Origin of the sequence: Schauerella aestuarii (assembly GCF_009866805.1) — a bacterium.
In the GTDB taxonomy this organism is placed as follows: Bacteria; Pseudomonadota; Gammaproteobacteria; order Burkholderiales; family Burkholderiaceae_B; genus Schauerella; species Schauerella aestuarii.
This window is the reverse complement of the sequence record NZ_SIZW01000042.1, coordinates 916,659-957,860: the sequence shown is the minus strand read 5'-3', so window position 1 is coordinate 957,860 and position 41,202 is coordinate 916,659. Positions and strand designations below refer to the sequence as shown.

Genomic DNA, 41,202 nt, shown 5'->3' with positions numbered 1-41,202 from the left:
TTGCGCCAACGCTTGAACGTTCGCAGCGTTGTTGTTAAGCGTGTAGGTCCACGCGCCGTCGGTGCCGATGGAGAACGAGCCGTAGGTGCCGGCAGTGCCGGTCTGAGCGGTGAAAGTGGCCTGACCAGCGTCGGCATCGGTGACGGTCAACGTTCCCGAAGCGGTGGTGGTTTGGTCTTCAGTAACCGTGCCCGTGCCTTGGCCGGCAATGACAGCAGCGTCATTCGTTCCGATAACAGTAACGGTGACTTGCGAGACGGTGCCATCAGCCGACGTGACGGTAAATACATCTTGGCGTTGTTCACCCTGTGCCAATGCCTGAACGTTCGCAGCAGTGTTGTTGAGCGTGTAGGTCCAGGCGCCGTCGGTGCCTATCGAGAAGGCGCCGTACGTTCCGGCGGTGGCGTTTTGAGCCGTAAACGTGGCTTGCCCTGCGTCAGCATCGGTGACCGTCAAGGTGCCTGAAGCGGTTGTGATTTGGTCTTCGGTAACCGTGCCCGTGCCTTGGCCGGCAATGACTGCAGCGTCGTTGGTGCCGATCACGGTGACCGTAACTTGCGAAACGGTGCCGTCAGCGGAGGTGACCGTAAACACTTCCTGACGTTGCTCGCCTTGCGCCAACGCCTGAACGTTAGCGGCGGCGTTGTTCAGCGCGTACGTCCATGCACCGTCGGTGCCGATGGAGAAAGAACCATACGTTCCAGCGGTGGCGGTTTGAGCGGTAAATGTTGCTTGACCAGCGTCAGCGTCGGTAACTGTCAACGTGCCCGAGGCAGTGGTGATCTGATCTTCAGTGACTGTACCGGAGTTTTGCCCGCCGATGACTGCGGCATCGTTGGTGCCGATAACAGTGACCGTGACCTGCGAGACGGTACCGTCAGCCGAGGTAACGGTGAATACCTCTTGGCGTTGCTCGCCTTGTGCCAACGCTTGGACGTTGGCGGCGGTATTGTTGAGCGTGTAAGTCCAGGCACCATCCGTGCCGATCGAGAAGGCACCGTACGTTCCAGCAGTGGCGGTCTGTGCGGTGAACGTTGCCTGACCAGCATCAGCGTCGGTCACGGTCAATGTGCCCGAAGCAGTCAAGACACTGTCTTCAGTAACGGTGCCCGTTCCTTGACCAGCGATCACTGCGGCGTCATTCGTGCCGATCACCGTCACGGTGACTTGCGAGACGGTGCCGTCAGCCGAGGTGACGGTAAATACTTCTTGATGCTGCTCGCCTTGTGCCAACGCTTGAACGTTAGCTGCGGCGTTATTGAGCGTGTAATTCCATGCGCCATCGGTGCCGATGGAGAACGAACCGTAGGTGCCCGCGGTTCCGGCTTGAGCCGTGAAGGTGGCCTGACCAGCGTCGGCATCGGTGACTGTCAACGTTCCCGAAGCGGTGGTGGTTTGGTCTTCGGTAACCGTGCCCGTACCTTGGCCGGCGATGACTGCTGCGTCGTTGGTGCCAATGACGGTGACGGTGACTTGCGAAACCGTGCCGTCTGCCGACGTCACCGTAAAGACTTCCTGGCGTTGCTCGCCTTGTGCCAATGCCTGAACGTTTGCTGCGGTGTTGTTGAGCGAGTAGGTCCAGGCGCCGTCTGTGCCAATCGAGAAGGCACCGTACGTTCCAGCAGTGGCGGTCTGTGCATTAAACGTTGCCTGACCAGCATCAGCGTCGGTCACGGTCAACGTCCCCGAAGCCGTCAACACGCTGTCTTCAGTAACGGTGCCCGTGCCTTGGCCGGCAATGACTGCAGCGTCGTTAGTGCCGACAACGGTAACGGTGACTTGCGAGACGGTGCCGTCAGCGGACGTGACTGTAAAGACTTCTTGACGTTGCTCGCCTTGCGCCAACGCTTGAACGTTAGCTGCGGTGTTGTTTAGCGTGTAGGTCCAGGCGCCACCAGTGCCGATGGAGAACGAACCGTACGTCCCAGCAGTCGCGGTCTGTGCGGTGAACGTGGCCTGGCCAGCGTCAGCATCGGTGACGGTCAACGTGCCGGATGCTGTGGTGATTTGGTCTTCAGTGACCGTGCCCGTACCTTGACCAGCAATGACAGCTGCGTCGTTGGTGCCAACCACAGTGACCGTGACTTGCGATACGGTGCCATCAGCAGACGTGACGGTGAACACTTCTTGACGTTGTTCACCTTGCGCCAACGCTTGAACGTTAGCTGCGGCGTTGTTAAGCGTGTACGTCCATGCGCCGTCGGTGCCGATGGAGAACGAACCGTAGGTACCGGCGGTGCCGGTCTGTGCGGTGAACGTGGCTTGGCCAGCGTCAGCGTCTGTGACGGTCAACGTGCCCGATGCGGTAGTGATTTGATCTTCGGTTACCGTGCCCGTACCTTGGCCAGCGATCACAGCTGCGTCGTTGGTACCGATGACGGTAACCGTGACTTGCGAGACGGTGCCGTCAGCGGAAGTCACCGTGAACACTTCCTGGCGTTGTTCGCCTTGCGCCAGCGCTTGAACGTTAGCCGCAGTGTTGTTGAGCGTGTAGGTCCAGGCGCCGTCGGTGCCGATGTTGAACGAACCGTAGGTACCAGCGGTGCCGGTCTGTGCCGTGAACGTGGCTTGGCCTGCGTCAGCATCAGTGACGGTCAGCGTGCCCGAGGCCGTCAACACACTGTCTTCGGTGACGGTACCCGTGCCTTGTCCTGCAATAACCGCGGCGTCATTGGTGCCGATCACCGTAACGGTGACTTGCGACACTGTGCCGTCAGCCGAAGTAACGGTGAAGATCTCTTGGCGTTGTTCACCCTGCGCCAGCGCTTGAACGTTAGCCGCAGTGTTGTCGAGCGTGTAGGTCCAAGCACCGTCGGTACCGATGGAGAAGGAACCGTAGGTGCCGGCGGTGCCGGCTTGAGCCGTGAACGTGGCTTGGCCAGCGTCGGCGTCCGTGACGGTCAATGTGCCCGAAGCATTCAGCACACTGTCTTCGGTGACTGTGCCCGTACCTTGGCCAGCAATGACAGCTGCGTCGTTCGTGCCGATGACGGTGACCGTGACTTGCGAGACCGTGCCGTCAGCCGAAGTGACCGTGAAGATCTCTTGACGTTGTTCACCTTGCGCCAACGCCTGAACGTTAGCCGCCGTGTTGTTGAGCGTGTACGTCCAGGCGCCGTCGGTGCCGATGGAGAACGAACCATACGTGCCAGCGGTGCCGGTCTGTGCCGTGAACGTGGCTTGGCCTGCGTCGGCATCGGTGATGGTCAACGTGCCCGAGGCAGTCGTGGTTTGATCTTCGGTTACCGTGCCAGTACCTTGGCCGGCAATGACGGCCGCGTCATTCGTGCCGATCACGGTAACCGTGACTTGCGAGACCGTGCCGTCAGCCGAAGTGACAGTGAAGATCTCTTGACGTTGCTCACCTTGCGCCAACGCCTGAACATTGGCGGCAGTGTTGTTGAGCGTGTACGTCCAGGCGCCGTCGGTGCCGATGGAGAACGAACCGTACGTGCCAGCGGTGCCGGTCTGTGCCGTGAACGTGGCTTGGCCAGCGTCCGCGTCCGTGACAGTCAACGTGCCCGAAGCGGTGGTGGTTTGATCTTCGGTAACCGTGCCGGTGCCTTGACCTGCAATAACTGCGGCATCGTTGGTGCCGATCACAGTCACGGTGACTTGCGAGACGGTGCCATCAGCCGAAGTGACCGTGAAGATCTCTTGACGTTGTTCACCTTGCGCCAACGCCTGAACGTTAGCCGCAGTGTTGTTGAGCGTGTACGTCCACGCGCCATCAGCACCAATCGAGAACGAACCGTACGTGCCGGCAGTGCCGGTCTGTGCGGTAAACGTCGCCTGACCAGCGTCCGCATCCGCAACGGTCAACGTTCCGGAAGCCGTCAATACGTTGTCTTCCGTGACCGTGCCTGAATCCTGACCGGCGATCACCGCCGCGTCGTTCGTGCCGATAACGGTGATCGTGACTTGCGACACCGTGCCGTCAGCTGACGTCACGGTAAAGATTTCCTGGCGTTGCTCGCCTTGTGCCAACGCTTGCACATTGGCTGCAGCGTTGTTCAGGGCATAGGTCCAGTTGCCGTTGACGTCGATCGAGAAGTTGCCGTACACGCCAGCCGTACCGGGCTGCGCGGTGAACACCGCTTGGCCGGCATCAGGGTCGACGATGTTCAGTTTGCCCGACGTGGTCGTGTCGGTGGCGTCTTCGGTGACAGTGCCGGCGTCTGCGCCCGGCGCAGCGGGGGTGATGACGGCCGCGTCGTTGCTGCCATTGACGGTCACCGTCAGCGTCGCCGTCGACGTTGCGCCATCGGCGTCACGGATGACGTAAGTGATCTGCGTCGTGGCGGATTCGCCGTTGATGAGGCTGCGGAAGTCGTTGCCCGGGGCAAAGGTGTAGCTGCCATCGGCGAGCACGGTAAACGTGCCGCCATTGGAGCCGCTCACGACCACGCCGGTTGCGGAAAGTGTTTGCCCGGCGACCTGGGTCACAGTGATGGTGTCGCCATCCGGATCGCGGTCGTTGGTGAGCAGATTGCCCTGCACGGCCGCCGTCTCGCTACCGATCGCGAAGTCGTCGACGGCGACGGGGCTGGGGTTGGACACGGTCCACGCAAAGGTTTGCGAGACATTCGCACCTGAGCCGTCCGTTGCGGTGACGACGATGCTGTAGACGCCGTTGCCATCAGGACCCCCTTGCGATGCGGAGCTCGCGAGAATGCCGGAGATCACGCCCGTTGCGCTGTTGATCGACAGGCCGTCAGGCAAGCCCGTGGCCGAGTAGGTGAGGGTGTCGCCCGCATCGGGATCGCGGAATTGGTTGGCAACGCCGACGTTGACGGTGTCGGCATCGGTGTTGATCTGACCGGCCAGGGTGACGCCAGTCGTGAGCACGGGTGCGTCGTTGGTGCCCGTAACCGTCACTTGAAGCGTGGCGGTGGATGTGGCGCCGCTTGGATCGGTGATGGTGTACGACACCGTGGTGATGGCGGTGGCGCCAGCGCCCAGGCTTTGGAAGGCGCTACCGGGTGCAAAGGTGTAGGTGCCGTCGCTGGCCACGGTGAAGCTGCCACCGTTGCTGCCTGCCAGAGTGACGGTGCCGTTCGAGAGCGTCAGGCCATTGACCGACACCACGCTGATCGTGTCGCCATCGGCATCGCGATCATTAGTCAGAATGTTGCCGGTCAAGCCGACGTTTTGCGTGGTGCCGAAGGCGTCGTTCACCGCGACAGGCGCGGTGTTGACGGCGGGCGCGGGCGCAGGGGTGACCGGTGTCTCGACTGCCGGGGTGTCGGTGTTGGGCGTATCTGTCGTCGGTGTGGTCGTGACCGGCGTGTCGGTAGCCGGCGTATTCGTGGCCGGCGTGGTCGTGACTGGCGTGGTGGGAGTCGTGGGCGCCGCTGCAGTCGCCGCCGCGCCGCCGTTGCCGAGATCGCCAAGGGTAATGTTGTCTGCTGCAGGGACGCCCGGCGAGGGATAAGACAAGCTCAACGGCGTGGTTGTTTCCACCACATAAAGCAGACGCGACACATTGCCGCCGCCACCGGAGTCGCCGCCACCACCGGCTTGCGACACGGCGGCCGTAGGATCCAACACGTCGAAAGGATCCTGACCGGCTTCCAATGCGGCGATGAGGCGTTCGGTGTCGGTATCACCAAGCTGGGCGACTTTGACTTCCGAGGCGTCGCCCGGAATGTCTTCGATGTCACCCGTATAAAGCAGTTCGCGTTCGGCACCGATGACCACGGGCATGCCGTTTTGGGCCTGGAGCTCCAATTCCGCGCCGGGACCCGTCACGATTTCGCTGTTGACCGGAATCCTCGCACCTTCGTGCAACTCAGTCAGCGATCCATCGCGATTGCGGATCCAGGCTTGACCAGTGAGTTTGACGACGGTAACGGTGGCGGAAGCAGCGGTGGCCATGAGGCACTCCAGGATTAACCAATATGGATGAGATACTAGTTAGCCGGGAGGCTGATGGCATTGTCCTTAAGGACAGGTCTGCAGACTTATTTTGTAAGTGTTGGGCTTGCCGCTGCGATCGTCGTTTATTTGCGAGATTTGCGGGCAAATCGGCCCAGTGGGATGGCCTCCCACTGGGGCCCGGCTTCGTCACAGCGTTGGCAGGTGCGCCGCACGCTGCAAATCAGGCGACTTGGCGCTGGCCGATCCCATGAACGAGCAGGGCAAGCTGCAGCCGATCGGCCACGTTCAGCTTGTCGAATACCGAAGACATATGCGCCTTGACGGTGCGTTCGGTAATGCCTAGCGCGGTGGCGATAACCAGATTGGAGTCGCCTACTGCAGCTCGCCGCGCCACGTCGTTTTCACGATCGGTGAGCTTGTGGCTGGCCCACGATGCCTGCGCGGGCAGCCGTTGATCCACCATGCGCAGCAGGCGTGTAACGAGCGATCGCCCCATCCAGATTTCCCCGGCGCAGGCAACTTCCAGTGCCTGAGACAAGGTCTCAGGCGGCGCGAAGGCGTGGCAATAGCCACTGAAGCCTGCCCCGATTGCCTGGGTACCTGCATCGTCGGAAGGGTGCGAGGTCGTGGCGATCAGCTGCATGGTGGCGAGCAAGGGCCTCCATTCGGCACGGGTTGCGGCCGGCAGCGTTTTGCTGTCCATATCGATCAGCGCCAATTGACGGCGATTCTGCTGCCACCGGACGAGATCGGCAAAGGTATGCCCACGGGCAGGGAGCCAGCGGTTGGTATTCAGTTCGCGCCAACGTTGCCAGAGGACATCGTCGTCGGTGAGCAGGAGCACGGGAAGTTGAGCCATATCAAGGATTCTCGCACTTAGCGTTCAGTGAATGCATTTGCCTTCGCCCGCAGAACGGGTTTCAACAAATACTGAAGGACGGTGCGCTTGCCAGTGAGCACATGCACTTCGGCCACCATCCCGGGGATGATGGGGAAGTTCAGGTCGCCGACCGTCGACTTATCGGTCCGTACACGAACGATGTAAAACGAGTTGCCACGCTCATCGGTAATCGTATCGGCGCCGATCGTTTCCACTTTTCCTTTCAGGCCACCGTAGATCGCGAAGTCATAGGCGGTAAATTTCACTTCGGCTTCTTGTCCGGGACGCAGGAAGCCGATGTCGCGCGGTTGCACGCGTACCTCGAGCAGGAGCGTGTCGTCCGAGGGGACAATCTCAATAATGTCCTTACCGGGTTGAACCACGCCGCCTACCGTGTTGGAAAAGACCGTTTTGACGGTGCCGTTCACCGGCGAACGAATCTCGGCCAAACGTACGCGATCCGCCAGGGCAAGCTTGCCTTGCTCGAGCGTCGACAATTTGGCTTGCGTTTCGGACAATTCGCTGCGCGCCTGGTTGCGGATGGTGAGTTCGGTTTCGGCGATCTTGCTTTCGGCTTCCTTGATCGATGACTGAATGCGATCGATCTGGGCGGCGGCACCGCGGGCCTCGCCGCAGAATCGGGCGACGTCGCGCTGCAAACGCAGCAGATCGACTTCCGACACTGCGCCGCTCTTTAAAAGCGGTTGCGTTACTTGAAGTTCACGCGACGTCAATGAGCAACCCGACTGCGCTTGATCGCGTTTGGCGATCGTTTCGCGAAGCTCCTCCTGACGTTGCTTGTATTGCTCACGCGCCACCGATACTGCGGCATTGATTTCTGTGGTGCGCGAACTCCAGGCATTGCGCTCGGCTTCCACCAAGGCGGGCGCTTCTTTCAGGACATCCGGCGGCGCGACGAAGGGCTCACCCGTAGCGATGGCCCGCAGCCGGGCGGCCCGCGCCGTGAGGCTCAGGTAGTCGGCATTGTTTTCGCCCAAGGAGGACGAAAAGCGCGTCGAGTCGATTTTCAGCAGGACTTCGTTGGTGGTGACGGTTTGGCCCGGACGAACGTTGATTTCCTGGACGATGCCGCCATCCAGACTTTGGATGATCTGCACTTGGCGTGAGGGCACAACCTTGCCTTCACCGCGCACGACCTCGTCGATGTAGCCGAATGCGGCCCACAAAATGAGGATGAGCACGACGAAGAGCGCAAACCAGAGCAGCACCCGCGAGCCGCGCGCATCCTGCTGTGCGATGGCCCATTCGGCATCGTCGGGAAATTTTGTGCGTTCTTTCGGCAGGCCCGAGCGGGTGCCTTCGAGCAGACGATCGAACATGAATACGAACACATCGCGCGGTGCCCGTACGAGGCGTGCGAAGAAACCGGGGCGGGGCGTGGCAGGGTTGATGTCCATCTTTACATTCCCCGTCCAACGCGGCCTTGGCGCAAGGCCTCGACAACTTGTTCTTTAGGACCATCTGCGACCACGGTGCCGGCATCGATCACGATCAACCGGTCGACCAGATCGAGCAGCGCCGTGCGGTGCGTGACCAGGATGACGGTTTTGTCGGCACTCGCGGAGCGCAAGCGTTCTTTCAAGCGCGCCTCGCTCTGATGATCCATATTGCTGCTGGGCTCGTCCAAGAGCAGGATGGGGGGATCGTTGATCAGCGCGCGCGCCACGGCCACCGATTGGCGCTGTCCGCCGGAAAGCGATTCGCCGCGCTCGCCGATCAGCATGTCGAAGCCCTTCGGGTTCAGGTTTGCGAATTCGGTGACGCCGGCAAGATCGGACGCGGCAAGAATATTTGCATCGTCGGCAAAGGGCGCACCCATGGCCAGATTCTGCTTGAGCGTGCCATAGAAAAGGGTGGGGTCTTGAGGAACATAACCGATCGCGCGCCGCAGATCGGCGGGATCGACCTGGCGCACGTCGATGCCATCGATCAGCACGGCACCTTCGGTGGGCGCGTACAGGCCCAGAACCAGTTTCTCGAGCGTGGTTTTGCCCGAGCCGATGCGCCCGATGATGCCCACCTTCTCGCCGGCGGCGAACTTCAAGGTGACTTTCTTCAGGGCCGCTTGCGAGCTACCGGGATAACCGAACGTCACGTCGCGAAATTCCAGGGCACCGTGAAAAACAGGGCGATGCAGGAAATTGGCATCGGCCGGCCGCTCGACCGGCAGCTTCATGTAGTTGTCGATCGAGGAAAGTGACGTGCGCGCGTTTTGATATTGCATCAGCAAGCCCGCCACCTGGCCCAGCGGCACCAGGCAGCGACCCGCGATCATCGACGACGCGATGATGCCGCCCATGGACAAGCTGCTTTCGGATACGAGGTATACGCCGATCACGACCACGCTGATCGAGACGAGTTGCTGCATGACCTGAACGAAGTTCACGGTCGTCGACGAAATGAGTTTGAGCTTGCCGCCGGTTTGGGCGATGAACTCGGTGGAGCGCTCCCAATTGCGCTGCATCGCGCCCTGCGCATTCAGCGTCTTGACGGCTTCAAAGCCCGTCAATGCCTCGACGAGCGTGGCATTGCGTTGCGAACTGGCTTGATACGACGACATCGTCAATGTTTCCATCCGCGCCTGTGCAGCAAGCGACACAAGCAGGACGATGATGATGGCGACGATGGGTGGCAGCACCATCCAGGGTGAAATCCACGCCAGCACGGCCAGGAAGAGCACGATGAACGGGAGATCGACCAAGGTGGTGATACTGGCCGACGCGATGAAGTCGCGGATCGATTCGAATGAGCGCAGATTGGCCGCGAAAGAGCCGACGGACGCGGGCCGGCCCTCCATGCGCAGGTCGAGCACACGTTCCATGATCAGCGACGAAAGCCGCGTATCGACCCGTTTGCTCGCCACGTCAACAACGTACGCGCGCACCGTGGTCAGGATGAAGTTGAACAGAATGACCAGGCCGATACCGATCGTCAGCACCCAAAGGGTTTCGACGGCGTTATTGGGCACCACGCGGTCGTACACGTTCATCGTGAAGAGCGGTGTAGCCAAGGCAAAAATATTGATCAGCAACGCGGCAATCAGCGCGTCACGGTAAAGCCTGCGGTTATCGAAAATCGCGGCCCAGAACCAATGGCGCCCGCGCACATCGGCCACCTGTGGCGATCGGGCTTCGAAGCGAAATTGCGGACGAACGAAACACACCAGGCCGCTGAATTGCGCCTGGAGGGTTTCGGCATCGAGGTCGACGGCGCTGGAACCCGACTCCGGAAATACCACCGAATAAACGCCGCCTTCCGACTTCAACAGGACGCAGGCGCGGTTGCCGTTAAGCATAAGAATCGCCGGCAGCAACGCCGGTTCGATGCGGTCCAGGGTGCGCTTGACGGTACGCGCAGACATGTGCGCCCGCGCCGCTGCACGCGGCATCAAGGACGGCGTCAGCCGGTTGTCGACGAGCGGGAGTCCGGACGAGAGCGCTTGTGCCGTCGCCGGTACGCCGTGAATGCGCGTCAGTTCAACCAGGCAATCCAGTAAGGGGTCCTCGTGCGTGGCTCGCGGGTCGGCGCGCCATGTGCTTGCAGCGGGCTCAGATAACTTGTCCGTCGTCGTCATCTAGAAGATCCAAATCCTCGGTGAGTCGTCGGCGCTGTTGTTTGCGCTGACTGAGTTTCTGCTGCGCCTGGATCGGAAGATCGGTCAGCCGCAGTGTGCCGTTGGCGATCAACGTGTCGACCAGGTCTTCCAACACGCGAACGAAGTCCGCATCAAGTTTTGAAAAATCTTTGTCGTCGTTAGCCATGGCTCGAGTCGTTCAGGGTTGACGCGCGGGCGTCGCAGCGGGCATGCCCGCGGGGGATGTCGGGCGCGCCATGGCACGGTCTTCGGGTGCGATGGGCGCGGCACGCACCGGCGCATAGCGAGGTGTGCTGGTTGCCCCGGGCATTCCCGCAGCGGTCGCCGGCGCGGGCGATGCGCCCGAGGTCGGGTACAGCGGCGTCAATGTGGGCGGCAGGACGCCCTCGTTGTATTCCACCTTTACCGGCTGCAAGCGCGCCTGATCGGGCGCATCGGTTGCGCACATTTCAATGATGTTCTCGTCACTTTCGAGCAGGCGCTCTTCTTCGGGCACATCGTCGCGCGCCGGAATCAGTTCAAGGGAACTGAGCAGGCGGTGCGACAACGTCAGCCAGCGGTACTCGGCCAGGCGCAGGTCGTAGCGGCCATTGACCAACGCGCGACGCGATTCGAAAAGTTCGTTCTCGGTATCCAGCAAATCGAGCAATGACCGCTGACCGATGTTGAATTGCTGGCGATACGCATCGCGCACCTTGTTCGTCGACTGCTCATGACGAACGAGGAAGGGCATCTGCTCACGCAAGCGAGTGATGTTCGTCCACGCCACGGCAAGATCCTGCTGGATATTGCGGCAGGTGTAATTACGCAGATCCCGTGCGGCGTAAGCTTGCGCGGACGTTTGACGTACACGGGCGGCGTCCGCGCCGCCGCGGTACAGGTTCATCGAAGCGACGAGCTGGACGCTGCTGCTTTGCACGTTGCGATACGCGGGATCGGCTTCGGATTGATCTCGCCCGGTTGTGGCGACGACTTCCAGCTTGGGCGAATAGTTGCTTTGGGCAACCTTGATGCCTGCGTTCGCAGCTTGTACGCTTGCCTGCGTCGAGAGGAAGCTCGGATTGCGGCGAATCGAGTCGGAAAAATCCTTGGGGTGATCCGGAAGGCGATTCGACATGTCCGGAATGGGCAACATGTCAGCCATCGGGCTCGCGCCGGTGATGCGGCGATAACGTTGCGTCACGTCCAAGACGTTTGCGCTTTCCGTAAACAGATTCGTCTGCGCCAAGGCGAGGCGTCCCGACGCCTGCTCGAGATCGACGTAGCGGCCGACGCCGGACATCGCGCGCTCACGAATTTGCGCCATGGTGTCGCGGTGCAAATCGAAGTTGTGCTTGGCCAGCTCTTCGAGCTCGCGGTTGCGCTGCAGGTCTGCGTAAGACTGGATGGCGGCATAGGCCGTTTCGTCCGTGACGGCCATGAGATCGTAATAGCGCGCCAACTTGGTGAATCCAAGCTGTTTGACGTCGTTGTTGGTGCGGAAGCCGTCGAACAGAAGCTGGCGCAGCTCGAGGCTATATCCAGGACGAGTCCAGCTATACGACCCGGCGTCGGGCACGTTGCTGCGGTACTCACGGCCATAGGAGCCTTGCGCATTCACCTGAGGCAAAAAACCGCCGCGCGCGACCGACTGCCCTTCAAGCGACGCGCGAAAATCTTGGTATCGGGTCTGGATTTCCGGATTCGTCAGCAGCGTCTGTTCAACAATGCGATTCAAACTCGTGACCGGCTGTGCGTTTTGGGCCTGCGCGGTGGTCCCGCACAATGCGATTGCAGCAACCAAGGCTCGCAGCGGCAAGCGATGGGACATCAAATATCTCCAAGGTTTGTAATGGTCACTGCCAGCCTTTGGGATTAGATCGAATGGCCTGTGTCCTCGAGCCAAAGTATAGAAAGAAACTGTCACTCAAGTTGCATGTGATTGCCTATCGAACCGATAGCGTTGGGTATAGAAACGTTGCGAAACGAACGATCTGATACGTTATATGTCACTTTATTGCCTTTCCAAGGCGATAGGAATCGTATTCGCAATTTTTTACGTTCAATTCTGCACAATTGCAGGCATTTATGGCGTCACATCGCAGCCTATTCAGGTGTTGTTAATTCGCAAATTGATGAGCTTGCATGCGTTCGGATTACAAAAAGTGAGCACCAGACGACGCTGACGATTAAAACGGTGACGGATCGAGTCTGACAAAAGTCCTAAGCCTTTGTGCCTATACGCATCGGCGATCCATTTGGATGTACCTGAGCCAATTTTTTTTGATGGCGCGCCAGCGCTCTGGCTCGCTTTGAATTGCGGCGCATGGTGTGCGTCGGCCGCGGCCTGCTCACGGATCCTCAATCTAAATGAGCCCTGTCAGATCGCAGTGCCGATGGGTGGCTCCCCTTTGGGAGCCGCCAGCGATTGCGATAAATGAAAGGGCGGCAACATTTACCACTGGTGGCGGCATTGGCGTTGGACAGGATGGCCAAATTTCCTTGGCGGAAATGGCGGCCACGTTGCGTGGATCGGCTGGCCGATTCCGGAATGTCATAATTCCGGCTTTCTCCTTCCAACGATTTATTCACTTTCTCGAAGCAGTGCGGCACGCGCTGTTCGAGGTAGGTCATGTGATGAGCGGCAATACTTTCGGTAAATTGTTTTGCGTGACGAACTTCGGTGAGTCGCACGGTCCGGCCATCGGCGCCGTTGTGGATGGTTGCCCTCCGGGCCTGCCACTGACCGAAGCGGACATCCAGTTCGAACTCGATCGCCGTCGTCCTGGAACATCGCGCCACGTCACGCAGCGTCAGGAACCCGATCAGGTCGAAATCCTGTCAGGGGTGTATGAGGGCATGACGACCGGGACGCCGATCGGACTCCTGATACGCAATGCCGACGCGCGCAGCAAGGACTATTCTGCGATCGCGCAAACCTTCCGTCCCGGGCACGCCGACTACACCTACCAAAAGAAGTACGACCGGCGCGATCCTCGCGGTGGCGGACGATCTTCCGCGCGTCTCACTGCGCCCACCGTGGCTGCTGGCGCCATTGCCAAGAAGTGGCTTGCCGCGCATTACGGCGTAACGATTCGGGGCTACATGAGCCAGTTGGGTCCGATCGAGATCCCGTTCGAGAGCTGGGACGAGGTGTCGAAGAACCCGTTTTACGCGCCGAACGCAGGCATCGTTCAGCAACTCGAAGACTATATGGATGACCTGCGGCGCGACGGCGATTCGATCGGTGCTCGCATCGAAGTGGTGGCAGAAGGGCTGCCGGCCGGGTGGGGGTCACCGCTTTACGATCGTCTCGATGCCGATATCGCCTACGCGATGATGGGTCTGAATGCGGTCAAGGGTGTTTCGATCGGCGCCGGCTTCGGCGCCATTACCCAGCGCGGATCGGAGCACGGCGACGAGATTACGCCCGACGGATTTTTAAGCAATCATGCGGGCGGTGTACTGGGGGGCATTTCCAGTGGCCAGCCCATCACGGTGTCGATGGCGATCAAGCCTACCTCCAGTATTCGGATCGATCGCCGCTCGATCGATTCGACGGGCGCGCCGGTACAAGTGCATACGTTGGGCCGCCACGATCCTTGCGTCGGCATTCGAGCGACGCCAATCGCCGAGGCGCTGCTGGCATTGGTGCTGATCGACCACGCAATGATGCACCGCGCGCAGTGCGTGACGCCGCCAAAGCCTTAGGACCCCTCTCAGGATAGTGGTGATTGTACTAGTATGAGAACTGGTCTTGTGCTAGGTTAATTCGGTGCCGATAATGGACGTCCAACGCGATTTCGCGCCAAGACCAGCCAGAGAGGGCACCATGCCTCAATCACTCTACGACAAACTGTGGGACGCGCACGTCGTCCACCAGGAAGAAGACGGCACCTGTTTGCTGTATATCGACCGGCATCTGCTGCACGAGGTCACCAGTCCGCAAGCCTTTGAAGGGTTGTCGCTGGCGGGCCGCAAACCGTGGCGGATCGGCGCCAACCTGGCGGTGGCGGATCACAATGTGCCCACGATGAATCGTGCGCAAGGTATTGACGATCCCGTGTCCAAACTGCAGGTGGACACGCTGGATGACAACTGTGAAAAGTATGGGATCACCGAATTTCGCATGACCGACCTGCGTCAGGGCATCGTTCATGTGATCGGACCCGAGCAGGGCGCCACGCTGCCCGGCATGACGGTGGTCTGCGGCGATTCGCATACGAGTACCCACGGTGCGTTGGGCGCATTGGCGTTCGGCATCGGCACGTCCGAGGTTGAACATGTGCTGGCCACCCAAACCCTGTTGATGAAGAAAGCGAAAAGCATGCTCATCCGGGTGGAGGGCGACATGCCGGTGGGCTGTACGGCCAAAGACGTCGTGCTGCATGTGATCGGCATTATCGGCACAGCTGGCGGCACGGGTCACGCAATCGAATTCGCCGGCAGCACCATCCGTGGGCTGTCGGTGGAAGGCCGGATGACCGTCTGCAACATGGCCATCGAGGCAGGTGCCCGTTCCGGCATGGTGGCCGTTGACGACAAAACCATTTCCTACTTCCGCGGCCGGCCGTTCGCGCCCAAGGGCGTGCTGTGGGAGCAAGCCGTCACCTATTGGCGCACGCTGCACTCCGATGCCGGCGCGACGTTCGATCGCGTGGTGGATGTGAAAGCAGCCGATATCAAGCCGCAGGTGACCTGGGGTACATCGCCGGAAATGGTGTTGCCGGTGGATAGCCGGGTGCCGGATCCCGATCGCGAAAAAGACGATGTGCGCCGCAGCGGAATGGTTCGCGCGCTTGAATATATGGGTCTCAAGCCCAATACGCCGTTGACCGATATTCGCGTCGATCGCGTTTTCATTGGATCGTGCACCAATTCGCGGATCGAAGATCTGCGGGCGGCCGCTGCCGTTGCGCGAGGCAAGCATGTCGCCTCGAACGTCAAGCAAGCCATGGTGGTGCCGGGGTCGGGCCTGGTCAAGTTGCAAGCCGAGCAGGAAGGGTTGGACAAGATCTTTCTGGCAGCGGGCTTCGAATGGCGCGAACCAGGCTGTTCGATGTGTCTGGCGATGAACGCCGACCGTCTCGAACCGGGCGAGCGTTGCGCGTCCACCTCCAATCGCAACTTCGAGGGCCGGCAGGGTCAGGGCGGCCGTACGCATCTGGTCAGCCCTGCCATGGCGGCCGCTGCCGCTGTGGCCGGCCATTTCGTCGACGTTAGAACTTTTCGGTGAGCATGATGGAAGCCTTTAAAACACTCGATGGTTTGGTGGCGCCTCTCGATCGCGAGAACGTCGATACCGACCTGATTATTCCCAAGCAGTTTTTGAAGTCGATAAAACGCACGGGTTTCGGCCCCAATCTGTTCGACGAATTGCGCTATCTGGACCACGGCGAGCCTGGGATGGACAACGCCAAGCGACCGATCAACCCCGATTTCGTGCTCAATCATGCACGCTACCAAGGCGCGTCGATTTTGCTGGCGCGCAAGAATTTCGGCTGCGGTTCGAGCCGCGAGCATGCGCCCTGGGCACTGACGCAGTACGGGTTTCGCGCGATCATTGCGCCGTCGTATGCCGATATCTTTTTCAACAACAGCTTCAAGAACGGCCTGTTGCCGATCGTATTGTCGGAAATGCAAGTGGCGCGGCTGTTTGACGAGGTCAAGGCATTCCCTGGATACCGTTTGCGTATCGATCTTGAATCGCAGCAGGTCGTGACGGCCGGCGGCGAAAGCCTCCCGTTCGATATCGAACCGTTTCGCAAGTATTGTCTGATCAACGGGTTCGACGATATCGGATTGACGCTGCAGAAGGCGGACAAGATTCGTGGCTTCGAAGCGGAGCGTCTTGCGCGTCATCCTTGGCTTGAGAGTCAACCGCTGATTCGTTGACCGCATCGGGCGGTCATAGCAGGGCATCGATTGCGTCTGTGGGAGCAGACGCAATCGGCTTTTAAAACGTTTATTTTTGGATGTGGATATGACGCACAAGATCGCGGTATTGCCTGGAGACGGCATCGGCCCGGAAATCATGGAGCAGGCCGTACGCGTGCTCAAAGCGCTGGATCTCGATCTGTCGATCGACGAAGCGCCCGTGGGTGGTGCCGCATACGATTTGAAGGGGCATCCGTTGCCGCCGGAAACGCTCGCATTGGCGCAGGCGTCTTCGGCCGTGCTGTTTGGCGCGGTGGGCGACTGGAAATACGACAAATTGCCGCGCGAGCATCGCCCCGAGCAGGCCATTTTGGGGTTGCGCCGGCAAATGGGTTTGTTTGCCAATCTGCGCCCGGCGATTCTCTACCCGGAACTGGCCAGCGCGTCGTCGCTGAAGCCCGAAATCGTTTCGGGCCTGGATATCCTGATCATTCGCGAATTGACGGGTGACATTTACTTCGGTCAGCCGCGTGGCGTGCGAACGGCGGTCGACGGCCAGTTTGCCGGCGAACGCGAAGGGTACGACACGATGCGTTATGCCGAGTCGGAAATTCGCCGTATCGCCAAGGTCGGTTTCGAATCGGCGCAGAAGCGAAATCGCAAGCTGTGCAGCGTCGACAAAGCCAATGTGCTCGAAACATCGCAGTTCTGGCGCGATATCGTCATCGACGTGGCCAAGGAATATCCGGACGTCGAGCTTTCGCACATGTATGTGGATAACGCGGCCATGCAGTTGGTCAAGGCGCCGCGCCAGTTCGACGTGATCGTCACCGGCAACATCTTTGGCGATATCCTTTCCGATGAAGCAGCCATGCTGACGGGCTCCATCGGGATGCTGCCGTCCGCCTCGCTGAATTCTTCGGGGCAGGGTCTCTACGAGCCCAGCCACGGGTCGGCGCCGGACATCGCCGGGCGAAATATCGCCAATCCATTGGCGACGATTTTGTCGGCCGCGATGTTGTTGCGGTATTCTTTAGGATTGCCGGCGCAGGCCGACCGTATCGAGTCGGCGGTGCGCAAAGTGCTCGCGGCCGGTTATCGCACTGCCGATATCTTCGAGGAAAACACCGAGAAGGTAGGCACGGCCCAGATGGGCGATGCAGTGTTGAAGGCGTTGGCAGGCTGATTTCAGCCCTCTGGGCGCGGCAGTTTTGCCGCGCCGACGATTAACTTTGATTTTAAGAGCGGATAAATGAAGCAAGCAGTGGGCCTTGTCGGCTGGCGAGGAATGGTGGGTTCGGTTCTCATGCAACGCATGCGTGATGAAAACGATTTTTCCCTGTTCGAGCCGGTATTTTTCTCGACGAGCAACGCAGGTGGTGCCGCCCCGAAATGGGCTGATGGCGCCGGCGCGTTGCAGGATGCTCATGACATTGACGCCCTTAAAAAGCTGCCGATCATCGTCACGGCGCAAGGCGGTGACTACACGTCGGCCGTCTATCCGAAGTTGCGGGATGCGGGCTGGAAGGGCATCTGGATCGATGCCGCCAGCACGCTGCGCATGGCCGATGACGCGATCATTGTGCTCGATCCCGTCAATCGGCCGGTTATCGACGCTGCGCTCGCGCGCGGCGTGCGTAATTTTGTAGGTGGCAATTGCACGGTCAGCTGCATGCTGATGGGCTTGGCCGGTTTGTTCAATAACGATCTGGTCGATTGGATGACGTCCATGACCTACCAGGCGGCATCGGGCGGCGGCGCGCAGCATATGCGCGAGTTGCTGACGCAGTTCGGCCAGTTGAATGAATCGGTGCGTCCGTTATTGGACGATCCCGCTTCGGCGATTCTCGAGATCGATCGTGGCGTGCTGGACATGCAGAAAAACCCGGCCTTGCCGCAGGAACATTTCGGCGTGCCGTTGGGCGGCAGCTTGATTCCCTGGATCGACAAGGATCTGGGCAATGGCGTATCGCGCGAAGAATGGAAAGCCGGCGCCGAAACGAACAAGATTCTGGGCCGCGGCGCTGCGTTCGGCACGGCCGAAACGCCGGTCGACGGGTTGTGCGTGCGCATTGGCGCCATGCGCTGCCATAGTCAGGCCTTGACCATCAAGCTCAAGCGCGATGTGCCGCTGGATGAAATTGAAGCCCTGATTGCCGAGGGCACGGATTGGGCGAAGGTCATTCCCAACACCAAGGAAGCGTCGATGGCCGGTTTGACGCCGGTGGCGGTGACGGGCACCTTGGATATTCCCGTTGGACGTCTGCGCAAGATGTCGATGGGTGGTGAATATCTGAGCGCTTTCACTGTGGGCGATCAGTTGATGTGGGGCGCGGCCGAACCGCTGCGCCGGATGCTCCGCATCGCGCTTTCGGAAGCCTGATGTAACGCGCGCCCTTCAGGGGCGCGCATTTTTTCTTCCTCGCGCCGTCGTCGAGGCGGTGTCCAGATAGCTTTCCCAACGGATATCTGTTCATGATCGCACGCCTTATCCGAACTTCGTCGCACACACGTGCGCCGCTATCGTCCGCGCTTGCCGTCGTTTTCGTCGCCTTGGCGGCAGCGCCCGCCGTGGCAGCCGACTTCGGGCATGCACGCGTGTTATCGCCAGCGGGTGCGCCGTTGCTGGTCTCGGTTCCCGTGACGAATCTGACGGCACAGGAGGTCGACACCCTGCGTGTCGGGCTCGCCGATGCAGCGTCCTGGCAGGCAGCCGGGCTGACGCCGCCCGCGCCGCTGTCGACGTTTCGTGTTGCGCTTGAACCGGGTGCCACACCATCGTCACGCGTGTTGCGCATTTCGTCGACACAGGCACCGACCGACTCCGCAATCGACATTCTGTTGATCAGTACGTCGCCTACCGGCAGGCGGCAAGTTCAATTCACGGTCTTGGCGCAGCCTGATGCCCAGGGCTGGCATACCCCCGATTTGCCTCTTGCTGGGCCGGAGTCTTCACCCGTAGACAGAGCTTCCGTGCCGGCTCGCGCACCGGCTGTGCAGCAGGCACCCGCCGCATCGGCCGCGCCCCGCGCGCCTCGAGGTGCACGCACCGTCGCTGTTCGCAGCGGCGACACGTTGTCGGAAATTGCGATGGCGCGGCGGGTATCGGGGGCCACCTATTACCAGATGATCGTGGCGATGTGGCGCGCCAACCCGGACGCATTCATCCAGGGCAATATGAACCTGGTCAAAACCGGCGCGCGCTTGACGGTGCCGGATGCGGCCACGATTCGCGCGGAAAACCCCGAAGACGCCAAGCGCCTTTATTTGCAGCAGTTGGCCGACTTCGACGTCTATCGCGGGCGTGCCGCACGTGGCGCCGCGCTGGCACCCTCGGTTGGCAGTGCAGGGGCAAGTGGCCGGGTGGAAGGCACTGACGGCAGCGGTGCCGCAGGTGCGAATCGCGCTCAGGATCGTCTGCGGCTCTCTGCCGGCGACGAAGCGGTGTCGACGACAGGTCCTTCAGGCGCGGGCGGCACGGCCGCCGGAGCGGGTGGTGCGGGCAATGCAGCCGCTGGCGGCGCAGGGGCAGCCGCTGGGGCAAGTGCAGGTAGCAGTGCTGGTGCTGGTGCAGCGGCCGGTGCCGGTGCGGGGAACACCGCCGGGGCGATGGGGCAGGGCGGGGGCGCATCAGGCTCTGGCACCTCAGGTGCTGGCAATACGGTTGCGGGTGGTGGGGCAAGCAATACCGCCAGCGGTCGCGGCAACGCGGGGAGTGCCTCGCCGGAGGAGGCACGCGCTGCCAACGCGCGCGCGCTCGCTGAGCAAGGCGGTCGGGTCGACGCGTTGCAGCGCGATGTGGATGCGCTGAATCGAAGCGCGACGAGTCCGAATGCAGCGCCAGGTTTGGGTTCCAATGCTGCTGCTGCTGCTGCTGCTGCTGCTGCTGGTGCTGGCACTGGCACTGGCATTGGCACTGGCGGTGGTGCCGGCGTGGGCGGCGCTGCCGGTGCGAACGTCACCGGTGGGGCGTCGCCGGGTTCGGTCAATCCGGTGGCTGTCACAGGCCAGCCCGGCACGGCAGGCCAATCTGGGGCAACCGCCGTTCCGGGATCCGCAGCGGATGGCGTCGGTAGCCCAAGTCAAACGAGTGAGACGAATCCGTCAGGCACCTCACCGCAGACGAGCGGGTCAGGCCAATCCAGCGCCGTGGGGCAGACGGGGGCCGCAGGTCAGCCCGGCGCTGTCGGCCAGGCTGGTGCAGGCGCACAGTCTGCAGGCACGGCTCAGTCGGTCCCTTCAGCGCAAGGGGGCGCAACTCAAGGCGGAGCAACTCAAGGCACAACGAGCCCGGGCGCGACGAGTCCAGGCGCGACGAACCCAGGCGCGAACGCGCAAAACGGTCCTGCGACGGCAACCGGCAGCACATCGGCCGCGAGCGGCGCGACTGGCGCTTCGGGCGCGGCCGCAGAAGGCACCGGTGCAGGCAGCAGCGCGCCGAGTGCCGGCGGCGTGGGGAGCAGTAGCATACCGGGCGGCACCGGGCCGAACACGGGATCCGGCACAGGTTCACAGACGGGCACAGGCGCAGGCTCAAGTGGGACGGCGGGCGCTGCGATCGGTTCGCCGGGTGCGGCTGCACCCACAGCACTCGGCGGCACCGCCAGTACGGCGAGTGCGAACGACAGCGAAAGTGCGTCGTCATTGCCGGCTTGGCTTTCGGATAATTTGCTGGTGGTGATCACGGCGCTGCTGGCGATCGTGGCATTCATCGTGGCGTGGGCATTCAGGCGCGCTGCCGCGCGCCGCGAAGATGACGACGACGGCGATGCCGATGATGACGATTTTCGTCGCGTCGCGCCGTCGGTGGCACCGGTTGAAATCGATCCGCGTCTGCGCAAGATCAATCTCGACCTCGACGAGCCGCCGTCGGACGAGCCCACGCCGCCTCGGCGTCAAGGCTGATCCATGCCGAGAATCGCACTGGGGCTCGCCTACGATGGCGCGTCCTGGCAAGGATGGCAGACGCAGCCGCACGGTGTGACGGTACAAGACGAGCTGGAGCGCGCATTGGCCAAGTTTGCCGGCGCGCCAGTGCCCACGATATGTGCGGGTCGCACCGACACCGGCGTTCATGCCGCCATGCAGGTGGTGCATTTGGATACTGCATTGATTCGACGCGAAGAGTCGTGGGTGCGAGGCGTCAACACGTTTTTGCCGCCCAGTATCGGTATCCAGTGGGCGCGTGAAGTGCCCGACGATTTTCATGCGCGATTTTCTGCACGCGCCCGGCGGTACACGTACGTGTTGTGGCAGGGGCGAACCAGACCCACGCTATGGGCCGGCAAAGTGGGGTGGTGTCATCAGCCACTCGATATCGACGTGATGCGCCAAGCGGCTGCGGCGTTGGTGGGTACGCACGATTTCTCTAGCTTTCGCTCGTCGCAATGTCAGGCGAAGCATCCTGTGCGAACCATGCTCTGCGTGGAGATTGCGGCCATCGGCTCGTTTGTGGTGTTCACATTCGAAGCCAACGCGTTCCTGCATCACATGATTCGCAACCTCATGGGCGCGCTTTTGCAAATCGGGCAGAGGCGGCAAGAACCGAATTGGATGCTTGCGTTACTGGCGGCACGCGATCGCACCCAGGCCGCCGCCACGTTTTCGCCAGATGGCTTGTACCTCTCGGCGATCACTTACGAGTCCCGTTTCGATCTTGGCGATCTGGATGGTGCGGCGACGCTACTGGCGCCCTTTCTGTCACGCTAGCGTTCACCGGGCGACGCGCGCGCTATGCTTCGGTGTAGCACGTAGGCATTTGGCGGGGGAGCAAGTCCTCATCCAACCTCGATCTCAATTTTTCCTGACGGAAAGCCATGCGTACACGAATCAAAATCTGCGGACTGACGCGCGAAGAGGATGTGGTTTCGGCTGCGGTTGCCGGTGCCGATGCGATTGGCATGGTGTTCTATGCGAAGAGCAAGCGCTACGTCACCCCTGAGCGAGCTGCGGCATTGCGGCGCGCACTGCCGCCATTTGTGCAGCTCGTGGCGTTGTTCGTCAATGCGACCGACGAAGAAGTAGAGCGAGTTGTGGACGCCGTACGGCCGGACCTGCTTCAGTTTCATGGCGACGAGACTCCGGACCAATGTGCGCGCTTTGGCCATCCTTATCTGCGCGCGTTCAGGGTGGGTGCCGCGGCGATCCCCGATGGCCGGGCAGTACTGGCGGCGGCACGGCCATTCGCCGGCGCGGCGGGTTGGCTTTTCGATAGCGACAGTGCAGGCTATGGCGGCAGTGGCCACGGTTTCGATCACGGATTGTTGACCGACGTGCGCGCCGAGATCGACGCGCCGCGAATCATATTGTCTGGCGGGTTGACGCCGGACAACGTCTGCACCGCGATTCGCCACACTCATCCCTGGGCAGTGGACGTCAGCAGTGGTGTGGAGCAGGGTCCAGGAATCAAGGATGACGCGCGGATCAAAGCGTTCGTGGCGGCGGTTCGCAGTGCCGATGAAACACCGATTCCGAAATCTGTGTGGACACGAGTTGACGAACGCTAAAAAGACAGGATATAATCTCTTTCTTCGCAGGCGGTTAGCTCAGCTGGTTAGAGCGCCACGTTGACATCGTGGAGGTCGCTGGTTCGATCCCAGTATCGCCTACCAAAATGCGTGTGATTCGATTGACGTGTCAATCGAATCACATAAAACCCCGCAACGACTCGTTCGTTGCGGGGTTTTTCGTTTGCGTGAGAGATTTTCGACCCATGCTGCTCAAGCGTGAGTTGCCCGGGCTCAAACGCACTCATCCAGCAGAAAGATCCATCGTCTCGCGCCTGCGCCCGGCTCGGTAACGCAGTTCATGGACGAATCATCATTCTTTCGGGCCGTGCTCCTGCGCCTGATCATGTCTCATGCGTCCATCGGTTGGCCAAACTTGTCTCGCAAGTAGAGGGCCAGTGAAAGGTCGTCCGACAGTCCTAGTTTGCCCATCGCTCGCCGCTTGTGGGTACTCACGGTTTTCTTGCTGCGTAGAAGCTTGCGCGCGATTTGAGTGACGGACATACCCAAGACGATGTGCCGAAGAATTTCCACTTCTGCGGTCGTCAGTCGCTCATCCGGGCGCATGGGTCGGCTGTTGAGCACTTTGCCATCTCGGCAACTGAAGAACGATCGTGGCGTCTCCATCGCCATGCGGATCAGCCCCGGCAAAATGGGCAGACGTTCCTGTTTGGGGAGGTAAGCGTTGGCGCCGGCCTTGTAGGCGGCGTATTCGGTGTGATCGCGCCGGCCGGCCGAAAACGCAATGATGGTGATCTCGGGGAAATTGCGGCGCACGCGGCGCAACAGGTCGACGCCATCTGAGGGTTCGAGCGGCATATAGAAATCCAGAATGGCCACGTCGCAGGCTTCGGCACGCAATCGCTCGATGAGGCGCGCGCTCGAATTTTCAGCATGTACGACTTCAAAGTCCGGCTGGGTGGACAGGTAGTTGGTGACGCCCATGGTGATGATGGGATGGTCGTCGAGAATGGCGATCCGGATGCTATGGCGGGGCCTTGCCGAGAGGGAATATCGACGTGGCGCGGCAACCTGGGGTTGAGGGGTGCCAAAGGTGTCCGGTAGCGTCGGCGGCGTGGGGGTGCGGATCGGGTTCATCGGTCTCCTCGGTAAGTTGTCGGTTAGGCGCGACGCACGCAAGAGCAAGCGCGCGGTGGACCGTAACTTGATCTTACGTATTGCAGTCCGGTTTTTTAAGCACGAATACGCAAACCGGACGGACTTACCTCGCGTTCTTGGCAATATCAAAGGTTGGCATACAAGTGGGTACGTCGATTGCTCTAACCGTGTTCGCGACCGCTATTCCCTGGTTCGCGCGCCTTTTCCGGTTATCTCCAACTTATGCCCGACACCATCCTTGTTCCGGATCGCCTTGCTGCGGCTGCCATGCCGGCTGCGGGCACGCCAGCAGGCCGCGGCTATCCGCCATTGACACGGCTCATAGGCGTGATTGCCCGCTATGGCAGCCTGCCCAAGCCCGGCTCGGGTTCGACGCTGATGCGCTGGCGCGCTTTTGCCGAGGTCGCTGCGCAAGACATGACCTTGATCAAGCTGTTTGAGGCACACGCGGACGCGATTGCCATCCTGGCGGAGCTGGGTGTGCCGTCGGCGCTCGCGCGTGCGGTAGCAGACGATCGGTCGGTGTGGGCGGTATGGGCGGCCGAGCCGCCGGACGCTCGGGTTGAAGCGAGTGTGGATGCAGCCGGTCGGCTGTGCCTGCGCGGACGTAAGGCGTGGTGCTCGGGCGCGCGCGGCATGACCCACGCCCTTGTGAGCTGTTGGACGCCAAACGGCGACGCCATGCTGGCCGCCGTGGATCTCCGTCAGCCAGGCGTGCGCATCACCGAAGACGGCTGGCATGCGGTGGGTATGGCGGCGACGGAAAGTGTGGATGTGCTGTTCGACGATGCGGTCGCTTATCCGGTAGGCATGCCAGGAGAGTACGTGGGCCGACCAGGGTTCTGGCATGGTGGCGCAGGGATTGCAGCGTGCTGGTTTGGCGGGCTGCAGCCCATCGCGGATGCCATGCGCCGGACGGTGGCCCGGCGCGGCGACGCGCTCAATCAAGCGGCGCTCGGGCGTGTGGATCGCGCCATGGCCAGCGCGCGAGCGCTGTTGATCGTGGCGGGGAAAGAGATCGATGCCTGGCCGCATCGCGACGCCCGTGTCCTGACGTTGCGTACGCGCTGCGCAGTCGAGGACACCGTACGCGTCGTGCTGGAACAGGCGGCTGGGGTTCTAGGTGCCGGCCCGATGTGTCGTGACGAAAACATGGCCCGGCGATTTGCGGATCTGCCGGTGTTTGTACGGCAGAGTCATGGCGACCGCGATCTGGCCGCCATCGGAAGACATATTGCCGAAACGGTTGAGGGAGACGATCCGTGGCGCTTGTGAATGAGCACGACATCCCGGCAGCGTTGAATGATGGCGCGTCGATGGCGCGGCCTGGCGCGGATGCCGTGGATGTGACCTATTTCAACGCGCTCTATGGTGCGAAGGACGACCCGTGGTCCATCAAGACCCGCTGGTATGAGTCGCGCAAACGCAAGCTGCTCGATGCGGTGTTGCCGCGTGAGCGCTTTCATCGGGCATTTGAGCCCGGGTGCGGCAATGGCGATTTCACGGAACTGCTTCTGGATCGCTGTGACGCCGTGGTCGCCATGGACTTGCACCCCCGCGCAGTGTCGCAAGCTCGCGCGCGCTTCCCAGGATGCGGGCGCATTGCCATCACGCAAGGCACGCTACCCGACGATTGGCCTCCCGGAAAATTCGATCTCATTGTGGTCAGCGAATTGGGGTACTACTTCGATGTGGGGCATTGGGCCCGATTCGTCGCGCGGCTGGAAGGCGCACTGGCGGATGACGCCGTTGTCGTCGCCTGCCATTGGCGCGATGCCTTCGATGCGCGTCAGCTCGAGACCAAAGCTGTGCACGATGCCTTTACCAATGTGAATGGATTGAATCATCAGGTCTCCCATCGCGAACGCGACTTCCTCCTCGATGTGTGGACGCGTGACCTCCAATCAGTCGCCCAGCGCGAAGGCTTGGCATGATCGGCATCTGCGTACCGGCACATAATGAAGCGGCCAGCATCGCTCGGTGTCTGAGCGCCCTGCAGCGCGCAGCCGTGGACCCGGCATTGGCCGGCGAGCCGGTCGAAATCCTCGTGATGATGGATGCCTGTACCGATGCGACGTCGTTGATCGTGTCACAGTGTCGCGTGCACAGCGCGACGCTTCACGCGCGCAACGTAGGTGTGGCCAGGGGTGCGGGGGCTGCGGTGCTGATGACGATGGGGGCACGTTGGTTGGCCTTTACGGACGCCGATACGCAGGTGAGTGCGACGTGGCTTTCCGATCAACTGTCATTGGGTGCGGATGCCGTGTGTGGCGTCGTCGCCGTGGACGATTGGACGCCATATAGCGCCGCGGTGCGGCAGGCGTACGAGGCGGCGTATATGGATTGCGACGGCCACACGCACATTCATGGTGCGAATTTGGGCGTGGATGCGACCGCGTACCGGCGAGCCGGCGGCTTTCCGGCGCTTGCACTAAGTGAGGACGTTGGCTTGGTGAATGCGCTTCTCGCTACAGGCGCCAACGTCGCTTGGAGCGCTCGACCGCGTGTCGCAACCAGTTCACGCCGGATCGGTCGGGCGGAAGGGGGCTTTGCCACCTTGCTCAATCGCTTGTCATCGATGGCGGAAGAGGCGCTCACGCCGCTGACCGAGCCGTTGATCCCCCTCGTTCGGGGCGTTTGATTGGACAGCGTGATCGACCCAGGCGTCGTGCTCGTGCTCTCGCCGCATCTGGATGACGCCGCCATTAGTTGCGGGATGTTGATGAGCGCCAGCGCGAAGGCGCATGTGGTGACCCTCCTGGCGGGCTCACCAGCCGGCGACTACGGCATAGGCGAGTGGGATGCCCGATGTGGATTTGAGAGCAGCGCTGCCGCCATGGCAGCGCGCCGTGCGGAAGATGGCGCGGCGATGGCGATTCTCGATGTGCAGGCTCACTACGAAGATTTTCTCGATAGCCAGTACGGTGCGTTGCCCTCGGTGCGCCATGTGGCGACCGCCGTTGCGGCGGCGATTGCTGAATGGCGGCCAGACACGGTGCTATTGCCGCTGGGACTGCACCATTGCGACCACGAACGTATTCACGCTGGCGCGCTTGAAGCGATACGTCAGTACAGAGGCGCGATGCAGTGGCTGGCGTATGAGGATCTGCCTTACGCCGCGCGTGCGGGTGTGGTGCAGTCACGATTGAGCGCCCTTGGCGCAGCCGGCATTGCTGCGACGCGCGTGGCGGTGATGCCGCTCTGGCGCGATGCGACCGCTAATCAAGGCGCAGGAGAGGCGAAAACGCGCGCCCTGGCTGCGTATGCGAGCCAATTGACGGCCGTGGGAATTGCTGCCGATGCATTTTCCGAGGCGGGCAGCGAGCGTTACTGGTTGCTTCAGCCCAACGATGAATCATTGCCGGCTGGTAAATCCAGGGCTGCGTGGTAGACTTACGTGATGATGAAAGCATTCATGACTTGGCGAACGTTGACTCGAACGACACACACTTGCGCGACACGCCGCGCCGGTGGTTTGTGTTCGGGCAAGGTGCCGGTTACCTTGTAGTTCATCCCGACAAGACTTCTGGACGACGCGGCTCAAAGGCCGCGTTTTTCTTTTTACTCAGGAATCCCATGCTTCAGATTACTTTGCCTGACGGGTCGCAACGCGCTTATCCGGCACCAGTCACCGTCGCCGAAGTCGCTCAGTCGATCGGCGCAGGTTTGGCTCGCGCCGCGCTCGGCGGGAAAGTAACCGGTGCGGATGGCACAACGAAACTCGTCGATACGAGCTTCGTGCTCGACCACGACACGCAGCTTGCGATCGTGACCGCCAAAGATGCCGACGGGCTGGACCTGATTCGCCACTCGACCGCCCACCTTTTGGCCTATGCGGTCAAGTCGCTGTTTCCGGACGCGCAGGTCACCATTGGTCCGGTCATCGACAACGGCTTCTATTACGACTTTTCGTACAAGCGCCCATTTACGCCCGACGATCTGGCTGCGATCGAGAAAAAGATGGCTGAGATCGCTAAACGCGACGAGCCGGTGACGCGCGAAGAGTGGAAGCGCGACGATGCGGTCACGTTCTTCAAGGGCATCGGCGAAGACTACAAGGCCGAAATCATTGCGTCGATCCCGTCCAATGAAAACATCAGCCTGTATCGCGAAGGCAGCTTCGTCGATCTTTGCCGCGGCCCGCACGTGCCGTCGACCGGCAAGCTCAAGGTCTTCAAATTGATGAAGGTTGCCGGCGCGTATTGGCGTGGCGACAGCAATAACGAGATGCTTCAACGCATCTACGGCACCGCCTGGGCCAATAAGGAAGATCAGGACGCTTACCTGCACATGCTGGAAGAGGCTGAAAAGCGCGACCACCGCAAGCTGGGCCGTGATCTCGACCTGTTCCATTTCCAGGAAGAAGGGCCGGGCCTGATTTTCTGGCATCCCAAGGGCTGGGCGTTATGGCAGCAGGTGGAGCAATACATGCGTGGCGTGTATCGCGACAACGGCTACCAGGAGGTGAAGGCGCCCCAGATTCTCGATCTGTCGCTGTGGAAAAAAACGGGCCACTGGGAAAACTATCGTGAAAACATGTTCACGACCGAGTCCGAAAACCGCATGTACGGTTTGAAGCCGATGAATTGCCCTGGTCACGTGCAGATCTTCAATTCGGGTCTGCATTCCTATCGCGATCTGCCATTGCGGTATGGCGAGTTCGGTCAATGCCATCGCAATGAGCCCTCGGGTTCGTTGCACGGCATGATGCGCGTACGCGGTTTTACGCAGGATGACGGCCACATTTTCTGTACCGAGGATCAATTGCAGGACGAGTGCGCGGCGTTTACCGCACTGCTGCAAAAGGTGTATCGCGATTTCGGTTTCAACGAAGTGTTGTTCAAGGTCGCCACGCGTCCTGAAAAGCGGATCGGGTCCGATGAAACCTGGGACCGCGCCGAAGACGCGTTGATGGAAAGCTTGCGTCGCACCGGATGTGCGTTTGAGGTGTCGCCGGGTGAGGGCGCGTTCTACGGGCCGAAAATCGAGTACACGCTCAAGGATGCCATCGGCCGTCATTGGCAGTGCGGCACGATTCAGGTCGACTTTTCAATGCCCCAGCGCTTGGGCGCCGAGTTCGTCGATGCCCAGGATCAGCGTCGCACGCCCGTGATGTTGCATCGGGCGATCCTCGGATCGTTCGAGCGCTTCATTGGAATGTTGCTTGAAAACCACGCTGGTGCGATGCCGCCGTGGCTTGCGCCGATTCAGGCTGTGGTGTGCTGCATTTCGGAAGGATCGGCTGATTATGCCGCCGAAATCACACAAAGCTTGAAAAAACAAGGCTTTAGAGTTCAGTCTGATTTGCGTGGTGAAAAAATCACTTATAAAATCAGAGAACACAGCTTGCAGAAAGTCCCGTACATCCTTGTCGTGGGCGATAAAGAAAGGCAAGCTGGCAAAGTAGCGGTTCGTGGGTTGGGCGGTCTGGATCTGGGCGCCATTCCCTTCGAGGATTTCGTCGGACGTTTGAACGAAGATGTGGCGCTGCGCCGCAACGTCGTGCAGTCGATCGTGCAACCTGAACCTGCTGTCGTTTAATTACTAGGAGTTGTCAACATCGCCACTGAAAAAGCAAATCGCATCAACGGTGAAATCCGTGTCCCCGAAGTGCGACTGATCGGATTGGATGGGGAACAGTTAGGTATCGTCAAGCTTGCCGATGCGTTCAAATTGTCTGAAGAAGCCAATGTCGACCTGGTCGAGATTGCGCCCAATGCAGAGCCGCCCGTGTGTCGGCTCATGGACTACGGCAAGTTCAAGTACCAAGAACAAAAGCGTCAGGCTGAAGCGCGCGGCAAGCAGAAGGTCATCCAGGTCAAGGAAGTCAAGTTCCGTTCCGCGACCGACGAGGGTGACTATCAGGTCAAGCTGCGCAACCTGAAGCGATTCCTCGAAGAGGGCGACAAGGCGAAGGTTTCGCTGCGTTTCCGTGGGCGCGAGATGGCCCACCAGGACCTCGGGATGCGTATGCTGGAACGTGTGCGTGACGACTTGCTTGAGCTGGCTCAAGTCGAGGCCATGCCCAAGTTGGAAGGCCGTCAGATGATCATGGTGCTGTCGCCCAAGAAAAAAGTGACGCCTGCCAAGCCTGATTCGGCATCATCCTGACCTTCAGGACGTGATCGGCGCGTCGCGATGCACCTGTCGCGTACGGCGGCCGGAGCCATTGCGCTGTTGATTTAAGCCGCCTTTCCTGCGGGAGGGCGGCTCACGTATTGGATGCTGTCATGCATGTATTGTTTGTGTTGGATCCCTTGCCCGGGCTAAAGGCGTACAAGGATTCGTCCGTGGCCATGATGCGTGCACTGCACGCACGGGGTCATACGCTTTCGGTGGCATTGCAAAGCGATCTGTACATCGATCACGGCACCGTGTTTGCTCGTTACGAACCCATCGCGCTTGTGTCCGATGCGGATCTGCACGGGCATGAGTGGTGGACGGCACGCGGCGAGGCGGCGGAGCAGCCGGTTGCGGCGTTCGACGCTGTGCTTATGCGCAAGGATCCGCCGTTCGACATGGAATACGTGTATTCCACGCAGTTGCTCGATTACGCGCAAGCCAAGGGCGCGCGCGTCTTCAATCAGGGATCGGCCATCCGCAATCATCCCGAGAAGCTCGCGATCACCGAGTTTCCCGAGTTGACGACGCCGACCCTCGTGACGAGCAGCATGGCGCGAATCAAGGCGTTTTATGCCGAGCATAAGGACGTCATCGTCAAGCCGCTGGACGGCATGGGCGGCACGGGTATTTTCCGTCTGCAGCCTAACGACGCCAATCTCAATGCCATTCTCGAAACGCTCACCGATAACGGTCAGCAGACGATCATGGCGCAGCGCTACATTCCCGAGATCGTCAAGGGCGACAAACGCATCCTGATCATCGGGGGCGAGCCGGTGCCGTATGCCTTGGCGCGTATTCCGCTGGCCGGCGAAACGCGGGGCAACCTCGCGGCCGGTGGCCGCGGCGTGGCGCAACCGTTGTCCGAATCCGATCGCCGCATTGCGATGGCCGTTGCGCCCAAGCTGGCCGCGCGGGGACTGCTGCTGATCGGCCTGGATGTGATCGGTGAATATGTGACCGAAATCAACGTTACCAGTCCGACGTGCTTTGTCGAGATCACCGAGCAGACCGGCTTTGACGTGGCCGATATGTTTGCGCAGGCGCTCGAGCGCGCTGTGTCCGGTAGTGTTGCAGTGCCCAACGAGGCGATCGCCACATCATGATCGGTATTGTGATCGTCGTGCACACGCCTCTGGGCGGCGCCTTGCTCAACTGTGCCAGCCATGTGCTGGGACAGGTCGAGGACGTGTCCGTGCACGATATCCTCCCTGACGATAAACCCGACGATCTCGCGCCGCAGATCTTGCGCGACATTCTCGAGGCCGATCATGGTGAGGGTGTGCTGGTATTGACCGATCTGGTGGGTGCCACGCCGGCTAATATCGCCAAGCGCGCGGTCGCCGAGGCGCAAGCTTCCGGCGTGCCCTGTTGCGTGGTGGCGGGCTTGAACACGCCCATGCTGCTGCGGGCGTTGACCTATCGCGATCAGCCGCTTTCCGAAATGCGAGAAAAGGCATTGTCGGGCGGTATGCAGGGCGTGTTGCGTGTAGACTGATCGCCGATCCGTGTTCCGTGACAAACATCGCCCATGCCAACAAAAGAAATCGTCATCAGCAACAAATTGGGCCTGCACGCACGCGCAGCAGCCAAGCTCACCCAGCTCGCCGGTAAGTATTCGAGCGAGATCTTCATTTCCAAGGGCGCCCAGCGCGTCAATGCGAAAAGCATCATGGGCGTGATGATGTTGGCGGCGGGACGGGGCGTTACCGTCAAATTGGATGCATCGGGTATGGATGCCGATCAGGCATTGACCGATATCGAAGCGCTGTTCGACAGCCGGTTCGGCGAAGCGGAGTAGCCCTTGACGACCGCACCCGCGCCCGGTCCCGTCATTTGCCTGAGCGGCAAAGCGGTGGCGCGCGGTTATGCCATCGGACGCGCGGTCGTGTTGGGCGCGGCTGCGCTCGAGGTGGCGCATTACCGAATCGGTGCCGACGATGTCCAGGCCGAACGAGAGCGGCTGACGGCCGCCATCGCGGCGGCGCAGGCGGATATGCACCATATGGCGGCCACACTGCCGGCCGATGCGCCCCGTGAGCTGGGCGCCATGCTGCATGTTCATGAATTGCTGCTGGGCGACCCGTTGCTGGCCGAGCCCGCGTTGGCCCTCATCTCGGAGCGGCACTACAACGCGGAGTGGGCGCTGACCACGCAAGGTCAGAGTCTGGTGCGCCAGTTCGACGACATGGACGATGAGTATCTGCGTGAGCGTGGCGCCGATGTGCGCCAGGTGATCGAGCGGGTGCTGATGGTGCTGTCGGGTTCGACCACGCTTCTGAACGGCGTCGATAACGTCGACGGCGACGATATGCTGGTCGTGGTCGCACATGATATTTCACCGGCGGATATGCTGCGCTTGCGCGGCGGGCGGTTCGCGGCGTTCGTCACCGACCTGGGCGGCCCCACATCACACACCGCCATCGTGGCACGCAGCATGGGCGTGCCGGCGGTCGTGGCCATTGGCAACGTGCGGCAACTGGTGCGCGACGGCGACATGCTGATCGTGGACGGCAGCGAAGGCAGCGTGGTCGTCAATCCATCGCCGGCGATTCTCGCCGAATATCGTGAGCAGCAACGCCGCTACGCCGAAGACCGTGCCGAGCTGGCGCTGCTGCGTGATGAAACCGCCACCACGCTGGACGGCATCACGATTACCTTGCACGCCAATATCGAGTTGCCGGATGAGGCGGCGTTGGCCCTGCAATCCGGTGCTGATGGCATTGGTCTTTTCCGTAGTGAATTTCTCTTCATGGGCCGCCCGGATTTGCCGGACGAGGAAGAGCAGTACGCGGCATATGCCGCAGTCGTGCGGGCCATGGCTGGGCGCTGCGTGACGATCCGCACGCTCGATATCGGATCGGACAAAACGCTGGATGGCGAAGCGACTGTGGCGACCAATCCGGCGTTGGGTCAGCGAGCCATTCGCTATTGTCTGGCACGCCCCGAATTGTTTGCCACGCAACTGCGGGCGATTTTGCGCGCCTCTGCGCACGGCCCGGTGCGGTTGCTGGTGCCAATGATTTCGCACATGCATGAGGTGAAGGCCACCCGGGCAGCGATCGCGTCGGCCAAAAGCGAACTCGATGCGCGGGGGCAGGCTTATGCCGACGAGATCCTGGTAGGCGCAATGGTCGAGGTGCCTGCGATCGCCATCGCGATCGAACCCTTTGCGCAAGCCCTGGATTTTCTGTCGATCGGCACCAATGACCTGATCCAGTACACATTGGCGATCGACCGAGGCGACCACGACGTCAACGCACTTTACGATCCGCTGCATCCTGCCGTGCTGCGTTTGATCGCCCATACGATCAATGCGGGTGAACGTGTCGGCATTCCTGTTGCCGTCTGCGGCGAAATGGCGGGCGATGCCCGCTTGACGCGTCTGCTGCTGGGGCTGGGGCTCACCGAGTTTTCCATGCACCCGCAGCAGTTGCTCGACGTCAAACGCGAAATTCGCAACGCGCACTCCAATGCGTTGCGTGTGAAAGTGGCGGCGATCTTGAATCGTGCGCTGCCGGTCGATCTGGACACGTTCAACGACGCTTGAGCTCATGCAGGCGTGGCGCACATCGGTTGGCAGCTCAGTGCCATCACTTCGAGACCGCATCCATCCCGCGCTTTCACTCGTATAACTCCGCAATTGCGGCGCGATGGGTGAGGGCATCGTGGCACATCGCTTGCGCCATGGCCCGTCGATCCGCGCCATCGCTGTGCGGCGTTTTCCGGGGTGATACATGCGTTCGTTGGTCGTCGTCGTTGCGGCATCCGTTGTGGTTGCCGTTGGGCTCGCAGCCTGTTCTCCACTCAAAACCATCAATCTCGTCACGTCAGAAAGCAGCTTCGTCCGCACGGCCGACATTGCCTATGGCGACGCCTCTGCGCGACAGCAATTGGACGTCTACGTACCCGTGAAAGGGGCCAAGCCGCCTCCTGTGGTGGTGTTTTTCTATGGCGGAAGCTGGACGGGCGGATCCCGCAAAGACTACATGTATGTGGCGGAGGCCCTGGCCGCACGCGGCATCATGACCGTGGTGCCCGATTACCGCCTGTCGCCCGAGGTTGTTTACCCGGCGTTCGTGCAGGATTCGGCGCAAGCCGTGGCATGGACGTTGGATCACATCGCGACCTACGGTGGCGACGCGAATCGCGTTTTTGTGATGGGACACAGCGCCGGTGGCTATAACGCTGCGATGGTCGCGCTGGACGATCGATGGTTGAAGCCCTACGGCAAGTCGCCCGCAGCGCTGAAAGGCTGGATCGGGCTTGCAGGGCCGTACGATTTCCTGCCGATCGTGAACCCCGACATCAAGCCGGCCTTCCTTTATCCGGATACGCCGAAGGATTCGCAGCCGATCGTGCATGCGTCGGCGGCATCGCCACCTGCGTTGCTCCTGGCCGGGAGCAAAGACGATGTCGTGGATCCAAATCGCAATACCGCTCAGATGACCACCTTGCTTCGCTCACGAGGCGTGTATGTGGATGAAGAGATATATGAAGGATTGGGTCACGCCATGATGGTCGGCGTGATCGCCTGGCCGTTGCGCAGCAGGGCGCCGGTGCTGGATCGGGTAGTGGACTTCGTCGAGCGCGATGGCAAGGCGCCGGCCACAGCGCAGATGCCGTCGCCGAAGCAATAGCGATCCGGGGGCACGTGAAAAGAAACGGGACGCCGTACCTGCGTACCAGTGAGACAGAACACGCAATGGCTCATGCGTCGATGAGAGCGAGTGCCTGCCTGGACATGAAGAGCGCAAGTGCTTGCGCCCAGTAAAAAAAGACGTCAGCACAAATTATTGCGGGCATACCGTTTCCGGTATGCCCGCTTCTTTTTCCCCTTGAGGGCACCGGGCTGTCAACCCGGTACAAATCGCAAATTAGCTGTGATAGGCGGACTCACCGTGGCAGGTGATGTCCAGACCTTCGCGTTCCACATCTTCAGGAACACGCAGGCCGCAGACCATATCGGCAATCTTGTAGGCAATCCAGGCCACAACCGCAGACCACACGATGGTGATCAGCACGCCTTCGAGCTGGATCCACAATTGACCGGCGATGGCGCCAACGCTGTCCAGGCCCGGGCCGCCCAGCGCTTTCGCGTTGAACACACCGGTGAGGAGGGCGCCGACAATGCCGCCCACGCCGTGCACGCCGAACACATCCAGCGAATCGTCAGCACGCAGCATGCGCTTCAGACCATTGACGCCCCAGACGCAGACCACACCGGCAACGATGCCGATGATCAGCGCGCCAACCGGACCCACCAGGCCGGCGGCCGGCGTAATGCCTACCAGGCCGGCAACAGCACCGGAAGCGGCACCCAGCATCGACGGCTTGCCTTTGATGCCCCATTCGGTGAACGTCCAGGCCAGGATGGCGCCAGCAGTGGCGACCAGGGTGTTCAGGAAGGCCAGCGTGGCGTTCTCATTGGCAGCCAGTGCCGAACCGGCGTTGAAACCGAACCAGCCCACCCACAGCAACGCGGCACCGATCATGGTCATCGGCAGGTTGTGCGGCTGCATGGCTTCACGGCCGTAGCCCACGCGCTTGCCCACCACATAGGCGCCCACCAGGCCGGCAATACCCGCGTTGATGTGCACGACCGTACCGCCGGCGAAGTCCAGTGCGCCACGCGCATTCAGAAGGCCGGGGTTGGTCGGCGAGATGTACCAGACCATATGGGCGATCGGCAGGTAGGCGAACGTCATCCAGATCGCGGTGAATACCAGCACGGCCGAAAAGCGGGTGCGTTCTGCGAACGCGCCAACGATCAGGGCGCAGGTGATGCCGGCGAACGTGGCCTGGAAGCAGGCGAACGCGATTTCGGTCACGGACCCGGACATGGCGTAGGTGCCATCGGCCGGATTGAACATGCCGGAGAAGAACAGGCGTGAGAAACCGCCAATGAAGGCGTTGCCTTCAGTGAAGGCAAGTGAGTAACCGTAGATGAACCAGAGCACAACCGCCAACGCAAACGTGGCGGTGACCTGCATCAGCACCGACAAAACGTTCTTGCTGCGGACGAGGCCGCCGTAAAACAAGGCCAGGCCAGGCAGCGCCATCATCAGCACCAGCAAGGTTGAGACCATCAACCAACCGATATCAGCTTTATCCATTTTGTCAGGGCTCCAATGCGTCTCTTATGCTTAAAGTGCGGCTTCGCCGGCTTCACCCGTACGGATACGAATGACTTGTTCCAGCGGAGCAATAAAAATCTTGCCGTCACCGATCTTGCCGGTGCGTGCAGCCTGCTCGATGGTTTCGATGGCTTGTTCGACGAGGTTGTCGGGGATGGCGGCTTCTACCCGAAGCTTGGGCAGAAAGTCCACGGCGTATTCCGCGCCGCGATACAACTCGGTATGGCCTTTCTGGCGACCGAAGCCTTTGACTTCCGTAACCGTCAGGCCCTGTACGCCGATTCCCGACAGAGCCACCCGCACTTCGTCCAGCTTGAAGGGCTTGATGATGGCGATGATAAGTTTCATGTTCTTTCCTCTCTCTGGTTTTCACGCTGCCGACCCCAGAAAAGCAATATCCATGCCAAAATTTATGTCGGTTGTTTACGGGATGCGTACGGCCGGCGCAGCCGAAAAATGGTCTGTATTGCACCGACGTGGTGCTTAATGTGGGGCGTCATGCACCATTTCGGTCGTCCCAAATGCCCAGAATCGGGCGTCGGCGTTGGGAGCTTTATTTCCTCGTACCGAATCGCAGGCGCAAACCGGGCGACGCCGGTGTGAGCCGGTGACCGGTTTGGCTTTGATGAGCGGATTCCGCAGGAGCGGGGCGTGCGCCCACGGTTTATTGCGTGTGTGCCACGAGAAGGACGAGCGTCTACACTGATGAGTGTCAATGGAGCATCAAGGATGAACAATATGAACCGAGCCCCCTGGTTGGAAGAGTTTCAGAAGAATTTTTCGGATCTTCTGGCTCGTAGCCCGGCCGCCGACGTCGAGCGCAATGCTCGCGCGATGATGTCGCAAGCCTTTACGAAGATGGATCTGGTCACGCGCGAAGAGTTCGATGTGCAGGTCGATCTGTTGGCCCGTACGCGCGCGCATGTCGACCAGTTGACGGCGCAGGTCGCACAGCTCGAGTCCCGCTTGAGCGCACTCGACAAGACTTGAACGCTGATCGGACGCGATCCCTTTGCGGGTCGCGGCACGTGATCGCACGCAAGCGGGGCGTTTCGTGCGTTGGGTGCATTGGGCGATGTGCTTAATCGCTCCCGCTCAAGTGACGGGATTGACGCACTTTTGCCAATCGCCCGACGCGAGCTGACCATACTGTGACCTTGTTGTTCAACAGGGCACGCAGCAATGAGCCTCGCCATACTTGCCAGCCGTGGATTGCGCGGCCTGGATGCGCCGGCGGTCCACGTCGAAGTGCATGTGTCGGCAGGCTTGCCTGCTTTCTATGTCGTGGGTTTGGTCGACACCGCTGTGCGCGAAAGCCGCGAGCGGGTACGGGCGGCCATTCTGACCTCCGGCTACACGTTTCCTGCCGGGCGCATTACCGTCAATCTTTCGCCCGCCGATTTGCCCAAGGAGTCGTCGCGTTTCGATCTCCCGATCGCGATCGGTATCCTGCTGGCTTCCGGCCAGATTGCGGACGCCCAGGGGCAGGCCCTGGATGCGGCCAACCTGTCGGATTGGGTACTGGCGGGCGAGCTCTCGCTTACCGGCATGCTCGTCGATATGGGCGCTGCGCTGCCGATCGCGCGTGCGGTGGCGATCGAGCGCACAGGCGCCGCGGTACTGCTGCCGAGGGGGAGCGCAGCGGCTGCGGCTTATGTGCCGGGTATTCGCGCATTCGGCGCGGCCTCGCTGGTGGCGGTGGTCGAGCATTTGAGTGGCGTGGCACCGCTGACCCAGGCCGCGCCGTCGGCGCCGCCATCCGAGGATGCTGCGTCGCGGCTTTGTTTGTCTGACGTGCGAGGGCAGGCCGCGCCATGCCGGGCATTGATGTTGGCCGCGGCCGGCGCGCACAGCTTGCTGATGGTGGGACCCCCCGGGTCAGGCAAGAGCATGCTTGCGCAGCGCCTGCCCGGCATTTTGCCGCCGCTGTCGCCGGAGGAGTGGTTGGAAGCGGCCGCGATCGCGGCGCTTAGTGGGCGCCCTATGCCGATGGCGCGGCCTTTTCGAGCACCGCATCATGGCGCGACCGCGGCAGCGCTGGTTGGTGGCGGTGCGCGTCCCATGCCGGGCGAGGTGACGCTTGCGCATCATGGCGTCCTGTTTCTCGACGAATTGCCCGAGTTTCGGCGCGATGCGCTGGAGGCGCTGCGTGAGCCGATCGAATCGCACCAGGTGCATTTGGCGCGCGCAGTCCACCATGTGACCTATCCCGCCACATTTCAATTGGTCGCGGCCATGAATCCCTGCCCGTGCGGATACCTGGGCCATCCGCGGCGCGCCTGCGTGTGCACAGCCGATCAGGTGGCGCGGTATGCGGCAAAATTGTCCGGCCCGTTGCTGGATCGCATCGATATGCGCATCGCCGTGCCCACCCCGGATCCGAGGGCGTTGGCGGTGTGCGGCGAGGTGTCGTCATTGCAGGCGCGGCGTCAGGTTGCCGCGTGCCGCTTGCGCCAGCAGCGCCGGCAGGGCAAACCCAATGCGCAGCTGGATGCGGGCGAATTGGCGGGGCACTGCCCGATGGACGATGACGCGCGGGCGATGTGGTTGGCGGCCACCCACCGCTGGGACTTGTCGCCTCGGGCGGCCCAGCGGGTTGTGCGCCTGGCGCGCACCGTTGCCGATCTGGCCGAGAGCGCCACTTTGCAGGCACCCCACGTGGCCGAGGCACTACACTACCGCCACCGTGAAGCCGGCACGAATCTCGATTCGACAACGCCGTGAAATTCGCTATATAATCAAAGGCTTTCCCGGATTTCGAATCAGGGGAAGAGTGTGGCGCCGAATTGCGGCGTGCACCGATGCGATGCCAGGGTTTGACTACCGCTTGATGATCGAGCGAGGGTTGAGCCGCCAGGGGTCGAGTCGGGTGCCGCGATGCATGCGCCATGCGTTTCAAGCAGGCCCGAAGTTGCAGTACCCAAGAAGTGTTCCCAGGTCACCAAGTTTTGCGTAATCGGCGCGGCGCCGTTCAAGCGTGGATCGTTCTCCCGTCAGGTGAGTGCCATCCCCTCGATCGATGCCCAGCGGCTGCAGCAAGCACCTGAGTGAGCATAAATCAACAACATCCTTAATACGGAATCATCATGCCCAAGATGAAAACCAAGAAAAGCGCTTCCAAGCGCTTTCAGGTTCGCGGCAGCGGATCGATCAAGCGTGGTCAGGCGTTCAAGCGTCACATCCTGACCAAGAAATCCACCAAGACCAAGCGCCAACTGCGCGGATCCACGGCTGTTCACAAAGCTGACGTGGCATCGGTCAAGGCCATGATGCCTTTCGCTTGATCTAACGGAGAAAATATATGCCTCGCGTCAAACGTGGTGTAACTGCCCGCGCTCGTCACAAAAAAGTCATCGCCGCCGCCAAGGGTTACCGTGGCCGCCGTGGTAACGTCTTCCGCATCGCCAAACAGGCGGTCATGCGTGCTGGTCAATATGCATATCGCGACCGCCGCAACAAGAAGCGTACGTTCCGTTCGTTGTGGATTGCGCGTATCAACGCCGCCGTCCGCGAACACGACATGACGTACAGCGTGTTCATCGCCGGTCTGAAGAAGGCCTCGATCGAACTGGATCGCAAAGTGCTGGCCGATCTGGCTGTGCGCGACAAGGCGGGTTTTGCTGCGATTGTGCAGCAAGCGCGTTCGGCTTTGGCTGCTTAAATTAGCTTAGCCACAAGCGTATGACCACAAACGGGGCTTTCATGGCCCCGTTTGCGTTTTTAAGGCTGATAAAACGATGACTGAGTCGGTTGACGACCTGGTAAGCCAGGCGCAGGAACGATTCGCTGAAGCGCACGACGCCGCGGCGCTCGAAAACGCCAAGGCCCGCTTTCTGGGTAAAGACGGCGCACTGACGGTGCTGCTCAAAGGATTGGGCAAACTCGATCCCGAGCAAAAGCGTGAGATGGGTGGCCGGATCAACCAGGCCAAGCAGCAGGTCGAAGCGTTGCTGAATGCACGCCGCACGGCACTCGCCGAAGCCGAGCTGCACGCGCGCCTGACGGCCGAAACGATCGACGTCACGTTGCCCGGTCGTGGCCGCACTGCAGGGGGCATCCACCCCGTGATGCGCACCTGGGAACGTGTCGAAAGCATTTTCCGGTCGATTGGATTCGATGTGGCCGATGGCCCCGAAATCGAAACCGACTGGACCAATTTCACGGCACTGAACAATCCCGAAAACCATCCCGCACGGTCGATGCAGGATACGTTCTACGTCGACATGAACGACGAGAAAGGGTTGCCGCTCTTGCTGCGCACGCACACGAGCCCGATGCAGGTGCGCTATGCGCGCATGCACAAGCCGCCGATCAAGGTGATCGCGCCGGGCCGCACGTATCGTGTGGATAGCGATGCCACGCACTCGCCGATGTTCCATCAGGTCGAAGGCCTGTGGATCGACGAAAACATTTCGTTCGCGGATCTGAAGGGGGTCTACACCGACTTCCTGCGTTGTTTCTTCGAAACCGACGATCTGGTGTTGCGCTTCCGTCCGTCGTTCTTCCCGTTCACCGAGCCCTCGGCCGAAATCGACATGATGTTCACGTCGGGCCCCAATCGTGGCCGCTGGCTCGAGATTTCGGGATCGGGGCAGGTGCACCCGGAAGTCGTGCGCAATTTCGGTCTCGACCCTGAGCGTTACATCGGTTTTGCGTTCGGCTCCGGCCTCGAGCGCCTCACCATGTTGCGCTATGGCGTGAACGACTTGCGCCAATTCTACGAAGGCGATTTGCGCTTCCTCCGACAGTTCAACGAATAAACGGCAGATCATGCAATTTCCTGAATCCTGGCTGCGTACGTTGGCCGACCCCGACCTGTCCTCCGATGCACTCGCGCATACGTTGACGATGGCGGGTCTCGAAGTGGAAGAAACGACGACGGCCGCACCGCCGTTCGAAGGCGTGGTGGTCGCTCGTATCGTCGAGATCGCACCGCATCCCGATGCAGACAAGCTGCGCGTGTGCCAGGTCGATGACGGCACCGGTCCCTTGGTGCAGATCGTGTGTGGCGCGCCCAATGCGGCGGCCGGCCTGACCGTGCCGTTGGCGCGCATCGGTGCTGAATTGCCGGGCGGCATGAAGATCGGC

General features: G+C 61.1%; 35 protein-coding genes and 1 tRNA gene (1 of these 36 cut by a window edge). 26 read left to right on the top strand and 10 right to left on the bottom strand.

Features of this window, described 5'->3' with window-relative positions:
• The 7 genes from EYW45_RS19455 to EYW45_RS19425 all read right to left on the bottom strand — a co-directional run.
• The coding region (locus EYW45_RS19455; protein WP_202444795.1) for a VCBS domain-containing protein at positions 1-5,877 on the bottom strand (5,877 nt) is incomplete at its 3' end.
• Positions 5,878-6,100: 223 nt separating this feature from the next.
• Positions 6,101-6,739 (bottom strand): response regulator transcription factor, encoded by a 639-nt coding sequence (locus EYW45_RS19450; RefSeq protein WP_161137045.1) that lies wholly within the window; start codon positions 6,737-6,739, stop codon positions 6,101-6,103.
• A 17-nt stretch (positions 6,740-6,756) separates the two neighbouring features.
• A complete protein-coding gene (locus tag EYW45_RS19445) occupies positions 6,757-8,100 on the bottom strand; it encodes an HlyD family type I secretion periplasmic adaptor subunit (RefSeq protein ID WP_407924941.1) in 1,344 nt (447 codons plus the stop codon).
• Positions 8,101-8,180: 80 nt separating this feature from the next.
• Positions 8,181-10,355 (bottom strand): type I secretion system permease/ATPase, encoded by a 2,175-nt coding sequence (locus EYW45_RS19440; protein ID WP_161137043.1) that lies wholly within the window; start codon positions 10,353-10,355, stop codon positions 8,181-8,183.
• Positions 10,330-10,542 carry a hypothetical protein gene (locus EYW45_RS19435; RefSeq protein ID WP_161137042.1) on the bottom strand — a complete coding sequence of 71 codons (213 nt, stop codon included), beginning with the start codon at positions 10,540-10,542 and terminating at the stop codon, positions 10,330-10,332. Before EYW45_RS19435 ends, EYW45_RS19440 begins: the two co-directional genes overlap by 26 nt.
• A gap of 12 nt (positions 10,543-10,554) precedes the next feature.
• Entirely contained in the window at positions 10,555-12,186 is a 1,632-nt protein-coding gene (locus tag EYW45_RS19430) for a TolC family outer membrane protein (RefSeq protein ID WP_161137041.1), read from the bottom strand.
• Between the two features lie 530 nt (positions 12,187-12,716).
• Complete coding sequence (locus EYW45_RS19425) at positions 12,717-12,989, bottom strand: hypothetical protein (RefSeq protein WP_161137040.1); 273 nt, start codon at positions 12,987-12,989, stop codon at positions 12,717-12,719.
• 3 nt (positions 12,990-12,992) lie between these two features.
• Between EYW45_RS19425 and aroC the strand changes: the two genes are divergently transcribed.
• From aroC to EYW45_RS19380, 9 genes are all read left to right on the top strand, one after another.
• Positions 12,993-14,066 carry a chorismate synthase gene (aroC, locus tag EYW45_RS19420; protein ID WP_161137039.1) on the top strand — a complete coding sequence of 358 codons (1,074 nt, stop codon included), beginning with the start codon at positions 12,993-12,995 and terminating at the stop codon, positions 14,064-14,066.
• Positions 14,067-14,187: 121 nt separating this feature from the next.
• A complete protein-coding gene (gene leuC / locus EYW45_RS19415) occupies positions 14,188-15,591 on the top strand; it encodes a 3-isopropylmalate dehydratase large subunit (protein ID WP_161137038.1) in 1,404 nt (467 codons plus the stop codon).
• Between the two features lie 5 nt (positions 15,592-15,596).
• Positions 15,597-16,250 carry a 3-isopropylmalate dehydratase small subunit gene (leuD, locus tag EYW45_RS19410; RefSeq protein ID WP_161137134.1) on the top strand — a complete coding sequence of 218 codons (654 nt, stop codon included), beginning with the start codon at positions 15,597-15,599 and terminating at the stop codon, positions 16,248-16,250.
• Between the two features lie 88 nt (positions 16,251-16,338).
• Entirely contained in the window at positions 16,339-17,418 is a 1,080-nt protein-coding gene (leuB, locus tag EYW45_RS19405; RefSeq protein WP_161137037.1) for a 3-isopropylmalate dehydrogenase, read from the top strand.
• 66 nt (positions 17,419-17,484) lie between these two features.
• Complete coding sequence (gene asd / locus EYW45_RS19400) at positions 17,485-18,615, top strand: aspartate-semialdehyde dehydrogenase (protein WP_161137036.1); 1,131 nt, start codon at positions 17,485-17,487, stop codon at positions 18,613-18,615.
• Between the two features lie 92 nt (positions 18,616-18,707).
• Positions 18,708-21,137, top strand: coding sequence for a FimV/HubP family polar landmark protein (locus EYW45_RS19395; RefSeq protein WP_161137035.1), 2,430 nt, complete (start codon positions 18,708-18,710; stop codon positions 21,135-21,137).
• Positions 21,138-21,140: 3 nt separating this feature from the next.
• A complete protein-coding gene (truA, locus tag EYW45_RS19390; RefSeq protein ID WP_161137034.1) occupies positions 21,141-21,941 on the top strand; it encodes a tRNA pseudouridine(38-40) synthase TruA in 801 nt (266 codons plus the stop codon).
• Between the two features lie 107 nt (positions 21,942-22,048).
• Positions 22,049-22,738, top strand: coding sequence for a phosphoribosylanthranilate isomerase (locus tag EYW45_RS19385; protein WP_161137033.1), 690 nt, complete (start codon positions 22,049-22,051; stop codon positions 22,736-22,738).
• Positions 22,739-22,766: 28 nt separating this feature from the next.
• A tRNA-Val gene (locus EYW45_RS19380) sits at positions 22,767-22,843 on the top strand.
• 246 nt (positions 22,844-23,089) lie between these two features.
• Here EYW45_RS19380 and EYW45_RS19375 read toward each other — a convergent pair.
• Complete coding sequence (locus EYW45_RS19375; RefSeq protein WP_202444794.1) at positions 23,090-23,836, bottom strand: response regulator transcription factor; 747 nt, start codon at positions 23,834-23,836, stop codon at positions 23,090-23,092.
• A gap of 243 nt (positions 23,837-24,079) precedes the next feature.
• Between EYW45_RS19375 and EYW45_RS19370 the strand changes: the two genes are divergently transcribed.
• From EYW45_RS19370 to EYW45_RS19320, 11 genes are all read left to right on the top strand, one after another.
• On the top strand, positions 24,080-25,132 hold the full coding sequence (locus EYW45_RS19370) for an acyl-CoA dehydrogenase family protein (RefSeq protein WP_235939119.1): 1,053 nt from the start codon (positions 24,080-24,082) through the stop codon (positions 25,130-25,132).
• Positions 25,120-25,791 carry a class I SAM-dependent methyltransferase gene (locus tag EYW45_RS19365; RefSeq protein ID WP_328703656.1) on the top strand — a complete coding sequence of 224 codons (672 nt, stop codon included), beginning with the start codon at positions 25,120-25,122 and terminating at the stop codon, positions 25,789-25,791. Before EYW45_RS19370 ends, EYW45_RS19365 begins: the two co-directional genes overlap by 13 nt.
• Positions 25,788-26,498, top strand: a complete 711-nt coding sequence (locus EYW45_RS19360; RefSeq protein ID WP_161137032.1) for a glycosyltransferase — start codon at positions 25,788-25,790, stop codon at positions 26,496-26,498. The genes EYW45_RS19365 and EYW45_RS19360 overlap by 4 nt, the downstream gene beginning before the upstream one ends.
• 9 nt (positions 26,499-26,507) lie before the next feature.
• Positions 26,508-27,248, top strand: a complete 741-nt coding sequence (locus EYW45_RS19355; protein WP_161137031.1) for a PIG-L deacetylase family protein — start codon at positions 26,508-26,510, stop codon at positions 27,246-27,248.
• Between the two features lie 185 nt (positions 27,249-27,433).
• Positions 27,434-29,398, top strand: a complete 1,965-nt coding sequence (thrS, locus tag EYW45_RS19350) for a threonine--tRNA ligase (protein ID WP_161137030.1) — start codon at positions 27,434-27,436, stop codon at positions 29,396-29,398.
• 18 nt (positions 29,399-29,416) lie between these two features.
• Positions 29,417-29,968, top strand: a complete 552-nt coding sequence (infC, locus tag EYW45_RS19345; protein WP_161137130.1) for a translation initiation factor IF-3 — start codon at positions 29,417-29,419, stop codon at positions 29,966-29,968.
• A gap of 119 nt (positions 29,969-30,087) precedes the next feature.
• Positions 30,088-31,083, top strand: coding sequence for a glutathione synthase (gene gshB / locus EYW45_RS19340; RefSeq protein ID WP_161137029.1), 996 nt, complete (start codon positions 30,088-30,090; stop codon positions 31,081-31,083).
• A complete protein-coding gene (locus tag EYW45_RS19335; protein ID WP_161137028.1) occupies positions 31,080-31,475 on the top strand; it encodes a PTS sugar transporter subunit IIA in 396 nt (131 codons plus the stop codon). The genes gshB and EYW45_RS19335 overlap by 4 nt, the downstream gene beginning before the upstream one ends.
• A gap of 33 nt (positions 31,476-31,508) precedes the next feature.
• Positions 31,509-31,778, top strand: a complete 270-nt coding sequence (locus EYW45_RS19330) for an HPr family phosphocarrier protein (protein ID WP_161137027.1) — start codon at positions 31,509-31,511, stop codon at positions 31,776-31,778.
• Between the two features lie 39 nt (positions 31,779-31,817).
• Positions 31,818-33,527, top strand: coding sequence for a phosphoenolpyruvate--protein phosphotransferase (ptsP, locus tag EYW45_RS19325; RefSeq protein ID WP_161137129.1), 1,710 nt, complete (start codon positions 31,818-31,820; stop codon positions 33,525-33,527).
• A gap of 187 nt (positions 33,528-33,714) precedes the next feature.
• Complete coding sequence (locus EYW45_RS19320; RefSeq protein WP_161137026.1) at positions 33,715-34,617, top strand: alpha/beta hydrolase; 903 nt, start codon at positions 33,715-33,717, stop codon at positions 34,615-34,617.
• A gap of 237 nt (positions 34,618-34,854) precedes the next feature.
• On the opposite strand, the gene amt is transcribed toward EYW45_RS19320, so the two are convergent.
• Positions 34,855-36,093 carry an ammonium transporter gene (gene amt / locus EYW45_RS19315; protein WP_161137025.1) on the bottom strand — a complete coding sequence of 413 codons (1,239 nt, stop codon included), beginning with the start codon at positions 36,091-36,093 and terminating at the stop codon, positions 34,855-34,857.
• A 30-nt stretch (positions 36,094-36,123) separates the two neighbouring features.
• Entirely contained in the window at positions 36,124-36,462 is a 339-nt protein-coding gene (locus EYW45_RS19310; protein ID WP_161137024.1) for a P-II family nitrogen regulator, read from the bottom strand.
• A gap of 390 nt (positions 36,463-36,852) precedes the next feature.
• Here EYW45_RS19310 and EYW45_RS19305 point away from each other — a divergent pair, with 390 nt between their 5' ends.
• From EYW45_RS19305 to pheT, 6 genes are all read left to right on the top strand, one after another.
• Positions 36,853-37,104: an accessory factor UbiK family protein gene (locus EYW45_RS19305; RefSeq protein ID WP_407924937.1), complete on the top strand. Its 252-nt coding sequence runs from the start codon at positions 36,853-36,855 to the stop codon at positions 37,102-37,104.
• Positions 37,105-37,296: 192 nt separating this feature from the next.
• Positions 37,297-38,838: a YifB family Mg chelatase-like AAA ATPase gene (locus EYW45_RS19300; RefSeq protein WP_161137022.1), complete on the top strand. Its 1,542-nt coding sequence runs from the start codon at positions 37,297-37,299 to the stop codon at positions 38,836-38,838.
• A 362-nt stretch (positions 38,839-39,200) separates the two neighbouring features.
• Positions 39,201-39,398 (top strand): 50S ribosomal protein L35, encoded by a 198-nt coding sequence (rpmI, locus tag EYW45_RS19295; protein WP_161137021.1) that lies wholly within the window; start codon positions 39,201-39,203, stop codon positions 39,396-39,398.
• Positions 39,399-39,415: 17 nt separating this feature from the next.
• On the top strand, positions 39,416-39,775 hold the full coding sequence (rplT, locus tag EYW45_RS19290) for a 50S ribosomal protein L20 (RefSeq protein WP_161137020.1): 360 nt from the start codon (positions 39,416-39,418) through the stop codon (positions 39,773-39,775).
• Positions 39,776-39,851: 76 nt separating this feature from the next.
• On the top strand, positions 39,852-40,874 hold the full coding sequence (pheS, locus tag EYW45_RS19285) for a phenylalanine--tRNA ligase subunit alpha (protein ID WP_161137019.1): 1,023 nt from the start codon (positions 39,852-39,854) through the stop codon (positions 40,872-40,874).
• A 10-nt stretch (positions 40,875-40,884) separates the two neighbouring features.
• A protein-coding gene (gene pheT / locus EYW45_RS19280) for a phenylalanine--tRNA ligase subunit beta (protein ID WP_161137018.1) crosses the window boundary here: on the top strand, positions 40,885-41,202 show its 5' portion. The gene runs 2,100 nt beyond the window's last position; the window shows 318 of its 2,418 coding nt (coding positions 1-318); its start codon is at positions 40,885-40,887; the stop codon falls past the right edge of the window.

Bases quoted from the DNA above. Each gene is read 5' to 3' on its own strand.
- EYW45_RS19450 (WP_161137045.1), bottom strand. From the start codon at position 6,739: ATGGCTCAACTTCCCGTGCTCCTGCTCACCGACGACGATGTCCTCTGG.
- EYW45_RS19445 (WP_407924941.1), bottom strand. From the start codon at position 8,100: ATGTTCGATCGTCTGCTCGAAGGCACCCGCTCGGGCCTGCCGAAAGAA.
- EYW45_RS19440 (WP_161137043.1), bottom strand. From the start codon at position 10,355: ATGACGACGACGGACAAGTTATCTGAGCCCGCTGCAAGCACATGGCGC.
- EYW45_RS19435 (WP_161137042.1), bottom strand. From the start codon at position 10,542: ATGGCTAACGACGACAAAGATTTTTCAAAACTTGATGCGGACTTCGTT.
- EYW45_RS19430 (WP_161137041.1), bottom strand. From the start codon at position 12,186: ATGTCCCATCGCTTGCCGCTGCGAGCCTTGGTTGCTGCAATCGCATTG.
- EYW45_RS19425 (WP_161137040.1), bottom strand. From the start codon at position 12,989: ATGACCTACCTCGAACAGCGCGTGCCGCACTGCTTCGAGAAAGTGAAT.
- aroC (WP_161137039.1), top strand. From the start codon at position 12,993: ATGAGCGGCAATACTTTCGGTAAATTGTTTTGCGTGACGAACTTCGGT.
- leuC (WP_161137038.1), top strand. From the start codon at position 14,188: ATGCCTCAATCACTCTACGACAAACTGTGGGACGCGCACGTCGTCCAC.
- leuD (WP_161137134.1), top strand. From the start codon at position 15,597: ATGGAAGCCTTTAAAACACTCGATGGTTTGGTGGCGCCTCTCGATCGC.
- leuB (WP_161137037.1), top strand. From the start codon at position 16,339: ATGACGCACAAGATCGCGGTATTGCCTGGAGACGGCATCGGCCCGGAA.
- asd (WP_161137036.1), top strand. From the start codon at position 17,485: ATGAAGCAAGCAGTGGGCCTTGTCGGCTGGCGAGGAATGGTGGGTTCG.
- EYW45_RS19395 (WP_161137035.1), top strand. From the start codon at position 18,708: ATGATCGCACGCCTTATCCGAACTTCGTCGCACACACGTGCGCCGCTA.
- truA (WP_161137034.1), top strand. From the start codon at position 21,141: ATGCCGAGAATCGCACTGGGGCTCGCCTACGATGGCGCGTCCTGGCAA.
- EYW45_RS19385 (WP_161137033.1), top strand. From the start codon at position 22,049: ATGCGTACACGAATCAAAATCTGCGGACTGACGCGCGAAGAGGATGTG.
- EYW45_RS19375 (WP_202444794.1), bottom strand. From the start codon at position 23,836: ATGAACCCGATCCGCACCCCCACGCCGCCGACGCTACCGGACACCTTT.
- EYW45_RS19370 (WP_235939119.1), top strand. From the start codon at position 24,080: ATGCCCGACACCATCCTTGTTCCGGATCGCCTTGCTGCGGCTGCCATG.
- EYW45_RS19360 (WP_161137032.1), top strand. From the start codon at position 25,788: ATGATCGGCATCTGCGTACCGGCACATAATGAAGCGGCCAGCATCGCT.
- thrS (WP_161137030.1), top strand. From the start codon at position 27,434: ATGCTTCAGATTACTTTGCCTGACGGGTCGCAACGCGCTTATCCGGCA.
- gshB (WP_161137029.1), top strand. From the start codon at position 30,088: ATGCATGTATTGTTTGTGTTGGATCCCTTGCCCGGGCTAAAGGCGTAC.
- EYW45_RS19335 (WP_161137028.1), top strand. From the start codon at position 31,080: ATGATCGGTATTGTGATCGTCGTGCACACGCCTCTGGGCGGCGCCTTG.
- EYW45_RS19330 (WP_161137027.1), top strand. From the start codon at position 31,509: ATGCCAACAAAAGAAATCGTCATCAGCAACAAATTGGGCCTGCACGCA.
- EYW45_RS19320 (WP_161137026.1), top strand. From the start codon at position 33,715: ATGCGTTCGTTGGTCGTCGTCGTTGCGGCATCCGTTGTGGTTGCCGTT.
- amt (WP_161137025.1), bottom strand. From the start codon at position 36,093: ATGGATAAAGCTGATATCGGTTGGTTGATGGTCTCAACCTTGCTGGTG.
- EYW45_RS19310 (WP_161137024.1), bottom strand. From the start codon at position 36,462: ATGAAACTTATCATCGCCATCATCAAGCCCTTCAAGCTGGACGAAGTG.
- EYW45_RS19305 (WP_407924937.1), top strand. From the start codon at position 36,853: ATGAACCGAGCCCCCTGGTTGGAAGAGTTTCAGAAGAATTTTTCGGAT.
- EYW45_RS19300 (WP_161137022.1), top strand. From the start codon at position 37,297: ATGAGCCTCGCCATACTTGCCAGCCGTGGATTGCGCGGCCTGGATGCG.
- rpmI (WP_161137021.1), top strand. From the start codon at position 39,201: ATGCCCAAGATGAAAACCAAGAAAAGCGCTTCCAAGCGCTTTCAGGTT.
- rplT (WP_161137020.1), top strand. From the start codon at position 39,416: ATGCCTCGCGTCAAACGTGGTGTAACTGCCCGCGCTCGTCACAAAAAA.
- pheS (WP_161137019.1), top strand. From the start codon at position 39,852: ATGACTGAGTCGGTTGACGACCTGGTAAGCCAGGCGCAGGAACGATTC.